General features: G+C 68.3%; 46 protein-coding genes and 1 riboswitch (2 of these 47 only partly in view). Of the genes, 19 read left to right on the forward strand and 27 right to left on the reverse strand.

What is annotated here, in order from left to right:
* A protein-coding gene (locus tag E0H73_RS14975; protein ID WP_131355527.1) for a Gfo/Idh/MocA family protein crosses the window boundary here: on the reverse strand, positions 1–952 show its 5' portion. It extends 92 nt beyond the left edge of the window; only the first 952 of its 1044 coding nucleotides appear in the window; it begins with the start codon at positions 950–952; the stop codon falls past the left edge of the window.
* Positions 949–1968: a Gfo/Idh/MocA family protein gene (locus E0H73_RS14980; protein ID WP_131355530.1), complete on the reverse strand. Its 1020-nt coding sequence runs from the start codon at positions 1966–1968 to the stop codon at positions 949–951. Before E0H73_RS14980 ends, E0H73_RS14975 begins: the two co-directional genes overlap by 4 nt.
* A 146-nt stretch (positions 1969–2114) precedes the next feature.
* On the opposite strand from E0H73_RS14980, the gene glgX reads away from it, so the two are divergent.
* Together glgX and E0H73_RS14990 are read left to right on the forward strand one after the other, a co-directional pair.
* Positions 2115–4211 carry a glycogen debranching protein GlgX gene (gene glgX, locus E0H73_RS14985; RefSeq protein ID WP_238164015.1) on the forward strand — a complete coding sequence of 699 codons (2097 nt, stop codon included), beginning with the start codon at positions 2115–2117 and terminating at the stop codon, positions 4209–4211.
* Positions 4212–4295: 84 nt separating this feature from the next.
* On the forward strand, positions 4296–5045 hold the full coding sequence (locus tag E0H73_RS14990; RefSeq protein WP_165555677.1) for an SGNH/GDSL hydrolase family protein: 750 nt from the start codon (positions 4296–4298) through the stop codon (positions 5043–5045).
* On the opposite strand, the gene E0H73_RS14995 is transcribed toward E0H73_RS14990, so the two are convergent.
* The 3 genes from E0H73_RS14995 to E0H73_RS15005 are packed head-to-tail and all read right to left on the reverse strand — an operon-like array spanning position 5035 to position 7114.
* On the reverse strand, positions 5035–5493 hold the full coding sequence (locus E0H73_RS14995; RefSeq protein ID WP_131355538.1) for an SRPBCC family protein: 459 nt from the start codon (positions 5491–5493) through the stop codon (positions 5035–5037). The genes E0H73_RS14990 and E0H73_RS14995 overlap by 11 nt on opposite strands.
* Positions 5490–5984 (reverse strand): RNA polymerase sigma factor, encoded by a 495-nt coding sequence (locus E0H73_RS15000; protein WP_131355541.1) that lies wholly within the window; start codon positions 5982–5984, stop codon positions 5490–5492. The genes E0H73_RS14995 and E0H73_RS15000 overlap by 4 nt, the downstream gene beginning before the upstream one ends.
* Positions 5981–7114: an alpha/beta fold hydrolase gene (locus tag E0H73_RS15005; protein ID WP_131355544.1), complete on the reverse strand. Its 1134-nt coding sequence runs from the start codon at positions 7112–7114 to the stop codon at positions 5981–5983. Before E0H73_RS15005 ends, E0H73_RS15000 begins: the two co-directional genes overlap by 4 nt.
* Positions 7115–7301: 187 nt before the next feature.
* Here E0H73_RS15005 and E0H73_RS15010 point away from each other — a divergent pair, with 187 nt between their 5' ends.
* The gene (locus tag E0H73_RS15010) at positions 7302–8126 is read left to right on the forward strand and encodes a MerR family transcriptional regulator (RefSeq protein ID WP_131355547.1); all 825 of its coding nucleotides are present in this window, start codon (positions 7302–7304) and stop codon (positions 8124–8126) included.
* Positions 8126–8986, forward strand: a complete 861-nt coding sequence (locus E0H73_RS15015; protein ID WP_131355550.1) for a transglutaminase-like domain-containing protein — start codon at positions 8126–8128, stop codon at positions 8984–8986. Before E0H73_RS15010 ends, E0H73_RS15015 begins: the two co-directional genes overlap by 1 nt.
* Positions 8987–8992: 6 nt before the next feature.
* Here E0H73_RS15015 and E0H73_RS15020 read toward each other — a convergent pair whose 3' ends face one another.
* Genes E0H73_RS15020 through E0H73_RS15035 form a run of 4 tightly spaced genes read right to left on the reverse strand, consistent with a single transcriptional unit; the run spans position 8993 to position 13137 of the window.
* The gene (locus E0H73_RS15020; RefSeq protein ID WP_131355553.1) at positions 8993–9817 is read right to left on the reverse strand and encodes a carbohydrate ABC transporter permease; all 825 of its coding nucleotides are present in this window, start codon (positions 9815–9817) and stop codon (positions 8993–8995) included.
* Positions 9814–10755, reverse strand: a complete 942-nt coding sequence (locus E0H73_RS15025; RefSeq protein ID WP_202867397.1) for a carbohydrate ABC transporter permease — start codon at positions 10753–10755, stop codon at positions 9814–9816. Before E0H73_RS15025 ends, E0H73_RS15020 begins: the two co-directional genes overlap by 4 nt.
* Before the next feature lie 37 nt (positions 10756–10792).
* Positions 10793–12151: an ABC transporter substrate-binding protein gene (locus E0H73_RS15030; protein ID WP_131355556.1), complete on the reverse strand. Its 1359-nt coding sequence runs from the start codon at positions 12149–12151 to the stop codon at positions 10793–10795.
* Entirely contained in the window at positions 12139–13137 is a 999-nt protein-coding gene (locus tag E0H73_RS15035) for an alpha/beta hydrolase (RefSeq protein WP_131355558.1), read from the reverse strand. Before E0H73_RS15035 ends, E0H73_RS15030 begins: the two co-directional genes overlap by 13 nt.
* A 128-nt stretch (positions 13138–13265) precedes the next feature.
* On the opposite strand from E0H73_RS15035, the gene E0H73_RS15040 reads away from it, so the two are divergent.
* Both E0H73_RS15040 and E0H73_RS15045 read left to right on the forward strand, forming a co-directional pair.
* Positions 13266–13892: a TetR/AcrR family transcriptional regulator gene (locus tag E0H73_RS15040; protein ID WP_165555678.1), complete on the forward strand. Its 627-nt coding sequence runs from the start codon at positions 13266–13268 to the stop codon at positions 13890–13892.
* A 111-nt stretch (positions 13893–14003) separates the two neighbouring features.
* A complete protein-coding gene (locus E0H73_RS15045; protein ID WP_131355565.1) occupies positions 14004–14555 on the forward strand; it encodes a hypothetical protein in 552 nt (183 codons plus the stop codon).
* Between the two features lie 83 nt (positions 14556–14638).
* Here the strand turns inward: E0H73_RS15045 and glgP are convergent, their stop codons facing one another.
* The gene (gene glgP, locus E0H73_RS15050) at positions 14639–17239 is read right to left on the reverse strand and encodes an alpha-glucan family phosphorylase (RefSeq protein WP_131355569.1); all 2601 of its coding nucleotides are present in this window, start codon (positions 17237–17239) and stop codon (positions 14639–14641) included.
* 241 nt (positions 17240–17480) lie between these two features.
* Here glgP and E0H73_RS15055 point away from each other — a divergent pair, with 241 nt between their 5' ends.
* Entirely contained in the window at positions 17481–19469 is a 1989-nt protein-coding gene (locus E0H73_RS15055; protein WP_131355572.1) for an alpha-1,4-glucan--maltose-1-phosphate maltosyltransferase, read from the forward strand.
* A gap of 321 nt (positions 19470–19790) precedes the next feature.
* Here the strand turns inward: E0H73_RS15055 and E0H73_RS15060 are convergent, their stop codons facing one another.
* From E0H73_RS15060 to E0H73_RS15070, 3 genes are all read right to left on the reverse strand, one after another.
* Positions 19791–20960, reverse strand: a complete 1170-nt coding sequence (locus E0H73_RS15060) for a threonine synthase (RefSeq protein ID WP_131355575.1) — start codon at positions 20958–20960, stop codon at positions 19791–19793.
* A gap of 26 nt (positions 20961–20986) precedes the next feature.
* On the reverse strand, positions 20987–22978 hold the full coding sequence (locus tag E0H73_RS15065; RefSeq protein WP_131355578.1) for a GAF domain-containing protein: 1992 nt from the start codon (positions 22976–22978) through the stop codon (positions 20987–20989).
* A gap of 79 nt (positions 22979–23057) precedes the next feature.
* Entirely contained in the window at positions 23058–23663 is a 606-nt protein-coding gene (locus E0H73_RS15070; protein WP_131355581.1) for a winged helix-turn-helix domain-containing protein, read from the reverse strand.
* Between the two features lie 303 nt (positions 23664–23966).
* Between E0H73_RS15070 and E0H73_RS15075 the strand changes: the two genes are divergently transcribed.
* A complete protein-coding gene (locus tag E0H73_RS15075; RefSeq protein ID WP_131355584.1) occupies positions 23967–28370 on the forward strand; it encodes a S8 family serine peptidase in 4404 nt (1467 codons plus the stop codon).
* A gap of 57 nt (positions 28371–28427) precedes the next feature.
* Here E0H73_RS15075 and E0H73_RS15080 read toward each other — a convergent pair whose 3' ends face one another.
* The 3 genes from E0H73_RS15080 to E0H73_RS15090 all read right to left on the reverse strand — a co-directional run bounded on the left by E0H73_RS15080 (position 28428) and on the right by E0H73_RS15090 (position 30294).
* Positions 28428–28820, reverse strand: coding sequence for an NUDIX hydrolase (locus E0H73_RS15080; RefSeq protein WP_131355587.1), 393 nt, complete (start codon positions 28818–28820; stop codon positions 28428–28430).
* A complete protein-coding gene (gene folP / locus E0H73_RS15085; RefSeq protein ID WP_131355589.1) occupies positions 28799–29620 on the reverse strand; it encodes a dihydropteroate synthase in 822 nt (273 codons plus the stop codon). The genes E0H73_RS15080 and folP overlap by 22 nt, the downstream gene beginning before the upstream one ends.
* A gap of 21 nt (positions 29621–29641) precedes the next feature.
* Positions 29642–29731: riboswitch (ZMP/ZTP riboswitch) on the reverse strand.
* Between the two features lie 14 nt (positions 29732–29745).
* The gene (locus E0H73_RS15090; RefSeq protein WP_131355592.1) at positions 29746–30294 is read right to left on the reverse strand and encodes a winged helix-turn-helix domain-containing protein; all 549 of its coding nucleotides are present in this window, start codon (positions 30292–30294) and stop codon (positions 29746–29748) included.
* A 309-nt stretch (positions 30295–30603) separates the two neighbouring features.
* On the opposite strand from E0H73_RS15090, the gene arfA reads away from it, so the two are divergent.
* From arfA to E0H73_RS15120, 6 genes are all read left to right on the forward strand, one after another.
* Positions 30604–31527, forward strand: coding sequence for a channel-forming protein ArfA/OmpATb (gene arfA / locus E0H73_RS15095; RefSeq protein WP_131355595.1), 924 nt, complete (start codon positions 30604–30606; stop codon positions 31525–31527).
* Positions 31528–31729: 202 nt separating this feature from the next.
* Positions 31730–32257, forward strand: a complete 528-nt coding sequence (locus E0H73_RS48385) for a sunset domain-containing protein (protein WP_131355598.1) — start codon at positions 31730–31732, stop codon at positions 32255–32257.
* A gap of 265 nt (positions 32258–32522) precedes the next feature.
* Positions 32523–34247 carry a maltose alpha-D-glucosyltransferase gene (gene treS, locus E0H73_RS15105; RefSeq protein ID WP_131355601.1) on the forward strand — a complete coding sequence of 575 codons (1725 nt, stop codon included), beginning with the start codon at positions 32523–32525 and terminating at the stop codon, positions 34245–34247.
* A complete protein-coding gene (locus tag E0H73_RS15110; RefSeq protein WP_131355604.1) occupies positions 34244–35656 on the forward strand; it encodes a maltokinase N-terminal cap-like domain-containing protein in 1413 nt (470 codons plus the stop codon). The genes treS and E0H73_RS15110 overlap by 4 nt, the downstream gene beginning before the upstream one ends.
* A gap of 98 nt (positions 35657–35754) precedes the next feature.
* Positions 35755–37992, forward strand: a complete 2238-nt coding sequence (glgB, locus tag E0H73_RS15115) for a 1,4-alpha-glucan branching protein GlgB (protein WP_238164016.1) — start codon at positions 35755–35757, stop codon at positions 37990–37992.
* Positions 37993–38002: 10 nt separating this feature from the next.
* Positions 38003–38884, forward strand: a complete 882-nt coding sequence (locus E0H73_RS15120) for an NUDIX hydrolase (RefSeq protein WP_238164017.1) — start codon at positions 38003–38005, stop codon at positions 38882–38884.
* Here the strand turns inward: E0H73_RS15120 and E0H73_RS15125 are convergent.
* Both E0H73_RS15125 and E0H73_RS15130 read right to left on the reverse strand, forming a co-directional pair.
* Complete coding sequence (locus tag E0H73_RS15125) at positions 38865–39695, reverse strand: phosphotransferase family protein (RefSeq protein WP_131355610.1); 831 nt, start codon at positions 39693–39695, stop codon at positions 38865–38867. The two genes, E0H73_RS15120 and E0H73_RS15125, sit on opposite strands and share 20 nt — an antisense overlap.
* A gap of 42 nt (positions 39696–39737) precedes the next feature.
* The gene (locus E0H73_RS15130; RefSeq protein ID WP_131355613.1) at positions 39738–40136 is read right to left on the reverse strand and encodes a DUF4870 domain-containing protein; all 399 of its coding nucleotides are present in this window, start codon (positions 40134–40136) and stop codon (positions 39738–39740) included.
* An 83-nt stretch (positions 40137–40219) separates the two neighbouring features.
* Here E0H73_RS15130 and E0H73_RS15135 point away from each other — a divergent pair, with 83 nt between their 5' ends.
* Positions 40220–41176 carry an alpha/beta hydrolase gene (locus tag E0H73_RS15135; protein ID WP_131355615.1) on the forward strand — a complete coding sequence of 319 codons (957 nt, stop codon included), beginning with the start codon at positions 40220–40222 and terminating at the stop codon, positions 41174–41176.
* A 29-nt stretch (positions 41177–41205) separates the two neighbouring features.
* Complete coding sequence (locus tag E0H73_RS15140) at positions 41206–42180, forward strand: sigma-70 family RNA polymerase sigma factor (protein WP_131355618.1); 975 nt, start codon at positions 41206–41208, stop codon at positions 42178–42180.
* Here the strand turns inward: E0H73_RS15140 and E0H73_RS15145 are convergent.
* On the reverse strand, positions 42161–43684 hold the full coding sequence (locus E0H73_RS15145) for an MFS transporter (protein ID WP_238164018.1): 1524 nt from the start codon (positions 43682–43684) through the stop codon (positions 42161–42163). The genes E0H73_RS15140 and E0H73_RS15145 overlap by 20 nt on opposite strands.
* Between E0H73_RS15145 and E0H73_RS47945 the strand changes: the two genes are divergently transcribed.
* Entirely contained in the window at positions 43659–44264 is a 606-nt protein-coding gene (locus E0H73_RS47945) for a MerR family transcriptional regulator (RefSeq protein WP_272949129.1), read from the forward strand. The genes E0H73_RS15145 and E0H73_RS47945 overlap by 26 nt on opposite strands.
* Positions 44265–44983: 719 nt before the next feature.
* Here the strand turns inward: E0H73_RS47945 and E0H73_RS15155 are convergent.
* Entirely contained in the window at positions 44984–46216 is a 1233-nt protein-coding gene (locus tag E0H73_RS15155) for an RNA polymerase sigma factor (RefSeq protein ID WP_238164019.1), read from the reverse strand.
* A gap of 304 nt (positions 46217–46520) precedes the next feature.
* Positions 46521–46889: a YciI family protein gene (locus E0H73_RS15160; RefSeq protein ID WP_131355621.1), complete on the reverse strand. Its 369-nt coding sequence runs from the start codon at positions 46887–46889 to the stop codon at positions 46521–46523.
* A 219-nt stretch (positions 46890–47108) separates the two neighbouring features.
* On the opposite strand from E0H73_RS15160, the gene E0H73_RS15165 reads away from it, so the two are divergent.
* Entirely contained in the window at positions 47109–48602 is a 1494-nt protein-coding gene (locus E0H73_RS15165; protein WP_131355624.1) for a flavin-containing monooxygenase, read from the forward strand.
* Here E0H73_RS15165 and E0H73_RS15170 read toward each other — a convergent pair.
* A complete protein-coding gene (locus E0H73_RS15170; protein ID WP_131355627.1) occupies positions 48547–49686 on the reverse strand; it encodes a citrate/2-methylcitrate synthase in 1140 nt (379 codons plus the stop codon). The two genes, E0H73_RS15165 and E0H73_RS15170, sit on opposite strands and share 56 nt — an antisense overlap.
* Before the next feature lie 95 nt (positions 49687–49781).
* Here E0H73_RS15170 and E0H73_RS15175 point away from each other — a divergent pair, with 95 nt between their 5' ends.
* Positions 49782–50942, forward strand: a complete 1161-nt coding sequence (locus tag E0H73_RS15175) for a citrate/2-methylcitrate synthase (RefSeq protein WP_131355630.1) — start codon at positions 49782–49784, stop codon at positions 50940–50942.
* Positions 50943–51014: 72 nt separating this feature from the next.
* Here E0H73_RS15175 and E0H73_RS15180 read toward each other — a convergent pair whose 3' ends face one another.
* The 5 genes from E0H73_RS15180 to E0H73_RS15200 form a co-directional block, all read right to left on the reverse strand.
* The gene (locus E0H73_RS15180) at positions 51015–52427 is read right to left on the reverse strand and encodes a hypothetical protein (RefSeq protein ID WP_131355633.1); all 1413 of its coding nucleotides are present in this window, start codon (positions 52425–52427) and stop codon (positions 51015–51017) included.
* Positions 52428–52483: 56 nt separating this feature from the next.
* A complete protein-coding gene (locus E0H73_RS15185) occupies positions 52484–53371 on the reverse strand; it encodes a MurR/RpiR family transcriptional regulator (protein WP_131355636.1) in 888 nt (295 codons plus the stop codon).
* A gap of 109 nt (positions 53372–53480) precedes the next feature.
* On the reverse strand, positions 53481–54428 hold the full coding sequence (locus tag E0H73_RS15190) for a tetratricopeptide repeat protein (RefSeq protein WP_131355639.1): 948 nt from the start codon (positions 54426–54428) through the stop codon (positions 53481–53483).
* Positions 54429–54492: 64 nt separating this feature from the next.
* The gene (locus E0H73_RS15195) at positions 54493–56313 is read right to left on the reverse strand and encodes an NAD-binding protein (protein WP_131355642.1); all 1821 of its coding nucleotides are present in this window, start codon (positions 56311–56313) and stop codon (positions 54493–54495) included.
* Positions 56234–57671: the 3' portion of a coenzyme B12-dependent isobutyryl-CoA mutase large subunit gene (locus tag E0H73_RS15200; protein ID WP_131355645.1), read on the reverse strand. 236 nt of this gene lie beyond the right edge of the window; the window shows 1438 of its 1674 coding nt (coding positions 237–1674); the start codon falls outside the window, past its right edge; it ends in the stop codon at positions 56234–56236. Before E0H73_RS15200 ends, E0H73_RS15195 begins: the two co-directional genes overlap by 80 nt.

Raw genomic sequence — 57671 nt, forward strand, 5'->3', positions numbered from 1 at the left:
GTACGCCGGTCGGTGGCTGGCCGGCCACGGCCGGACCGGACTCGCGGACCGCCCGGAGGAACGTGGCGAGCATCGATGCGTCGAAGTTCTCGCCGATCCCCAGGTACACCTCCCCGTCGGGATCGGTGCCGTTGATGCGCGGCAGGAACGGCTCGATCTCCACCGATCCCTTGGTGCCGGTCACCTGCAGCGTGACGCCGCCCCAGGTCGGACCGTTGTCCGGGACGCTCCACGAGCAGTCGATGGTTGCCAGCAGCCCGTTGTCGTAGTTGACCGTCACCAGGCCACCGGTCTCGACCTCGACGCCCTTGTCCTGGTGCAGTACGCGGTTGGCCGCGGCGTACACGCGCTGCGGCGATGCGCCGCCGGTCAGGCCGTCGATCAGGTCAGCGCAGTGCACGGTGTGGTCGACGAGCGCACCACCGCCGGCGAGCTTGGGGTCGGTGAACCACTGCCGCCCACCGATCGGGATCTTGCCGTTGTTGGTGCCGAGGACAGCGAACACGTCGCCGAGCAGCCCGGCCTCGACCGAGGCGCGGAGTCGCAGGTACTGCGGCGAGAAGCGGACCGGGTAGGCGACCATCAGGATCGCACCGGCCGCCTCGCAGGCCGCCAGCATGGCCTCGCCGTCCTCGACCTCGGTGGCCAGCGGCTTCTCACAGAGCACATGTGCACCAACTGCCGCGGCCCGCTCGACCAGACCGCGGTGCAGTGCGTTCTCACTCGTCACGACGACCGCGTCCGGGCCCCACGCGAACAGCTCGTCGTAGCTGTCGACGTACGGGACGCCGAGCTGTGCGGCGAGCTCGGCACCACGCGGGCCTGGATCCGGCGCACTCGCGCCGTCGGGATCGGCGGACAGCACCTCGACATCGGGCATCTGGTTGAGCAAGTACGCGTACGACATCGCATGCCCGTGCGCGAACGACGCGAGAGCCACCTTGAGGGTCATGCCGCTGCTCCCGTCGGGTCGAAGGTCACCATGTCGATCACACGGCCGGTCTCCATCGAGGCGCGCGCCGCCTCGGCCAGATAGACCGCGGCCGCACCGTCCGGCGCCAGAACCCGCGGCTCCGGCCCACCGCGCAGCGCGACAGCGAGCTCGCGCAGCTGAGTCAGGTACGGGCTCTCGCCCAAGGTGTTGGCCGGGATGAGCAGGTCGGCAGCCGCGCCGCCGTCCTGCAGTTCCTCGGCGTAGCCGGTGTCCGCGGCGGACGTGTACTTCAGTACGCCGGTAGAGCCCGCGATGTGGTAGCCGGACAGGAACGCGGACCCGGCCGCTGCCCACGTCGCGCGGCAGTGGCTGATCGCACCGGAGGCGTGGGTGAGCGTCACGTGCGCGGCCACCGTCAGCGGGCTGATCCCGTCCACGGTCGGCGGGTTCTGGACGGCGTACACCTTGGTGACGTCTCCACACATCCAGCGAGCCTGGTCGAGGTCGTGCACCATCAGGTCCATGATCACGCCGCCGGAGCGGGCGACGTCGCCGTACCAGCCACCGGCCGGGGACGACGCCTGGCGGAAGAACCGTGCCACCGCGACGTCGCCGATGCGCCCGGCTTGGATGGCGGAGTGCGCGGCAACATACGCCGGGAAGAACCGGACCACGTGCGCCGGGTAGATCCGGACGCCGGCGGCCGCGGCAGCCGCGATCACCTCGTGCGAGTCGGCGGCGGTCAGGGTGAGCGGCTTCTCACAGATCACGTTCCGGCCGGCCTTGATCGCGGCCAGCGTGACTTCCTTGTGGGTCGCCGACGGCGTGACGACGTCGACGAACTCCGCCTCGGCCAGGCAGTCGTCGAGCGACGCCGCGACCTCGAGGCCGTACTGTTCGGCCATCGTCTCGGCGCCCTCGAGCGAGTGCACCAGGATGCGCGCGCCGAGCGCCTTCCACGCGCCGACATGCAAGTGGGCGATGTTGCCCGCGCCGATCAGACCGACGGTCAGACCGGCTAACTCTTCCGACATGTGATCCCCTACTCCGCCCAGTTGGGAGCCCGATAATTAGTAACGGTCCTTGCGTATCATTGCGCACAGGCGTCCGCAACTACCGTCTCATGAACACAACCACCTTCGTTATCGATAACCAAGACGGGAATGTGCAGAATGTGCCGGTGACCGAAGCGACCGCCGCCCCGAGTGCTCTCGGCCCGACCGCCGATACCGGGCCGAGGCTCGGAGCAGTGGTCCAGACCGATGGGACGACCTTCACTCTGTGGGCTCCGGCCGCCGAGCGGGTCGAGCTAGCGCTGATCGCCGCCGACGGCAGCCAGCGGAACCTGGACCTCGCCCATGCCGGTGAGTTCTGGACCGGGTTCGTCCCGGGCGTGGGCCACGGGCAACGGTACGGCTACCGCGTGCACGGCCCGTTCGACCCGTCGCACGGTCTCCGCTTCGACCCGTCCAAGCTGCTGCTCGATCCGTACGCCCGAGCCATCGACGGCTCGTTGGACTTCTCCAGCCCCCTCATCTACGACTCGTCCGACGGTGATTCGGCCGGTCACGTGCCGGTCGGTGTGGTAGTCGGCGACTCCGAACCACCGCCGCCGATCAGCCGGCCGGTGCACTGGGGTGAGACGGTCATCTACGAGTTGCACACCAAGGGCTTCACGAAGCTGCATCCCGACGTACCCGAGCATCAACGGGGGACGTACGCCGGGCTCACGCATCCGTCGGTGATCAACTATCTGACCGAGCTGGGCGTGACGTCGGTCGAGTTGTTGCCGATCCACCACTTCCTCACCGAGCCGTCGATCGCCGCCCGCGGCCTGCCGAACTACTGGGGCTACAACACCCTCGGGTACTTCGCCCCGCACGCGCCGTACTCGTCGTCGGGTTCGGACGGTCAGCAGGTGGCGGAGTTCAAGGCGATGGTCGCCGCGTTCCATGCCGCCGGCATCGAAGTGATCCTCGACGTGGTCTACAACCACACCGCGGAGGGCGGGTTCGACGGACCGACGCTGAGCTTCCGCGGTATCGACAACCGTGCGTACTACCGGCTGTCGCACGGCGGGACGATGTACGACGTGACCGGGACCGGCAACTCGGTCGACACCTCGCACCCGCAGGTCCGCCGGCTGCTGATGGACTCGCTGCGCTACTGGGTCGAGGAGATGGGTGTCGACGGGTTCCGGTTCGACCTGGCCGTGACGCTGGTTCGCAACGAGCGGCACGAGGTCGACATCCCCGACCACCCGTTCCTGGCCGAGGTCGCGGCCGATCCGGTCCTCGGCCGGGTCAAGCTGATCGCCGAACCGTGGGACGTCGGCCCGTTCGGCTACCAGGTCGGCAACTTCGGCCCGCCGTGGTCGGAGTGGAACGGCAAATTCCGCGACAGCGTCCGCGACGTCTGGCGGAACACCTCCGACGGCGTCAAGGACCTCGCCTACCGGCTCTCCGGGTCCAGCGACCTGTACGGCGACGACGGCCGCTACCCGTACGCGTCGATCAACTTCCTCACCGCGCACGACGGGTTCACCCTGCGCGACCTGGTCAGCTACGACCACAAGCACAACGAGGCGAACCACGAGGACAACCGCGACGGCACCGACGACAACCGGTCCTGGAACTGCGGCGTCGAGGGCGAGACCGACGACCGGCGCGTGATTGCGCTGCGCAAACGCCAGATGGCGAACCTGATGTCCACACTGATCCTGTCCACCGGCGTACCGATGATCACCGCCGGGGACGAGTGCGGACGGACCCAGCACGGCAACAACAACGCCTATTGCCAGGACAGCGAACTGTCCTGGTTCGACTGGTCACTGCCAGGCGCCTGGTCCGATCACCTGGCGTTGACGAAGAAGCTGATCGCTCTCCGTGCTGCACACCCTGTCTTGCGTCAATGGCACTACTTCTCCGGGGAGCCTGTCGTCGCGGGCGGGCGCAAGGACCTGTCCTGGATCGCACCGCACGGCGGCGAGATGACCGACGCCGACTGGTACGACGGCAATCTCCGGACCATCGGCATGTTCCTGGCCGGCGACGCCCTCCGCGCAACCGATGCCCAAGGCAACGCCCTCACCGACAGCTCCTTCCTGATGGCCCTCAACGCCACCCCCGAAACCCGCCAGGTCCGAGTCCCCGACCCCTCCTGGGCTCCCGCCTACGAAGTAGTCCTCGACACCAGCAACAGCATGGTCACCGAGGTCGAAGCCGGCGCCACCGTCCCCCTGTCCCCCCGCTGCCTGGTCCTCCTCCGAGCGCTCTGATGGGTCGTTAACCTTTCTGCAGTACATTCGGCGGTTACCTTCTGTTCATGTGTGGGGGGACCGATGTTTTTGGTGCGGCGTGGGGTGCGTGAACGGACGACGCCGATCGGGGCGTTGCACCGGGCGGTGATGCGTTGGGGTGAGGCGGAGCGGACGAACTCGCGGTTGGCGTTCCGGCGTTGGGTCGATGGGGTGGCGTTCGTCGACGTACAGGCGAAGACGTACGCCGACTTCTGGACGCGGCAGAACGAGAAGACTCTTGCTGGTGACGGGCCGCTGTGGGTGGTGCTGGGTGACTCGACCGCACAAGGGCTCGGCGCGTCGTCGCCGCTCCATGGGTACGTCGGTCAGGTGCTCAATGCCCTCAAGCGGCGCGGCAGCCCGTGGCGGGTGCTCAACCTGTCGCGCTCCGGCGCCCAGACCCGGCACGTGCTCGCGGACCAACTCCCACTTGTGGAAGGGCTGCAGCCCGCACTGGTGACGTGCGGGATCGGCAACAACGACATCCTCGGTACGCCGCCCAAACGGTTCCGCGACCACCTCCGTCAGGTGATCGAGCGGTTGCCGTCCTCGTCCGTGGTGATGGACCTCACCGTCCCCGACGGGCTCTGGCGGATCGGCGGCGTGGCCAGCCCCTACGTCGCCGGCATCAATCAGCTGATCAGTACGACGGCGACGGCTCGCGGCCTCACGGTCGCCGAGGTGTCCCGGCACGCACGACCGCCGTGGCGCGGCATGCTCGCGCCGGACAGCTTCCACCCGAACAACCTCGGCTACCGCCGGCACGCCGATGCGCTCCTCGCCGCGCTGCCGGCCGGCGTACTCAGGCCCTGAGCATCTGTTCCAACCGGTCCAGCGTCTTGGAGCTCTCCCGCTGCACCCGCAGTGGAACGATCGCGGCCCGGCCCGGCACCCGGATGCCGCCGGTGAGCGCGACCCGCGTGCCGCCGCCGGGCTCTGCCGACACCGCCATACCGATGATCAGGAACCGGCTCTGCAACCAGCACCAGCCGCTCCGGAACTGACCTTCGAGGCGCGCCCGCTGCCCCCGCCGACCGCGCGCGAGTACGACGACGCGATCGCCGTCCTGCTCGAGCAACGTGGCCGACACCAGGTCCGCCTGGATCGTGGCGAACGCGTCGAGGTCGCTGAGCAACTCCTTCACCCGGTCGGGAGGCGCCGCCAGGACGCGCTCGGTGATCGCGGCGCCGGGGACACCGGCAGCCAGGGCGCGGAACCGTTCGACGTCGGTCAGTTCGACCTGCGGCCAGTCACCCGTCATGATCTCCACGCCTTCCGAAAGCTTGCCCGGGCTCGGTGCAGCCGGGACTTCGCCGTACCGGCCGGCACCTCGAGCAACGCGGCGGCGGCCAGTTCGTCCATTCCTTCCAGGTCGCGCAGGACCAGCACTGCGCGGTGCTGCGGCGACAATCGCGCGAGTACGTCGTGCACGTGTACGGCGAGCTGCGGATCGTCTGGCGCGGGCAGCTCAGACAGATCGGCCGGCTGTTGCCGTTGCTGCCGGCGTGCCACTCGGACCGCCTCGCGGACGGCGATCGCGCGGACCCATCCGAACAACGCCGCTGGGTTCTGCAGACCGCGCAGTCCACGGAACACCGCAATCAGCGCCTCCTGCGTCGCGTCCGGTCCGTCGGCCAGAGCGATCGGCCCGCAGATCCGGCCGACGTACGGCGCCAGTCTGTCGAGCAGCTCGTTCATCGCCAGGGTGTCGCCGCCCTGCGCCGCGCGGACGAGCCGTTCCGCGTCGATCATCGGAGGAAGGCCGCCATCAGGGGTGTCACCTGGTCGGCGCAGTCGACGGTGAGGGCGTGGCCGCAGCCGGGCAGCACGTGCACGGTTGCGTTGGGCAACAGCTTCCCGAACCGATCTGCCTGTGCCACCGGGAGTACGGCGTCGTGGTCGCCCCAGAGCACCAGTGTGCGTTGCCGCGTGGACGGCAGAGCCTGCTCGGTGACTCTCCAGTCGAGGCCCCGCTCGAGCGCGTACATGGATCGCACGTTGTCACGATATGTTCCCGGCACCCACATCGTGGTCACGAGCTCCGGCGTGATCAGTTGCTTGTGGACGAACATGCTGCCCAGCGCGGACTTGACCATGCTGCGGCTCGCGGCCAGCTTCGCCAGCGCCTCGCCGACCAGGGGTTGTTTGAGGATCTCCCAGCTCCACGTGTCTGGCTCGTCCAGTCCGCTCGGCGCCAGCAGGAGCAGCTTGCTGACGCGGTCCGGGTTCCGCTGCGCGTAGGCGAGACCCCAACCGCCACTCCATGAGTTGCCGCCGAGGACTACCTGCGGCAGCTTCATTGCATCCAGGAACTGACCGAGTGATGTGGTCATGCCGTTCCGGGCCAGCGGCGTGTCGACGTACCTGGCGTCGGGTGACGCTGTGGCGCTTGGCTGCTCGGTTGGCTGGTACGCGTAGGCGAGGAGTGAGAGCAGTACGACGCCGGCAACGGGTGCTGCGACTGCTGTTGCCTTGATCCAGCGTGTGCGGAGGAGTTTGAGGTCCGCCACGCACAGCGCGATGCACGCTGGCGTGTAGAAGAGCAGGTTGAGCCAGTAGAACGCGGTACTCGTGTCGGTGCCGACGCCGAGGGCCCAGACGAGACCCGCGGTCGCCCGCGCAGCCAGTCCGGCCACCACTCCCCCGACCACGAACCTGCTCAGCTTGAACCGGTCGCTGGTGAGCACGGCCGCGCCCAGCAGGACATGCAGAGCCGCGAGCGGCAACACGATGCCTGGACGGAAGGACACCGGTCCGCCCAGCACCGCCATCGACAACGACCGCTCGCTGGACGCCGGCCACGTCGCACCGGTCGCCCAATACACATGCACCAGCGCGAGAACCCCATGAGTCCCCGCCACCACCCGCCGTACGACCCGCATCTCCGAACGCCTCCCTCTAGTGACCAACGCCCTGAAAGAGGAGGCCTCCGAGCCCGACGTTCCCCCCGGTGAGCCAGCTCACAGAATCCAGTGGCGCTGGCGCGGGCCGGATGGGTGGAGGCGGATCTTCACGGGTTTCCGGGGTGAGGGTTTACCTTGCCCCTGGGGCAGGGGGTTTGATGTTCGCGTGTTGACGATCAGCGAGTTCGGGCGGCGTACCGGGCTCTCGCACAAGGCGCTACGGCTGTACGACGTGTCCGGGCTGCTCCCGCCCGCGCAGGTGGACCCGGCCAACGGGTACCGGCTGTACGACGAGGAGCAGCTCGAGCGGGCGCGGCGGATCAGTGTGCTGCGGCAGCTGGACATGCCGCTGACCACGATCGCCGAGGTCCTCGCGGGCTCGGACGAAGAGGGGTTGATCCGGCTGGATCGGTGGTGGGCTGCCCAGGAGGCGACGACCGCGGCTCGCCGGGCGACCCTGCAGTACCTGCGGGACCGGCTCTCGCGGTCGGGATCGACGGGGCTCGCGCCACGGCCGGTGCTGACGCGCGACGTACCGGAGACGAAGATCGCGTCGATCCGGTCCGACACCGATCAGCAGAATCTGATCGGGATCATCGTGACCGCGACCGACGAGATCCGCACGTACCTGCAAGCCGCCGGCGCCAGTCTGCCCGGCGAATCGTGGGTGATCTACCACGGCCCGGTTACGCCGGAGGCCGAGGCAACCGTCGAGGTGTGCGTGCCGTTCCAGGGTCTGGTGGATCCGTCCGGACCGATCGCGATCCGGGTCGAGCCGGCCCATCACGAGGCCTACTGCACGATCACGATGGACGAGTGCGCGTACCCGCGGATCATGCTCGCGTACGACCTGGTCGACGACTTCGTCCGTACGGCGGGCTGCGCGATCACTGGATCGCCGCGTGAGGTCTACCGGGCGGACTGCCACCTGATGCCGCGCGACCAGCCGGCCGTCGACATCGCCCAACCCATTCTCGAAAGGACCCTCTGATGGACTATGCGGTGCAGACCGAGTACAGCGACCCGGGTGCATACGCCGGGTTGTACGACGCGTTGCCGGACGACATCCCCGGGGTCGGGGCGGTGGTTCGCAACCTGCTGATCCACTACCGCGGCGGCGGGATCGAGTTCACCGGCGATCGCCTCGCGGAGATCGATCACCGCTGGGTGTCGTCGATGCTGGCCACCGATCAGCGGCGCAACGGTACGCCGCTCGCGGAACCGAGGGAGCCGGTCGACCGGATCGTCGGGTGCTGCCGCGACTACACGCTCATGTTCGCGTCGATGCTTCGCCACAAGGGGATCCCGGTCCGCAGCCGGATCGGCTTCGCGGCGTACTTCGCCAGCGGCTTCAACCACGATCACGTGGTCGCGGAGTACTGGAACGGCGACCGGTGGGTGATGATCGACGCCCAACTCGACCCGGCCGACGACCATCCGTTCAACCCGCTCGACATGCCGACCGGTCCGTTCCTGTCCGCGGCCGAGGTCTGGCTGGACGTCCGCGCCGGCACCCGCGACCCGGACCTGTTCGGCATCGACCCGGGTTCACCGATCGGCGGAAGCTGGTTCATCCGCAACTACGTCTACCTGCAACTCGCCCACCTCCACGGCGACGAACTCCTCCTCTGGGACAACTGGGGCGAAATGTCCGCCTCCCTCGACGGCGCCGACCTCGCCCTGACCGACCGCATCGCCCGCCTGATGCTTGCCTCCGACAACGGAGACGACACAGCCACCAAGGAACTCGCGGACCTCTATCCGACCGTCAAGCCGGCAGGCCGCTCCTACATCACCTCCCCCACCGGCGACCCCTTCCGCTGGGTCGATCTCAAGAGGCCCGCCGCCTGACAGCCGTCATTTCACGGCTCCCTGCATCAGGGCCTTGACGAAGTTGCGCTGGAAGACCAGGAAGATCAGCAACGAAGGCAGGATGATCAGCAACGATCCGGCGCAGAGCAGCACGATGTCGGTGCCGTGCTGGCCTTGGAAGGCCCCCAGCCCGCCGGCCACAGTTCGCTTCGTCGGGTCGTCGACAAGGACGAGCGGCAGCAGGTACTGGTTCCAGCTCGCCAGGAAGAACAGCACGGACAAAGCGGACCAGGCGGAGGTGGCGAGGGGCAGATGGATCCGGCAGAACGTCTGCCACGGGCCGGCTCCGTCGACCTTCGCGGCCTCGGTGAGCGCGGGCTCGGCGCCGAGGAAGTGTGCGCGCATCCAGAAGACGCCGAAGGGCATCAGCAATCCGATCAGCGGCAGGATGATCGCGGCCCGCGTCCCGAGCAGGCCCATGCTGCGGAGGTCGTAGTACAGCGGCGTGATCAGTGCCTCGAACGGCAGCGTGAGTCCGACCAGCAACAGACCGTAGATCGCCTTGCCGAACGGCACCTTCAGCTGCGCGAGGGCGTAGCCCGCGGCTGTGGCCATCGCGACCGTGCCCGGGACGACACCCAGCACGATGAGTGTGCTCGACCGGAACAGGGCGACGAAGTTCGCCGCGCTCCAGGCGTCGACGAAGTTGTGCCAATGCGGGTCACTCGGCCAACTGAGCCCCACGGGCGTGCTGCCCGGCGCCGCGAGCGCGGTGCTGAACATACTCAGCAGGGGCACGATCGCGAACAGCATCAGCGCGATCAGGATGCCGGTGCGGGTGATGCGGTGGGCCACCGCGGACGATGTCATCGTTCCCTCCCGAGACGCTGGATCGGCCAGATGAGAACGAGGACCAGCGCGGCCAGGAACACCGCGAGTGCCGAGGCCTGGCCGACGTGCTGTTGCAGGAACGTCAGTCGGTAGATCTCCACACCCGGCACCATCGTCTGGTAGCCGGGTCCGCCCTGGGTCGAGATCTGGATGACGTCGAAGCTCGCCAGCGCGGCGATCATCGTGAACGTCGTACACACGACGAGTTCGCGCCGCAGACCGGGCAACGTGACGGCAACGAACTCACTGATCCGCCCGGCGCCGTCCAGCCGGGCCGCCTCGTACAGGGCCGGGTCGATCTTGCCGATGCCCGCGAGCAGCAGCACCGTGCAGAAGCCGAGCATGACCCAGACCCCGATGACACCGACCGCGGGGAGAGCGAACGTGAAGTCCCCGAGCCACGCCCGGGTGTGCCGGTCGAGGCCGACCGCGCGGAGGATCTGGTTGACCAGGCCGTCGGAGGAGTACATCCAGGTCCAGGCGATGCCGGCCGCGACCAGTGGCAGCACCTGCGGGATGAAGAGCACCACCCGGGCGGTCGTGCTGAACGCGCCGGACCGCAACTCCCGGATCAGCGACGCCGCGATCAGCCCGAGCCCGACCGGCAGCACGGTGTAGAAGACGATCAGGATGAACGCGTGCTCCACGGAGTGCAGCAGTTCCGGCCGAGTGAAGATCGCCTTCCAGTTGTCCAGCCCGGCCGGTGTCGCTCGGCCGATGCCGTCCCAGTCGTAGAACGAGTACTGAACAGATTGGAGCATCGGGAAGAGTACGAACACGGCGTACATGCCGAACCCCGGCGCGACCCAGAGCAGGGCGCTCCACTGCCGGGACCGTCGTACGGTCCGGCGCCGTACGTCGGGTTGCCCGGCGGCTGACTGTGTCGACGGGTTCGTCTCAGGCGAGGCCTGTTGCATCACTGGCACCGCAGTACCTCCGATCGATCCGCACCGGTCATTGACCCAGGTCGCGCTCGTAGTCGGCCTGCACCTTCGCCGCGAAGGCCCCGGGTTTCGTCTTCCCGGCCAGCAGCAGTTGCGTCTGCGGGATCAGGCTGTTGACGTGGATCGATGCGGTCGCATCAGCCATGAAACCGACCAGTCCATTGCTCTTCAGCAGTTCCTGGAAGGCGGCGACAGTCGCGGCGACTGCCGATCCCTCCGGCGCTGTCGGAGCAGGGGCGTCCGACGGGCCGGCAGGCACGAGACCGCCGAGGTTGACCGTGTCCTGCCGTGCCTTCGCGTCGGTCTGCACGAAGTTCAGGAACGCGGCCGCGACATCGGCATGCGGAGACTTCGCCGGGATCCCCAGGTTGGCGGCGGCGGTCATCGCGTACGACGGTCCACCGGACTCGCCGGCCGGGAAGAGGAAGAAGCCGAACTTGCCGGCGCCGGCCTTGTCCAGTCCGGGTGCCTGCCAGTTGCCGCTCGGGAAGAACACACCGTTGCCCTTGAGGAACTCGGCCGGCGCGCGCGTCTGGTCGATGTCGTTCACGTCGGCCGGCAGGAAGCCCGATTGTCCCCACCGCCGCAGTGTCGTGGCGCCCTGCACCGTCGCCGCGTTGTCAACACTCGCGCCCGGCTTGGCATAGTTCCAGTCCTGGATGGCCTGCGCGTCGCCCGCGGCAGCCATCACCAGGTTCTGCAGCGGGTAGACGCTGCCGCCGTCCTTGCCGTTGATCATGATCGGCTGCAGCCCGGCGCCCTTCGCCTTGGCGAGCAGTTGCTCGAACTCGGCAACGGTCGCCGGCGGCTGCGTCATGCCGATCCGCTGCGCGAGTGCCTTGTTGTAGTAGACCCCTGTGAGCCCGAACCCGGCCCCGGCGGCGTACAGCGAGCCCGTCCCGCGCTGCTTGCCGTCCGGTCCGACCCGGGTGGAGGCGAACTGCGACTGCGGCCACTTGTCCCACCCGTACGCCGTGGCGTACGGATCGAGGCTGGTGAGCAGCTGGTCCTCGATCAGGTTGCCGAGCTGGGACACCCGGACCAGGTCGGGAACGTTGCTCCCAGCAAGAATACGGGCGACGTTCGTGGTCAGCGCGGCATAGTCCTGGTTGTCCACCTGGACGGTGACGTTGCCGTACTTGGCATGGAACTGCTCTCCGAGTGCGGTGTAGAACGGGACGTCGACGCCACTGTTGACGAGCAGCTTCAGCGTGACGGGTTCCGTTCCGACGCCAGTGGTCACCGCCTTGGACGGCGCCGTACCCGCCTCGGAGTTACCGCCGGGTGCACAGGCGGCGAAGAGCAGCGCAGAGGCCGCTGCGACCGCGGCCGCCTCGACGAATCTGCGGTACTGGGTCAGCGATCGCACGACATCTCCTTGGAAGACTCGGTGGAGTGGAAGGCACGGCGGACGGCGTCGCCGGCCACGCCGACGGCGTGGTGCGCGTCGGTCATCACGGCGAACATCTCGAAGAAGCCATGGATCTGGCCCGCGTACTCGTGCAGCTCGACCGGTACGCCGGCCTCCTCCAGACGCCGGACGTAGTCCTCGGCCTCGCCGCGGAGGAAGTCGTGTTCAGCGGTGATGACGGTCGCGGGCGCGGCGCGGTCCACGGACTCGGCGTGGAGTGGGGACGCGTAGGACGCCGTACGGGCTTCCGGGTCGGGAACGTAGGTCGCCCAGATGTACTGGAGCCGCCGGTAACTGTTGGCCCCGAAGCCCGTTCGGCCCGCGAACGTCGCATACCGTTGCCGGAACGCGAGCTTGTACTCGGTGTCCTCGGTGCTGTCGAGTGCCGGATAGACGAGCAGCTGGTTCGCCAGCTCGACACCTTCGTCCCGCGCCCTGAGCGCGACCGCCGCAGCGAGATTCCCGCCCGAACTGTCGCCGCCGACGGAAACGCTGCCGAACCTTCGCCGGGCCCAGGTGACCGCGGTCCACGCGTCGTCGAAGCCGGCCGGGAAGGGATGCTCGGGCGCGAGCCGGTAGTCGATCGACAAGACGGCACACCCAGCCCGATTCGCCAGTGCGCGGACGACACCGTCGGCGGTATCGAGGTCACCGTGAATCCAGCCGCCGCCGTGTGCCCAGACCAGCACGTCTGTTTCCGCTCCGGTCGGGCGGTAGAGCCGGCCGCGTACGCCGTCCGCATCGACGGATTCGACGGACGCCACCGGCGAGGGCTGACCGGTCACCGCCAGGACCTTCTCGCGTGCATCCGCCCGGACGACCCCGATGTCGGCGTCCCACGGGTCGGGCGACGGTCGGGCGCCGGCAAGGAACGCCTCGACCTGCGCGTGCGGGCGGGGCGGGACGTCCTCCTCGTCGCGGACTGTCGCGGTCCCTGCGCTCATCGGGTCGTCCTTTCGTTGCCGACATTCCAGACTGAGTACTCAGTCTGTTTTGCAAAAGCTACCGAGTACTCAGTCGGTTGTCTATGCTTGGCGGCGACCCGTCCCGGCCACCAGGAGGTAGATCGACCGTGCCCGCTACGCCCAGGACCAAGACCTCGTCCGCCAAGGGCCTCGAGACGCGGGAGCGGATCGTCGACGTCGCCGTACGCTTCATCGCCCGCAACGGAGCGCGCGGCACGAGCCTCGCGGACATCGCGGCCGAGGCGGGCGTGTCACAGACCGGGTTGCTGTATCACTTCGGCAGCAAGGAGGCGCTGCTCAGCGCCGTACTGGACCGGCATCTGGCCTTCACCGAGGAGTGGTTGTGGGGCGACGGCCCCGACCCCGGCCTCAAGATCGTGGACATCATCGCCCGGCACATGGCCAGTTGGCCGAGCCAGCACGACGACAAGGTGTACAGCCTGCTCGGCATGAACACCGTCGTACTCGGGGAGAACGTGAGCCCCGATACCGATCTCCATCCGCGCCTGGTCGAGGGTTACGGGACGACGATCGAGCGGGTTACGGCGACGCTGCGATCCGCCCAGCAGCGCGGCGAGATGCGCACCGACGTCGACCCGAAGCTCAAGGCGATGGAGATCATCGCCTTCTGCTACGGAGTCGAGGCCGCCTGGTTGGTCGACCCAACGATCCCGGTCGCCGCCGCAGCCGCACAATGGGCCGCCCAGCAGACCACCCAGCTGGCGACTACCTGACCGCGCTGTACGTCCGTCGGGGTAGACGCAGTGTCTCCTTCGGGCCGACGCGGTAGCGGCCCGTTGTCGCTCAGGATCGTACGTACGTGATCCGAGTGGACGGAGAGGGAGATGAGTAGCGCAGTACTGGACGTTGCGGCGGGGAAGTCGTGGCGGCTGGGTGGGAGGACCCGGAAGGCCGTGCTCGTGCTGCATCTGGCCTCGGTGGGTTCGTGGCTCGGGCTCGACGTGGTGATGGCGGTGCTGACGTTCACCGCGATCGGTACGGACGACGAGAGCACCAAGGCGCTGTGCTTCCGCGTACTCGAACTCGTCACGATCTGGCCGATGACGATCTCCGGGCTGGCGTGCCTGGTGACCGGGGTGTTGCTGGCCGTCGGCAGTAAGTACGGCCTGACGAAGTACTGGTGGGTGGTCGTGAAACTGGTCATCAACCTGCTGTTGAGCACGCTCGTCCTGATCGCCCTCCGGCCGGGCGTCGACGAGCTCGCGGATCGCGGCGAGGCCAACGACCTGGCGGTTCCGTTGAACGACATGATCTTCCCGCCGATCGTGTCGCCGACGCTGCTGATGGTCGCGGTCGTCCTGTCGGTCTTCAAACCATGGGGCCTGCTACGCAAGGGGAAGGCGACTGGGAGCAGCAGCCGTGAGCACGCGACCTAGGAGCGCGCGTCGTGGACGCGTGGGGAAATACTCGACCCCGCCTGCTCAGGCAGGCGGGGTCGGGTACTTCTAGGACGTTGGGCTCAGAATTCTGAGCCGGCGGGGAGGTCGGGGGCGGAGGGGTCGTCGTCGGGGTCGGACGGGCCGGCGGCCAGGCCGAGTTCGGCGGGGCTGGCGAGGCCGGCGTGGTTGGGGACCACTCGGACGGTGTAGCCGAAGGGGCCGGTTCGATCGAGTTTCAGTTCGCCTTCGTAGCGGTGGCGGTTGCCCTCGTAGGTTTCCGCCATCGCCAGCGTCGCGCGGACCGGGTCGGTGATCTCGTCGTTGGTGTCGACCCGCCCGTGCAGCACCTCGACACAGATGTCCGACGGCTCGAGATCCCCGAGCGCCGCGAAGGCACGGATCCCGACCGTGGTCCCGAGCTGAGGTACGTCGCCCAGGCCCTGCAGCTCCACGTGGTCGACGCGGATCTGCGGCCAGGCCGTCCGGACCTTCTTCTTCCACGCCGCAAGCTCGCGGGCACCGTCGTACGTAGAGTTCAGCGACCGCGACGAATGCGCCGCCGGGACGTACAGCTGCTCGACGTAGTCGCGGACCATCCGGGTGGCGAGCACCTTCGGACCGAGCTCCTTGATCGTGTGCCGGAGCATCTCGATCCAGCGGCCCGGCACCTCACCGTCGTAGAAGCGCGGCGCGACCTGCTTCTCGATCAAGTCGTACAGCGCGTGCGCCTCGAGGTCGTCACGCCGGTCGGTGTCCTCGATCCCTTCGGCGGACGGGATCGCCCAGCCGAACTCGTCGTCGTACCACTCGTCCCACCATCCATCGCGGATCGAGAGGTTCAACGCACCGTTGAGAGCAGCCTTCATGCCCGACGTGCCGCACGCCTCGTAAGGACGCAGCGGGTTGTTCAGCCACACATCGCAACCCGGGTACATCGGCTGCGCGAGCGCGATGTCGTAGTCGGGCACGAACACGATCCGGTGCCGTACCTCCGGGTCGTCGGCGAAGCGGACCATCTCCTGGATGAGCTTCTTGCCACCCTCGTCGTGCGGGTGCGCCTTGCCGGCGATGACGATCTGGACCGGCCGCTGCGGGTGCAGCAGCAGCGCCTTCAACCGGGCCGGGTCGCGCAGCATCAGCGTGAGCCGCTTGTACGACGGGACGCGGCGGGCGAAGCCCATCGTCAGGACGTCCGGGTCGAGGATGGAATCGACCCAGCCGAGCTCTGCGTCGCTGGCGCCGCGGTTGATCCAGGACTGCCGGACCCGGGCCCGGGTGTCGTCGATGAACCGCTGCCGCAGAGTCCGCTTGGTCTCCCAGATCTGCGCGTCGGACGTCTTGTCGAGGCCGTCGAAGACGCCGTCGCTCTCGGCCGTGTCGGTGGCGGCGTACGTGAGCCCGTGGATCTCCCGCGCCACCCAGGTCGGCGCGTGGACGCCGTTCGTGATCGAGGTGATCGGTACGTCGACCGGGTCGAAGCTCGGCCACAGTCCGGCGAACATGCCGCGGCTGACCACGCCGTGCAGCTTGGATACGCCGTTGGCCCGCTGAGCGAGCCGCAGACCCATGATCGCCATGTTGAAGACGCCCGGGTCGCCGCCCTCGAAGTCCTCGGCGCCGAGCTCGAGGATCCGGTCGATCGGCACGCCCTCGCCGTACGCGTCGGGAGAGAAGTGCTGCTGGATCAGCTCGACCGGGAACCGGTCGATGCCGGCCGGGACCGGCGTGTGGGTGGTGAACACAGTGCCGCCGCGCGCGACCTCGAGCGCGGTGTCGAAGTCCAGCGACTGGTCGGTGGCCAGCTCACGGATCCGCTCGATGCCGAGGAAGCCGGCGTGACCCTCGTTGGTGTGGAACACCTCGGGCGCCGAGTGCCCGGTGATGCGGCAGAACGTGCGGACCGCGCGGACACCGCCGACGCCGAGCAGCAGTTCCTGGAGCAGCCGGTGCTCGGTCGAACCGCCGTACAGCCGGTCGGTCACCTCGCGCTCGGCGGGGTCGTTCTCCTCCATGTCGGAGTCGAGCATCAGCAGCGGCACCCGGCCGACCTGGGCGACCCAGATCTGCGCGTGCAACTGCCGGTTGCCGGGCAGCGTCAGGGTCACGGTCGCGGGGGCGTCGCCGTCGCGGAGCAGGCTGATCGGCAGCCCGTCCGGATCCACCAGGGGGTAGCGCTCCTGCTGCCAGCCCTCGGCGTTCAGCGACTGCGCGAAGTAGCCGTGCCGGTACAGCAGGCCAACGCCGATCAGCGGTACGCCGAGGTCGCTGGCCGCCTTCAAGTGGTCACCGGCCAGGATGCCGAGACCACCCGAGTACTGCGGGAGGACGTAGGTGATGCCGAACTCCGGGGAGAAGTACGCCACCGAGCTCACCGGGGAGCCGGCGTCGGTCTGGAACCACCGGTCGCCGGACACGTAGGCGTTCAGGTCGGTTACGGCCAGTTCGAGCCGGCGCAGGAAGACATCGTCGTGGGCCAGCTCGTCGAGCCGGGCCGCCGGGACCTCGCCGAGGAGCTTGACCGGGTCACCGCCGGTGCTCCGCCACAGCTGCGGGTCGACCGCTTCGAAGACGTCCTGCGTCTCCGGGTGCCAGGACCAGCGGAGGTTGTTCACCAGGGTGCCCAGGCCGGTCAGCGGCTCGGGCAGGACAGGGCGGACGGAGAATCGTCGTATCGCTCGCACCGGGACACCGTACCGGCCTCGGGTTCAGGAGACACCTTCGGTATGCATCGATCTTGCAACGCTGGCAAGATTTTGCAGACCGTCCCCAGGGTCCGGTTACCAAGGTTCCACTGTGTGGTCCGAAATGTGACCACTGCATGTCATGGTCTACGACGGGGAACCGATAACGTCAGTGCTGTAGTCCCGACGTACATACCCCTCGGCCGGATCCGCAATCGGAAAGCGAAGGTTCGTCTACGCCATGACTGGGCGCATCCCGATCACCGACGTCACCCCGACCGTCGACGCCGGAGCGTATCCGGCCAAGGCCTCGGTCGGCGAGACCTTCACCATCGCGGCCACGGTGTTCCGTGAGGGCCACGACGCGGTGAACGCGAACGTCGTACTGACCTCGCCGACCGGGCAGACCAGACGGATGCTGATGGCACCGGTCGGGCAGGGCAGCGACCGGTGGACGGTCGACGTGACCCTGCAGGAGCAGGGTGCGTGGACGTTCGCGGTCGAGGGCTGGAGCGACCCGTACGGCACCTGGCGGCACAACGCCGAGATCAAGGTCCCGGCCGGCCTCGACGTCGACCTGATGTTCGCCGAGGGCGCAGCGTTCTTCGACCGCGCCGCTGCCGGCGTACCGCCCGCCGTCCGTGCAGACCGGGCCACGCTGAGCGACGCCGCGCACGCGCTGGCGAACGGCGCGCTGCCGCCGGAGGCGCGGTTGGCCGCGGGCATCTCGCCGCAGGTCCGCGCCGCGCTCGGGCGCTACCCGGTGCGTGAGCTGATCACGTCGTCGGAGACCTACCCGGTGTGGGTCGACCGGACCCTCGCGCTGTACGGCAGTTGGTACGAGTTCTTCCCGCGGTCCGAGGGAGCGACGTACGACGAAGAGTCCGGGCAGTGGAAGTCCGGGACGTTCCGTACGGCGGCCAAGCGGCTGGACGCGGTAGCCGGGATGGGCTTCGACATCCTGTATTTGCCGCCGATCCACCCGATCGGTCATGCGTTCCGCAAGGGCCCGAACAACACCCTCGACCCGAAGCCCGGTGACCCCGGGTCGCCGTGGGCGATCGGCTCGGACGAGGGCGGACACGACGCGATCCACCCCGAGCTCGGCACCTTCGAGGACTTCGAGTACTTCGTCGGCCGGGCCCGCGAACTGGGCCTCGAGGTCGCGATCGACCTGGCCCTGCAAGCGTCGCCGGACCACCCCTGGGTCAAGGAACACCCGAAGTGGTTCTCGATCCGCGCCGACGGCTCGATCGCGTACGCCGAGAACCCGCCGAAGAAGTACCAGGACATCTATCCGATCAACTTCGACAACGATCCCGAAGGCATCTACGCCGAGGTGCTGCGGATCGTCCGGTTGTGGATCGAGCACGGCGTGACCGTGTTCCGGGTCGACAACCCGCACACGAAGCCGGTCAACTTCTGGGAGTACCTGCTCGGCGAGATCCGCAAGACCGACCCGGATGTGGTGTTCCTGTCCGAGGCGTTCACCCGGCGGCCGATGATGCGCGAGCTGGCCAAGGTCGGCTTCCACCAGTCGTACACCTACTTCACCTGGCGCAACGAGAAGTGGGAACTGGAGGAGTACCTGCAGGAACTGACCAAGGAGACCGGGCACTTCCTGCGGCCGAACTTCTTCGTCAACACGCCGGACATCCTGACCGCGTACCTGCAGTACGGCGGTCCGGGCGCGTTCAAGATCCGCGCCGCGATCGCGTCGACCGCGTCGCCGGCCTGGGGTGTGTACGCCGGGTTCGAGTTGTTCGAGCACGTGGCACTCCGGCCGGGCTCGGAGGAGTACCTCGACACCGAGAAGTTCCAGTTGCGTCCGCGCGACTGGGACGCCGCGGCCGCCGAGGGTCGCACGCTGGCGCCGTACCTGACCCTGCTCAACAACATCCGCCGCCGGCACCCGGCCCTGCAGCAACTGCGCAACCTGTCGCTGCACTCGGTCGAGGACGAGGCGATCATGTGCTACTCCAAGCGCACGACCGCCCCCGACGGCCACAGCGACACAGTCATCGTCGTGGTGAACACCGACCCGCACTCAGTGCGCGAAACCATGGTCCACCTGGACATGGCCGCGCTCGGCATGCGGCCTGAGGACACCTTCACCGTGTACGACGAGATCACCGGCGCTACGTGGCGCTGGGGGCAGCAGAACTACGTCAAACTCGACCCGAACGGCGAACCTGCCCACATCCTCGCCGTCCGCCGCGGCCAGGCCTAAGCGAACCGGCTGGGTCGACCCACGCGGGGTAGACCGTGGTGCCGGTGCGACTCTGTGCACGGATCAACCACCTGAGCGGGCCAGCCGTGGTTGATCGGTGCACAAGGTCGATGGCGCCTGGACGTGCGGGTACGGCGACGCGGTGCGGCTGCACGGCGTTGCGCGGAAACAAAGTGCCGCCAGGCGGCGAGAAGTTTCCGGAGAGCGGATCGGGCTCGGGCCTGCGGGAGTGGTCGCTTGGGATCTCCCCGGTTCCACGATCCGCTCGCCCTGCGCGGGAGGACGAGACCTCGAGGCAGCCGAACGCCAGCGTGGGCTGGACTACAGAGGGACGGTCTCCGGGTACTTGAGGCCAGCTCCGGTGTTGAGGGCAACCACCTGCTCGTCGGCGCGGATCCAGCCGGACTCGCGCAGTTGGCGCACGGCGGCGAAGTTGGCGGCGCCTTCGGGGCAGATGAACGATCCTTCCAGCCGCGCCACCGCGTGCTGCTCGGCCAGCAAGTCTTCGTCGTCGACGGCAACGGCACACCCGTCGGTCTCCGCGATCGCCTGCAGAACAAGGAAATCGCCGAGCGCCTTCGGCACCGTGATGCCGAAGGCAACGGTCTGCGCATCAGGCCAAGGCTCGCTCTCCGGCAGCCCTTTCTCCCACGCCCGGACGATCGGCGCGCAGCCGCTCGCCTGTACGGCGACCAGTCGCGGCAGCGGACCCTTGATCCAGCCGAGCTCGCGCAGCTCGACCAGCGCTTTCCAGATGCCGATGATGCCGACGCCGCCACCGGTCGGGTACAGGATGACGTCGGGCAGCTGCCAACCGAGCTGCTCGGCGATCTCGAGGCCCATCGTCTTCTTGCCTTCGATCCGGTACGGCTCCTTCAGTGTCGACACATCCAGATAGCCGTCCCGCTTCTCCAGTTCCGCGCGGATGAACGCGCCGGCGTCACCGATCAGCCCGTCGATCAGGTGCAGTTCGGCACCGACCACCTTGACCTCGCGGCGGCAGATCTCCGGAGCTGCGATGGGCATCGCGATCAACGCCTCCATCCCCGCGCGAGCGGCGTACGCCGCCCAGGCCGATCCGGCGTTCCCGTTGGTCGGCATCGCGATCTTGCGGACGCCGACCTCGTACGCCCGGGACACGCCGACCGCGGCGCCGCGCGCCTTGAAGGTGCCGGTCGGGATGAGGCCCTCGTCCTTCATCAGCAGCCGTTCGACGCCGAGTTCACGCCCGTACCGCGGCAACGGCAGCAGCGGGGTCATCCCCTCCCCCAGGGTCACCACGTTCTCCGGCGACCGCACCGGCAGCAGCTCGTGGTATCGCCACAGGTCCGGCGGCCGGGTGGCCAGCTCGTCCTTGGTCAGTGTGATCGCCTGTACGTCGTACCGGGCCAGCAGAGGCGACCCGCACGAACACAGTCCGATCACTTGGTCCGGGGAGTAGGTGAGGCCGCACTTTGGGCATTCGAGGTGACTCAAAGCGGAGAAGGGCACGAATGCTGACGGTACTCCAGTGCCGATCAGGCGACGTCGAGGGGGAGCTCGACGTGCAGCGACGTTCCCTCGCCGACCGGGCTCGTGATCGTGATCCGCCCGCCGAGCGCCTCAACCCGGTCGGTGAGTCCGATCAGGCCGGAGCCGCGGGCCGGATCGGCTCCCCCGACGCCGTCGTCGCGAATGCTCAGCTCGAGTACGTCGTCGTGGATCGCGACCTGGATCTCGACCAGCGTGGCCTCGGCGTACTTCGCCGTGTTGGTGAGCGCCTCCGAGACGACGTAGTACGCCGCGACCTCGACCCGCTCGGCGAGCCGTTCGCCGACGTTCACGTCCAGCTTGACCGGTACGGCGGAACGCCGTCCGAGCGCCCGGAGTGCGGGGTCGAGACCACCCTCGGAGAGGATCGCCGGGTGGATGCCGCGGGAGAGTTCGCGGAGGTCGTTGAACACAGCGTCCAGTCCGCTGCTGATCTGAGTGAGCCGGGCGCGCAGGTCGGGTGTTGCGGCCGCCTCGACTCCACGCAGTTCGAGGCCCAGTGAGACAAGCCGCTGCTGGGCCCCGTCGTGCAGATCGCGCTCGAACCGGCGGCGGGCCAGGTCGGTGGTCTCGACGATCCGGGCCCGGGACGCCTCGAGGTCGGCGTGCGCCTTGAGGTTCGAGATCGCCGTCGCCAGCAGCTCGGTGAACTCGCCGATCTTGGATTCGGTGTCCGGCGGGAACGGCGCATCGCCCGTCGTCGATGCCGCGATCACGCCCCACATGCGGCCCTGGACGATGACCGGACAGCCGACCGACGACTGGATCCCGAGCCCCTGCGCCTCCTGCGCGATCGGGCCCGAGGCGCCGGCGAAGCTGTCCACGCGCATCGGGCGGCGAGTCTCTCGCACCAGCGCCGCGATACTCGGCCCCTGGAGCACGAAGCGAGTGCCGCTGGACAGTTGGTGATCGACGTCCCGGCTCCACACCCCGACCCCGGTCACTGTTCCGTCCGTCTCGTAACGCTCCAGCCTGGCCAGGTCGGCGCCGCTGAGCACCCCGACCTCACGGATCACTGTCTCGACAACCTCGGTCGAACGCCCACCACGAGCGACCAGCGTCGCGACCCGCCGCAGCGCGGCCTGTTCGTCCAGCAGACGTTCGACCTGCCGTCGTGCTTCGAGGTTGGCGATCGCGGTGGCCGCGAGCTCGGTGAAGTCGATCAGCCGCGACTCCGTGTCCGGCGGGAGCGGATCGGCAATGGACCAGACGATCATCACTCCCCACAACTCGCCCGCGACGATGATCGGCGCTCCGACCACGGACTTGACCCCCAGCCCGCGGGTGACCTTCAGTCGGTGCTCGATGTCGTCGTAGTTGTCGATCCGGGCGACGCGGCCGGTCCGCAGTACATCGCCGGCCACGCTCCTGCCCTCGAGTCTGCTGCGCTCGTAGGGTGCGGGATCGTAGCCGGGCCTGCTCCACGCCGTCAGGTTCACAATCTCGTCGCCCTCGTACCGGATGATGCGGGTCGCGTCCACGGCGAGCAGCGCGCCGACCTCCTCTGCCACAGCTCCGAGCAACTTCTGCGCAGGCACCCCTTCGGCGACCCCTGTCGCCACCCGTCGCAACGCCGCCTGCTCGTCGGCGAGCTCCGCTCGTGCCACCTCGGCAGTCTGGGCCTGACGAGTCGCGTGCGCCGCCAGCTCGCCGATCAGGACCGACACCGCCAGGTAGACGAGCAGATCGACGAGGTTCGACCAGACCGGGAATCCGGGCGGATGGGTCGGGGTCAGGTGGTACCAGTCGTAGGCGAGCATGCCTGCCATCGCGATCGGAACGGCGTACGCGATGCCGATCAACTTGGTCACCAGGACGACGGTGGTGACGAGCGGAACGGCCAGGATCACGATCAGCGCGTCCGACGTGATCCAGGCGGCGAGTACTGCCACCACGACGAACGTCCCGGCGCCGGCAAGGAAGGCCAGGACGATCTCCGCGACTCGAGGGGCCCGTCGCGGGTGCGGCAGGGTACTCACCAGATGAGGCTAGCGACGAAGGACACCCGGCGGACAGAGAGCAGACCCCGGGAAACCCCCGGGGCAGACCACGGGTCCGTCAGCCGGCCCGCAACCCCATGATCGCCGGGCGCTGGTGATCGGTGAGCCGGAAGCCGGTGCCCCGGACCGCGTCGATGGTGACCGTGGTGCCGAGTTCGTCCAGCTTGCGGCGCAGCCGCTTCACCACCGAGTGGACGTCGGCGGTCCCCCTCAGGTCCCGGTTGCGCCACACCGCCTGGTGCAGGGCGTCGTACGTCCAGACGCGCAGCGGCGCTGTCATCAGCCGGGCGAGCAGGTCGTTCTCGAGCTCGGTGAGCTGGACCTCGCGGCCGCGCCACCGGGCGACCGAGCGGGACCGGTCGCTCGTCAGTACGTCGGCATCGGGGTCGTCGGGCGTCTTCGCCACGACCGCCTCGACCGCCTCGGGCTCGGGCGGTTCGGGGTGCTCGGGCGGGGCCGGTGGGGACTGCTGGGCGGGTGCCAGCAGTTTGCGCAGTTCCTCGAGGCTGGACACGAGGAGCAGCGGAGCGACGTCGTCGACGAGCTCGGCGAGCCGGACACGATCCTCCGGGGAGGCCGCGACCGCGATCAGCAGCGGAAACGATTCCCGGTCGGTCGAGGTCAGGTCGACGTCCTCGGGGGCGGGGACACGGGCGGTGACCATCCGATCACGATGTCAACCTCTGCCTCGGATCGTCAACGGACTGCCAATCTTTGACCAGGTTGCCTTGATTCGGGGCGACGGCTAGTCACATCTTGCTCACCATGTGTGCTTGTTCCCCCTCTGATCTGACACATAGGGTCCTCGTCAGGCTCGCGATGTCACATGTCGCGACCTGGGGGGCACGGAGCGTTCGCGCACGGGACTCGAATCCGCCCACGCGAGGACCCTTGCACCTCTGCACCAACTGACTCGGGGGAGTCGACTCGGGGTCGTTTCAAGTGAGGGGCTGCAGAGATGTCAGACATGAGACGAAGGGGGCTCGCCAGAACACTGGTGGGCGCCCTGGCGACGGTGGCCGTCGTCGCGACCGGGCTGGCAGGCGCCGGCCAGGCGCAGGCGTCACCGCCCACCAAGCCCGAGGCCACTCCGGCAAGCAAGATCAAGCCGGAGCTGATGGCCCAACTGGACGGCAAGGACGCCAAGGCGGCGTCCGACTACTGGATCCGGTTCGCCGCCAAGGCCGACCTGACCGCCGCGAGCAAGATCACCAACTGGAACGAGCGCGGCACCGCCGTCGCCGCGGCACTGCGCAAGACCGCCGCGGAGAGCCAGGCGAAGATCCGCGCCGAGCTGGACGCGCAGCACGTCAAGTACCAGGCCTTCTGGGGCACGAACGCGATCCGGATCAACAGCGGATCGCTCACCCTGGCCCAGAACCTGGCCACCCACGCCGAGGTCGAGGGCCTGTACGCCCCGATGAAGATCGAGGTGCCCAAGATCACCCAGGGCACGACCGAGCACGAGATCAACGCGGTCGAGTGGGGCATCGCCAACATCAACGCCGACGACGTCTGGTCGCAGTTCGGCGACAAGGGCGAGGGCATCACCATCGCCAGCATCGACACCGGGGTCCAGTACGACCACCCGGCGCTGGTCAAGCAGTACCGCGGTAACAACGGCGACGGCACGTTCGACCACAACTACAACTGGTTCGACGCGGCCGGCACCTGCGGCAACGCACCGTGTGACGGCAACGGTCACGGCACCCACACGATGGGCACCATGGCCGGTGACGACGGCGCCGGCAACCAGATCGGCGTCGCGCCGGGGGTCAAGTGGATCGCCGCGAACGGCTGCTGCCCGACCGACGCTGCCCTGATCGCCTCCGGTCAGTGGATGCTCGAGCCGACCGACCTGGCCGGGAACAACCCCGACGCCGGCAAGCGGCCGAACATCATCAACAACTCCTGGGGTTCGCAGCTGCCGTCGAACGACCCGTTCATGGAGGACATCACCAACAACTGGAAGGACTCCGGCATCTTCGGGGCCTTCGCGAACGGCAACAGTGGTGAGCTCGGCTGCAACAGCAGCGGGTCGCCGGGCAGCCTGACCAGCAACTACTCGGCGGGCGCCTACGACATCAACAACAACATCGCGTCGTTCTCCGGCCGTGGTGTCGGTCAGAACGGCACGATCAAGCCGAACATCTCGGCCCCCGGCGTCAACGTCCGGTCCAGCCTCCCCGGCAACACCTACGGCGCCTTCAACGGTACGTCGATGGCCACCCCGCACCTCGCGGGCACCGTCGCACTGCTGTGGGCCGCGTCGCCGGCTCTCAAGGGTGACGTGGACGCCACCCGGGCGCTGCTGAACCAGACCGCGATCGACACGCCGAACAGCCAGTGCGGCGGAACCGACGCCAACAACAACGTGTTCGGCCAGGGCCGTCTGGACGCACTCGCCCTGCTGAACGCCGCGCCGATCGGCGACACAGGCACCCTGTCGGGCACGGTCACCGCCGCCACCGGTGGTGCCCCGCTCGCCGGCGCGTCCGTGACGGTGAAGCAGGCCGGCCAGCCGGACCGCGTGCTGACCACCACCAGCACCGGCGCGTTCTCGTCCGTCCTTCCGGCCGGGAGCTACGACCTGACCGCGGCATCGTTCGGGTACCAGACCCAGACCGCCACGGTCGCCATCACCACCGGGAACACCACCACCCAGAACTTCGCTCTGGTGAGCTCGCCGCAGGTGAACGTCGGCGGCAGCATCACCGACGGCTCCGGCCACGGCTGGCCGCTGTACGCGAAGGTCAGCGTCGAGGGTCCAGGTGGCGTGTTCGACTACACCACCCCGACCAACGGCCGCTTCAGCCTGAAGGTCCCGGCCGGCGCGTCGTACTCGCTCAAGGTGGAGTCGCAGTACCCGGGCTACCAGACGGTCAGCGAGCCGATCACGGTCGGCTCCGGCAACCTGACCAAGAACATCGCTGTCCCGGTCCGTACCGACGCCTGCACCACGGCGCCGGGCTACCGGTACGGCTCCGACGGCACCTACCAGACGTTCGACTCCGGTAGCACCCCGAGCGGCTGGTCCGTCGTCGACAACAAGGGCAACGGGCAGGTCTGGCAGTTCAACGACCCGGGTGCCCGGGGCAACCTGGCCGGCGGTACCGGCGGTACCGCGATCATCGACAGCGACAAGTACGGTCCGGGCGGTTCGCAGGACACGTCGCTGGTCAGCCCGGTCGTGGACCTGACCGCGGTCACCGCTCCGGTGATCCGGTTCAACCAGGACCTCAACTGGCTCGGCGGGGAGAAGGCCGACGTGGACCTGTCGATCGACGGCGGTGCCACCTGGGCCAACGTGCTCGCGCAGGCGACCGACGTCCGTGGGCTCAAGGAGATCGCGATCCCGCAGGCGGCCGGCAAGTCCGCCGTGCAGGTCCGGTTCCACTACTACGACGCGCAGTACGAGTGGTGGTGGCAGGTCGACAACGTGCTGATCGGCAGCCAGGTCACCTGTGAGCCTGCTGGTGGCGGCATCGTCGTCGGCAACGTCAAGGACGCCAACACGAACGGTTTCGTGAACGGTGCGGTCGTCACTCGTGACGGCAACCCGGCCGAGACCGCGACCACCGTGGCGACGCCCGAGGACACCGGTCTGAACGACGGCTTCTACTGGCTGTACTCCTCGGAGTCCGGCGACCAGGGCTTCACCGCCAAGGCCGGCAACTACGTCACGGCGCAGCAGACCGTGGGCGTCGAGGCCGACTGGGTCACCGCAGCCGACTACTCACTGGCCGCGGGCCGGCTGAGCGTCACCCCGGGCAGCATCTCGGGCAACCTGAAGCTGCCGTCGGGCAAGGTCACCAAGTCGTTCACCGTCACCAACACCGGCGGTGCCGGCGTCGACGTCAAGTTCGGCGAGCGGGACAACGGCTTCGTACTGCAGAACGCGAACGGCTCCACCACCAGCAAGACGCAGGTGCTGACCGGCGCCGGCGCCCCGCTGCAGCGGCTGCAGGTGCCGACCTCGTTCGGCAAGGTGATGTCGGGCAAGACGGCCGTCAAGACCGCGGCCGCGAACCCGTTGGCCGCACCGTGGGCCGACATCGCCGACTACCCGGCGACCGTGATGGACAACCGGGTGGTCAACCTGGACGGCAAGATCTACTCGATTGCCGGTGGCAACGGTAGCGTCTCGTCGGCGAACAGCTACGTGTACGACCCGGCGACGATGGCGTGGACCGCCATCGCTGCGCTGCCGGCTGCTCGCAACGCCATCACCGTCGGTGTCGTGGGTGGCAAGATCATTGCCAGCTCCGGCTGGGCCGACGCCGGTCCGGACCCGGCGACCTGGGCGTACGACCCGGCCGCCAACGCCTGGAGCGCGCTCGCCGCGAACCCGGCTCCCCGGGCCGCGGCAGGTCAGGCGGTCCTCGACGGCAAGCTGTACGCCGTCGGCGGCTGCACGACCTCGGCCTGTCTCCCGATGAGCAACACGGTGGTCCGCTACGACGCGGCCGCCAACAGCTGGGAGACGCTGGCGAACTACCCGAAGTCGGTCGCGTTCGCATCCTGCGGCGCCATCGACGGCAAGCTGTACTGCGCCGGCGGTAACGACGGCGTGAACTCGCTCAAGTCGGCCTACGTCTACGACCCGGGTGCGAACTCGTGGACCGCGATTCCGGACGCTCCGGCCGACCACTGGGCGGCGTCGTACGCCGTCGCCAGCGGCAAGCTGCTGGTCGTCGGCGGTGTCCAGGCCGGTGCCGTCACCAACGCCGGGTTCGCCTATGACCCGGCGGCCGACAGCTGGTCCGCCCTGCCGAACTCCAACCTGCCGCGGTACCGCGGTGGCGCGGCGTGCGGCTTCTACAAGATCGGTGGCTCGTCCGGTGGCTTCACCGCCACGGTGGACAGCGAGGCCCTGCCGGGTCTCGAGGGCTGCTCGGAGTCGTCGGCGGACGTGAGCTGGATGTCCATCGACAAGACCGAGGCGACGCTGGCTCCCGGCCAGTCGACCACCGTCAAGGTCACGCTCAACGCGAACGTCGACCAGCCCGGCACGTACAGCGGGCAGGTCTCGATCGGCGAGAACACCCCGTACTCCGTTCCCGCGGTGGACGTGACGATGAACGTCACCCCGCCGAACACCTGGAGCAAGCTGCAGGGCACCGTCACGGGCGTCAGCTCGTCCGGCGCCAGCGCACCGCTCCCGGGGGCGATCGTGCAGGTGGACTCGTGGGCGCAGTCCTACACCTTCATCACCGACAAGGACGGCAACTACGCCTACTGGCTGGACCGTCGCAACAACCCGCTCACCCTGATCGCCGCGAAGGACGGCTACAAGCCCCAGACCCGGACCACCCGGCTCGTCGCAGGTGAACCGGTCACCGAGGACTTCGCCCTGAAGTCCATCAAGTAGCAGTGAAGTAGTCAGGGCCGGCCCCACTCGGATCTTCCGGGTGGGGCCGGTCCCGATTCACAACCGCGGGAGGACCTCCGCGAAGAACTCACGGTCCCCCGCGAAGATCGGTTGCAACGCAAGGAACTCTGCGGGCGTGACCCAGCGGGTCTCGCTCACCTCGCGCGGATCGGCCGTCACCTCGCCGGCTGATGCGTCCGCGGTCCACCAGTGCAGAACGTAGTCGCCTCCGGCGGCGGTCGATTCCCAGACCTTGGCCAGTGGGGTGACGGCCAAGCCGACCTCCTCCTGGACCTCGCGGACCAGAGCGTCCTCCTGGCTCTCGCCAGGTTCGAGGGTGCCGCTGAGAGGCGCCCAGTAACCGGGCATACGCGCCCCAGGGCCGCGGCGGATGACGAGTACCTGGTCGGCTTGTCGCAGTACGGCGACTATCGCTTCGTGCTGAGGCATTCGGCGCCATTCGTCAGAGTGGTGTGGACGATGAGTGCGGTGGAGAGAGCGGCCGGGTCGTGGGTGCGGATGTAGTCCGCGCCCTGGGTGGTGGCGTGGAGTTCGGCCGCGAGGGTGGCGGGGCCGATGTCGGACAGGCCCGTGTTCGTGAGCGTGCGCAGGAAGGACTTGCGGGACGGCGAGACGAGGACCGGGAGGTTGTAGCGGCTCTTGAGGCGGCCCAGGTTGGCGAGGACGGTGAGCGACGGTTCCGGAGTACTGCCCAGGAAGTAGCCGAGGCCGGGATCCAGGATCAGGCGGTCGCGGGCGATGCCGGCTGACTCGAGGGCGGTGACGCGGCCGTCGAAGAATCGCTCGATGGCCGGCCAGATCGTCTGTGGCTCGGTCCGGACCTTGGTGGCCGGTCCGAGGCGCTGGATCGAGTGCATCACCACCAGCTGACACGTCAGCGCGGCCAGTTCGTCGTACCGACGTGGGTCCGGGAAGCCTTGGATGTCGTTCAGGTACGTCGCTCCGTGCGCGGCGGCGTACCGCTGCGTGGCCGGATGGTAGGAGTCGACGGCCAGCGGCAGGTCCGCCAGCGCGTCGAGCACTGGAGCCAGCCGGGCGATCTCCTGCTCGGGCGTCACTTTGGCGGCATCCGGGTGGCTGGACGCCGGGCCGAGTTCGATGATGTCGGCGCCACCGGCGTGCAACCGGCGCGCATGGGCGATTGCCTTGTCCGCCACGAGGTAGCGACCACCGTCGGAGAACGAGTCCTCGGTGATGTTGACGATGCCGACCAGCAACGGTCGATCCATGACAAGGCCTCCCGGTCGATCCGAAGAAGCCCAGGCGCTCGGCGTACGTCATCCAGACGAGATCGCTCCCCGGTGGTTCGCCCACCTCACGCGCCAGTCACGATCCGGCGCAAACGCTACCTCAGTTACGTCGTCGGGAGGAGGTGGAAGCCGACGCCGCGGACCGCGTGGATGGTGACGGTGGCGCCGAGGTTCGCGAGCTTCTGGCGCAGCCGCTTCACCACGGAGTGGATGTGCGAGCCGTGGCCGAGGTGCTCGTTGCCCCAGACGGCGTGGTGCAGGTGCTGGTACGTCCAGACCCGGCCGGGCTCCTCCACCAGGCAGTGCAGGAAGTCGTGCTCGAGCCGGGTCAGCGGCACCTCGCGGTCCTTCCAGCGCACCACCCGCCGGTCGACGTCCAGGAACAGCTCCTCCTCCTGCACCGGCTCCGGCTCAGCGGTCGGCACTGCCATGATCTGGGCAGGGTGCTCGGCATTGGGCAGCACGGTCGGGGTCAGCACGACCGATCCGGCCGACGAGGTCACCCCTGTGAGCGCGAGGAACGTACGGGCCTGCTCGGCACTGGACACCAGCAACAACGCGTCCGCCCCACCCAGCAACCGCGCGAGCCGCACCCGTTCGGCCGTGGACGTGGCCACACCGATGATCAACGACGAATCCGACGGCCTCTCCATGCGCGCCCTCCCCTGTCAACGCAGCCAGCCCGGACCCCGACCTAAGTACGGTTTACGGCGCGAAGTAAGTCAAGGGATTCCCTGCGCGCAGGCCTGGCACAAATGCGAATTGTCCAAGACAGGACAAGGCCGGTACCCCGAAGAACTGTCCGCACCCTGTCGAGTACTCCGGGTTAAGAAAAGAAGACATTCGAATAAAAATGATCCCGTGATCATCGCGACGCTCCCGTCGTTGCTGTGCAGTCGGGGCGCCAAGCGGAGTAATGTCCACGCGCACGGTCCTTCTTGACCGCACCCGACGGAGGAACAGTGCCCGGATTCGTTCGGCGGCCGGTCGTCGTCTGGCTGCTGGCAGCTCTCGCCGTACCCGTGCTGCTGACCGCTGTGCTGATTCCGTCGATCGCGGACACCGAGGACGACCAATCCGCGCCGGCAGCACAGACCTCCAGCAGTACGCCGTCCCCCACCGAGGCACGCACCGAGTCGTCGATGCCGCCGTTCGAGGTCGGCCGGACGGACAACTCGATCCGGGTCCGCACCGTGGTCAAGGACCAGGCGGTCAAGGACGCGATCGCCGCCGACGTCGACCAGGTGCTCGGCCCGGACCGCGAGTTCGACAACCGGATCACGGTCGACGCCGCGACCGGCCTGGCCGACGCCGCCGTACTCTCCTCGCTCCTGCACGCCCTCGCGATCGGGACCGGCGACGCCTCCGTCCGGTACGACGGGACCACGGTGACGCTGACGGGCGAGGTACCGGAACAGGCGACCAAGGCCACTGTGGCCCGCGCCGCGGCCAAGGCAGTCCCGGGCGCGGTGATCGCGGACCAGATGCAGGTCCCGGCGCAGAAGCCGGAAGTCAGTGAGCCGTGCCGGACGTTCCAGAGCCGGCTGTCGGAGTTCACCCGGCAGCACACGATCATCTTCCTGTCCGGGACGTCGATCGTGAACAACGCCTCGAAGCCGTCCGTCGTCCGGGCCGCGACACTGCTCAAGTCGTGCCCGACGGTGCGCGTCGAGTTGGCCGGTCACACCGACAACCTCGGTTCCGCGGCGTCCAGTCTGCCGCTGTCCGCGCAGCGTGCCGCCGCGGTCAAGCGCGAGCTGGTCCGGCTCGGCGTCCCGGCCGACCGGATGGTCGCCAACGGCTACGGCGAATCCTTCCCGGTCGCGAGCAACGGCACGGCCGCCGGCCGGATCGCGAACCGCCGCGTCGAGATCCGCATCCTGTAGCGATCAGCCCAGCCTGGCCGCTGGTGCTATCCGCGAGCTGTATCCGCTACCGTCGTCGGGATCCGTGGTCCGTAGATTCTCTAGGGGACTCCATGAGTTGGCTGATCGCACAGGTCTGGATCTTGCTGCTGGTCTCGTTCGTGCTCGGCAGCGCGGCGGCCTGGCTGGTGTACCGCCTCCGGCCGTCGAAGGGCGCGCACTGATGAGCTCACTGCTGCGGAACAACTGGCTGTGGTCGCTGCTGGCGTTCGTACTCGGCGCGGCGATCACCTGGGTCCTGCTCGACCGCCGCGTACCCGTCGCTGCCTCGGACCCGGCGCCCATCGAGGAAGAACCGGTCGAGGAGAGAGAAGCGGTCCTGGTCAGCGCCGAGGCCGCGCCCGAGCCGGTGTTCTCCCGGTTGATGGCACCAGGCCGGCCCGAGGAGTTGACGCTCTTCGACCCAGATCCCGACACCAACGCGACCGAGCCACAGGTGCACGACGACGTACCGCCGGGACGGTACGGTGTGGGCTCGGCCGACGCGGTACCGCACCAGGGTCCGCCGGACGGGTTCACCATCAAGGGCAACGCCCAGTCGATGCTGTTCCACACCCCTGACTCGCCGTACTACGGCCGGACCAAACCCGAGGTCTGGTTCCGCAGCGAGGCCGACGCCGAACGCGCCGGTTTCACCAAGTACGCCCGCCGTCCGCGCAAGTCGGCGAACCCGGGGAACACTGACGGATAGGGCGTCGAGGCCCCTATTTGCCTGGACTGGCAAAAGACCGTCAGACTGACCTGCAACGCCCTCCCGGAACCGTCCTTCCGACGGCGTCACCACGTCATCGGTCTCCTCCGGATCCATCGCGCTGTCCCCTCTCCGGACCCGTCCGCCGGAGTACGAACCCTGCAACGGGGTACGTGAACCAGTGCATGCCCGGGCGAGCCCACCCACACACACCGCCACCTGCCGTGGCGGCAGGCCGCTGTACCGCTAGGTTTGGAGACACCCGATGGAGGTGAGCGTGACCGACATGCTGCCGGAGCAGCACCACGGACTGACGAAGAGTGACCCGCTGTGGTTCAAGCGGGCCGTCTTCTACGAGGTCCTCGTGCGGTCGTTCAAGGACTCGAACGCCGACGGCATCGGCGATCTGCAAGGCCTGACCGAGAAACTCGACTACCTCGAGTGGCTCGGCGTGGATTGCCTCTGGTTACCCCCGTTCTACCCGTCGCCGCTGCGCGACGGCGGCTACGACATCTCCGACTACACCGGAGTCATGCCGGAGGTCGGCACGATCCCCGACTTCGCCGCGTTCATGGAGGCCGCGCACGCGCGCGGGATCCGGATCATCGTCGACTTCGTGATGAACCACACCTCCGACCAGCACCCCTGGTTCCAGGCGTCCCGATCGGACCCGGACGGACCGTACGGCGACTTCTACGTCTGGTCCGACACCGACGACAAGTACGCCGACGCGCGCATCATCTTCGTCGACACCGAGACCTCGAACTGGACCTGGGACCCGGTCCGCGGCCAGTACTTCTGGCACCGGTTCTACTCCAACCAGCCGGACCTGAACTTCGAGAACCCGGCTGTCGGCGACGCGATGATCGAGGCGCTGAAGTTCTGGCTCGACCTCGGCGTGGACGGCTTCCGGCTGGACGCGGTGCCGTACCTGTTCGAGACCGAGGGCACCAACTGCGAGAACCTGCCGCGCACCCACGAGTTCCTCAAGCGGGTCCGCAAGGAGGTGGACGCGAACTACACCGACCGCGTCCTGCTCTGCGAGGCGAACCAGTGGCCGGCCGACGTGGTCGAGTACTTCGGCGACCGCAAGTCCGGCGGCGACGAGTGCCAGATGGCGTTCCACTTCCCGGTGATGCCGCGCATCTTCATGAGCGTACGGCGCGAATCGCGGTTCCCGATCTCGGAGATCCTCGCGCAGACCCCGGAGATCCCGGAGACCTGCCAGTGGGGCATCTTCTTGCGCAACCACGACGAGTTGACGCTCGAGATGGTCAGCGACGAGGACCGCGACTACATGTGGGGCGAGTACGCCCACGACCCGCGGATGAAGGCCAACATCGGCATCCGCCGCCGGCTGGCGCCACTGCTGGACAACGACATCAACAAGATGGAGTTGTTCACCGCACTGCTGCTCAGCCTGCCCGGCTCCCCGATCCTGTACTACGGCGACGAGATCGGCATGGGCGACAACATCTGGCTGGGCGACCGTGACGGCGTCCGGACCCCGATGCAGTGGTCGCCGGACCGCAACGCCTCGTTCTCCACGGCCACGCCGGGCAAGCTCAACCTCCCGGTGATCATGGACCCGGTCTACGGCTTCCAGGCGGTCAACGTCGAGGCCGAGATGGAGAACGCCTCGTCGCTGCTGCACTGGACCCGGCGGATGATCCAGACCCGCAAGCAGCACCCGTGTTTCGGCATGGGTACTTTCACGGACCTGGGGGGTTCGAATCCGAGCGTGCTGTCCTACGTTCGCCAGTTCGGTGACGACGTGGTGCTGTGCGTGAACAACCTGTCGCGCTTCCCGCAGCCGATCGAGCTGGACCTGCGGCAGTGGCAAGGGGTGGAGCCGATCGAACTGCTCGGCGGAGTGCACTTCCCGACCATCGGGGAGCTGCCCTACCTCCTGACGCTCGGCTCCCACGGTTTCTACTGGTTCCGGCTTCCGGTCGCGAAGCCGGCTGACCATGAGGAGAGCAATTCGTGACTTCCCATCTGGACCAGGTCCAGTCCTTCTGCGCGAGCCAGAGGTGGTTCGGTGAGAAGGGACACGACGTCCATGTCGACGCGATGGCCACCTCGGTGTGGCTGTCCGAGGCCGGCGTCTGGCCCGCGGTCCGGATCGGGTTCGTCTACTGCGCCGGTCCGCCCGGGTCGGAAACCCCGATCCGGGTGTACCAGCTGCCGCTCAGCTATCACCAGACACCGGTCGAGAACCTCGGCCACGCCCTGGTCGGTGAGTGGGAGGAGCCAGACCTCGACGGCGCCCTGGTCTGGGTGTACGACGCGTTGCACGACAAGGAAGCGACGCCGTACTGGCTGGAGGGGCTGACCCACGGACGACAGCTGGACGGGGTGGAGTTCCACCCGGTCCACTCACCCGACCGGAGCACCGTCGTACCGGAGGACGCGCAGTCGCTGGTGCTCACGGTGGAGCAGAGCAATACGTCGCTGGTGTTCTCGGACGTGGCTCTGCTGAAGGTGTTCCGCCGGCTCGAGCCCGGGAGCAACCCCGGGGTCGAGATCGAGTCGGCGCTCACCGAGGCCGGGTCCGAGCTGGTTCCGGAGGTGCTCGGATCGGCGCGCGGCTCGTGGCCGCGGGCCGGCGGCGGCACCGACAGCGGTGAGCTGGCGATGATGACGGCGTTCCAGAAGAACGCCACCGACGGCTGGTCGTTCGCGACCTCGTCGGTGCGGGACCTGTACGCCGAGGCCGACCTGCATGCTGAGGAGGTCGGCGGGGACTTCGCGGCCGAGTCGCACCGGCTCGGCGCGAGCACCGCGCAGGTCCACTCCGAGCTGGCCAAGGCGCTCGGCACGGACATCTGGGAGCCATCGAAGCTGGTCGAGCACTCCGCAGCGATGCGCCGCCGCCTCGACCTCGCCGCCACGGCCATCCCTGAACTCATGCCGTACGCCGACGGGCTGGCGCGCGCGTTCGACGCGCTGGCTGTGCTCGACCAGCCGGTGACGGTGCAGCGAATCCATGGCGACTTCCACCTGGGCCAGGTCCTGCGGACCATCGACGGCTGGAAGCTGATCGACTTCGAGGGCGAGCCGGCCAAGTCGCTGATCGAGCGGCGGGCGCTGGACACTCCGGTGAAGGACATCGCCGGGATGCTCCGGTCGTTCGACTACGCGGCACGGTCGCTGCTGGCCGACCACGAGGGCGACCAGCAGATCGCCTACCGCGCGGCCGAGTGGGCCAGCCGGAACCAGCGCGCCTTCTGCGACGGATACGCCGAGGTCGCGGGCACCGACCCGCGCGAGCAGGACGTCTTGCTGAGCGCGTTCCTGGCCGACAAGGTGATCTACGAAGTGCTCTACGAGGCCCGGAACCGGCCGACCTGGCTGCAGATCCCGCTCTCCGCAGCGGCCCACCTGGCCGGGAAGTAGCCCTCCCCCGGGCTCGCCGTCCGCGGCGTTTGTGTACGTCCGGACTCGGCGGGTACGGGGTGCGGTGAATGCAGACTCGATCGGGCAGGATGGGGTTCATGGGAGCGAGCGAGCACGACGCCATGGAGGTGCCGGTCGTACCGGCGGAGAAGCCTGTGGTGACGGCGGTTCCGGTGGACCGGACGGTGCTGGAGCGGCTGGTCGGCGGGACGTACCACGACCCGCATCAGGTTCTCGGGCCGCATCTCGGCGAGCACGGCGTCACGGTTCGCGTGCTGCGCCCGTTCGCCCAGACGGTGACCGTGCTGCACGACGGCCGGCGGCTCGACCTGCGGCACGAGTTCGAGGGCGTCTGGGTCGGCGTACTGGTGGACCTCGACAAGGTTCCCGACTACCGCCTCGAGATCACCTACACCGACGGTCCGGCGATCGAGCTGGACGACCCGTACCGCTACCTCCCGTCGCTCGGTGAGGTCGACCTGCACCTGATCGGCGAGGGCCGGCACGAGCAGTTGTGGACTGTCCTCGGCGCCCACGTCCGCCGCTACGACGGTCCCACCGGGGCAGTCACGGGGACGTCGTTCGCGGTCTGGGCGCCCGGCGCGCAGGGCATCCGGCTGACCGCGGACTTCAACTTCTGGGACGGCCGTGCGCACCCGATGCGCTCGCTGGGATCGTCCGGCGTCTGGGAGATCTTCGTCCCTGGCGTCGGCCCGGGTACGCGGTACAAGTTCGACATCTGCGGTCGCGACGGCGTCTGGCGGCAGAAGGCCGACCCGATGGCCAACCTCGCCGAGACTCCCCCGGCGAACGCTTCCGTCGTGCACGAGTCGTCGTACGAATGGAACGACGCGGCCTGGCTGGAGCGGCGGGCGGCGGCTGAGCCGCACGCCGAGCCGATGAGCGTGTACGAGGTGCACCTCGGCTCCTGGCGGAAGGGGAAGTCGTACCGCGAGCTGGCCGACGAGCTTGTTGCCTATGTCAACGAGATGGGCTTCACGCACGTCGAGTTGATGCCGGTGATGGAGCACCCGTTCGGCGGCTCGTGGGGCTACCAGGTGACGTCGTACTTCGCGCCCACCTCGCGCTTCGGCGACCCCGACGACTTCCGGCACCTCGTCGACGCGCTGCACCAGGCCGGCATCGGTGTGATCGTCGACTGGGTGCCCGCACACTTCCCGAAGGACGCCTGGGCACTGGCCCGGTTCGACGGTACGCCGCTCTACGAGCACCCGGATCCGCGTCGTGGCGAGCAGCCGGACTGGGGCACGCTGGTGTTCGACTTCGGCCGGCCGCAGGTGCGCAACTTCCTGGTCGCGAACGCGATCTATTGGGCCGAGGAGTACCACATCGACGGGCTGCGGGTGGACGCGGTCGCCTCGATGCTCTACCTGGACTACTCGCGCGCCGAGGGTCAGTGGGTGCCGAACCAGTACGGCGGCCGGGAGAACCTGGAGGCTGTCTCGTTCCTGCAGGAGATGAACGCCACCCTCTACAAGCGCGTCCCCGGCGTCATCACCGTCGCCGAGGAGTCGACCTCGTGGCCGGGCGTCACCCGGGCCACGCATCTGGGCGGGCTCGGATTCGGCTTCAAGTGGAACATGGGCTGGATGAACGACTCGCTCCGCTACCTGGAGCACGAGCCGATCCACCGGCAGTACCACCACCACGAGCTGACGTTCTCGATGATGTACGCCTACTCGGAGAACTTCGTGCTCCCGCTGTCCCACGACGAGGTTGTGCACGGCAAGGGTTCGCTGCTCCGCAAGATGCCCGGCGACCGGTGGCAGCAGCTGGCGACACTCCGCGCGTACCTGGCGATGATGTGGGCGCACCCGGGCAAGCAGCTGCTGTTCATGGGCTCGGAGTTCGGCCAGGAATCGGAGTGGTCCGAGAAGGGCGAGCTCGACTGGTGGCTGCTGGACCACTCGGACCACCGCGGTCTGCAGCAGCTGGTCCGCGACCTGAACGGCGTCTACCGCGACACCGCGGCGCTGTGGCGGACCGACCACGCGCCGGAGAAGTTCACCTGGATCGACGCCAACGACGCGAGCAACAACATCTTCTCCTTCGTCCGGTACGGCGACGACGGTGAACCGACCATCGCCTGCGTCGCGAACTTCTCCGCCGTGCCGCACCATGGCTACCGGCTCGGCCTGCCGTACGGCGGCGAGTGGGCGGAGGCGGTCAACACCGACGCCGAGACGTACGGCGGTTCGGGTGTCGGCAACTTCGGCTCGGTCCAGGCAGACGGACCGGAGTGGCACGGGATGTCGACCAGCGCCGAGCTGTCCGTCCCACCCCTGGCGACGCTGTACCTGCGGTACACCGGGTAGCGTTCACGGGGTGACCGCCGAACCTCCGCTGACCGATGGTGAGCTGACGCTGCGACTGTCGCAGCAGGACGAGCAGGTGGTGACCTTCTCAGCGTCCGGATCTCTCGGCACCGTGGAGGTACGGCGAACCGCTCCCGGCGCCGGCTTGCTCTCGTGGGCGCTGGACGGCGGACCTGAGGTCGCGCAGCGTGCTGTTCGGCTGGTGACGGAGTACGCCTTCAGTGAGCTGGGGCTGGAGCGGCTGCAGATCGAGGTGGACCCGGAGCTGCGTGCGTCTGCCCGGGTGGCGATCCGGTCCGGTTACCGGCGCGAGGGCGTACTGCGTGGCGGGGTCCTGGTGGACGGTGAGCGCCGCGATGTGGCGGTGTACGGGATGCGCAGCGACGATCCGCGCCCGGACACGTTGCTGGGCTGGACCTCGTTGATGGACTCGACGCTGCCGAAGAAGCGCGTCATCGCGCATGTGGTCGTGCGAGACACCTCCGGCCGGCTGCTGCTGTGCCAGGTCAGCTACAAGAAAGATCTCGAGCTCCCCGGTGGCGTCGTCGAGCCGGATGAGGACCCGGCGACCGGTGCGTCCCGTGAGATGGAAGAGGAACTCGGCGTCGCCCTGCCACTGCTCGGCGTACTCGCGATCGACTGGCTACCGCGGTGGGAGGGCTGGGGCGACGCGATCGAGATCCTGTACGACGGCGGCGTCCACGACCCGTCGCTGCTCGACTCGCTGAGCCCGGACGGCTTCGAGATCCTCGGCCTGTCCTGGCACGCCCCGGACGCACTGGACGGGCTGGTGTCACCGCTGAACGCGCGCCGGTTGCCGCAGGTCTTGAAAGAGCCGTCGATGCTGCACAACCTGCGCGACGGTGCGCCGATCAGACCGGCAGGCGATTGAGGTCGGCCACACACCACGCGTAGTGGCCGTCGTGCGCGTTCGCGTCGTAGATGGTCGCCGTGGTGATCGCGTACGCCGCGCGGTACAGGTGCATGCGGTCGCGGTCGTGGCCTAACTTCTCGAAGCGATCGAGCAGCAGGGTGTCGAGGCGTCGGGCCTCCGGTCCGTACATGTCGAAGAACCCGGCGGCCAGCGCGGCGTCGAAGGTGTTGTCGCCGGCTGTGGAGTAGAAGCCCCAGTCCAGCACTGCCGCGGTCCGTGGCCCGTCTATCAGCAGGTTGGGCGGGCAGATGTCGCCGTGGACGACGCTCAGGTTGTCCAACTCGATCTGCTCGAGCGCTGCGGTGAGTCTCGCCAGCAGACTGGTGAAGTCGGCGACGTCGCGTTCGAGGTGAGGCGTGGACTCCGCGGCACGGCGTCGTACCAGTGCCGCCAGGGCCTCACCCCAGGACAGTCCGTCGCGCCAGAACGGCTGGTTGAGCACCAGCAGCTGCTTGCTCGCGGGGCCGGCCGTGGTCGTGCCGAGCGCCTCGACCACTCTGACGAACGTATCGAGAGCCTCTGCCTCGGGGAGGTTCGCCTCGTGCATCGGCGTTCCGGTCAGCTTGTCCTCGACGCTGACGGCCAATCCGTTGCCGTCCGCATGGATCTCGCGGATCCGCGGCGTACGGAACGGGAGCGGCGGCAGCTCGTCCAGGAACGCCTGCATCAGGCGTACGTCATCCGGCCGCCGATCGAACCAGATCTTGCGCACCCGGCCGTCACCGAGGTCGTAGACGGCGCCTTCCATGCCCTGACCGATCAGCTCCACCCGCGGAAGTCTGCCTGGATCGGGGCGGCCGGTCCAAGTGGATTACTTCACGAAGCGGATGGTCAATGGATAGCGGTACTCGTTGCCACCCGCGGCTGCGACGGTCGCCAGGATGATGACGATCAGCGCCGCCACCGCGCCGATCAGGATCAGCGGAACGATGATCAGTACGCCGAGGCCGAACGTGATCAGGATCAGGATCACCGCGACCGCGGTGTAGATGAGCAGTGAGAGCTGGAAGTTCAGCGACTCCAGTGCGTGCTGCCGGACGTAGTCCGACCGGTACCGGTAGATCAGCCAGATCACCAACGGGCACAGGAATCCCATCGCGAACCAGGCCGCGACCAGCACCCCGATGTGGGCCACCATCGCCCACGTCCGCTCCTCCGAGGCCGACAGCGGCGGCCCGACGTTCGGCGCACTCATACTCCAGTCAAGCACGCCCGGCACACTCCGTCACCGATTCCTTTTCGCGCGGCTCTGGTCTGTATCTGTGCAAAGACAGCCGAGAGAGGACAGCAGTTATGGCGAGCAAGCAGTCGGAAGCGGTCAAGGCGCACTGGGCGGCGTCCCGGGCCGGGAGTCAGTCGTCGGTCGACCAGGAGGCCTCCGACCATGGATGGGCGGTGCTGACGACCGAGCCACGCGGAGTCGACTACCTGTCGGTCGAGGAACTTCCCGCGGTGTGGGTCGTGCCTCATGGCGCCGCAGCGGATCGGGTGTTGTTGTGTCTGCACGGTGGTGGATTCATCAGCGGGTCGATGTACTCGCACCGGAAGATGTTCGGTCACCTCGCGAAGGCGGCAGGCGTGCGCGCGCTGGTCGTGGACTACCGGTTGGCGCCGGCGTACACGCATCCGGCGCCGGTTGACGACACGACAGCGGCGTACGAGTGGCTGCTGGATCAGGGATTCGCTGCTGAGCGGATCGCGATCACCGGGGACTCGGTCGGCGGTGCGCTTGCGATCACGACGCAGTTGCGCGCCCGGGAGCGCGGCCTGCCATTGCCGGCTGCGGCCATGCCGTTCTCACCGGCGGTGGATTTCGAGGCGACCGGGACGTCGTACGACACCAATCGGGACCGGGACGCCTTCTTCCACCGGGATCTCGTGCGCGGGCTCGCGGCGATGTTCCTCGGGGCGGACGGGGATCCGCGGGATCCGTTGGTGAATCCGCTGTACGGCGATCTGAGCGCGCTCGGGCCGATCTACATCCAGGTGGGCGGGGACGAAGTACTGCTGGACGACGCTCATCAACTTGCCGCGGCGGCTGAGAAGGCTGGGGTCGAGGTGCGGCTCGATGTCTTTCCGGACATGCAGCACACGTTCCAGATGGCCGCGGGTCGCGCACCCGAGGCCGACGACGCGATCGGGCGCATGGCGGCCTGGGTCCGGCCGCACCTCGGGCTGCCAGACCTGCCGGACCTGCCGGACCTCGGGCTGACGGACCTCGGGCTGACGGACCTCGGGCTGACAGACTGATGCACGACGTCGACGTACAGGGAGCCGTGATGACGGGCGAGGCCGAGTTTGCTCGTCGTACCGAACCGTTCCGGAAGGAACTGCTGGCGCACTGCTACCGCCTGATGGCCTCGGTGGACGAGGCCGAGGATCTCGTCCAGGAGACGTACCTGCGGGCCTGGCGGTCGTTCGCGACGTTCGAAGGCCGCTCGTCTCTGCGGGTATGGCTCTATCGGATCGCGACGAACGCATGTCTGACCGCGCTCGAGCAGCGTGGCCGACGAGCGCTGCCCTCCGGTCTGGGTGCTCCTAGCGACGACCTGTCCGGTGCTGTGCCTCCACCGCTCGCTGAAGTGGCCTGGGTGGAACCGATCCCGGACGCGTTGGTGATCTCCTCCTCTGCCGATCCGGCCACCATCGTGACCACTCGGGAGAGCCTGCGGTTGGCGCTGATCGCGGCGCTCCAGCACCTTCCGCCGAAGCAGCGCGCCGTGCTGATCCTGCGTGAGGTGCTCGCGTTCCCGGCCGCCGAGGTGGCGATGATGCTCGACACCTCCGTGGCCGCGGTCAAGAGCACCCTGCAACGGGCGCGCGCCCGCCTCGACGAGACCGCACCTGCGCCTGGCGAGGTGATCGAACCGAGCGATCCGCAGGCACAAGCGCTGCTCGCCGAGTACATCGCCGGCTTCGAGAACGCCGACACGGCTGCCCTCGAACGCGCCCTGCGCACCGACGCCGCGATCGAAATGGTCGGGAGCGCAGCCTGGTTCAACGGCCGGGTCGTGTGCCTGCGCGTCCTCGAAGCCTCGGTCGGCAAACCAGGCGATTGGCATATGCAGCCAACATTGGCCAACGGCCAGCCGGCGGTCGTCGCCTATGTCCGCTCGTCGGCCGGCGGCCCGCACGAAGCCCTCGGCGTCGCGCTGCTGACCCCGACTGCCTCCGGGCTGACCCACATCCACGTGTTCAGCAACCCTGAGCTCGCTCTCCGGTTCGGCTGGCCGCTCATGTATCCGGAGAGGTGATCAGCGTGGTCTCGGCCCAGCGGCTGGTGCTGATCAGCGCGAGCGCCAGAATGCCGAGACCCAGCCCGAGGACCGGCCACCAGAGGACGTGCTCGGCGCGCGTGAACGCTTCGGGGTTGAGGGCCGTCGTCGATCCGACGATCGTGCCGGCGATGGCCACCCCCAGCGTGGTGCCGGTCTGGCGGGCCGCCGAGGCCACGGAGGCTGCCAGGCCGGCCATGGAGGTGGGCATGCCGGAAACGGCGGTGTTCGTGATCGGCGGGTTGACCATGCCGAGGAAGAGGCCGAACAGCAGGTAGATCGCGAGTACGACGGGCAGCGGGGTGTCCACGCCGATCGCCTGCGACGCTGCCGCTCCCAGGGCCAGCGCGCTGCCGGCGATCACCAGCGGCAGCCGCGGTCCCCTGCTCCCGACGATCCGGCCGGTGTACGGCGAGAGCACCAGGATCAACCCACCGACGGGTAGCAAGGACAGGCCGGCGGTGACGGCCGAGAGTCCGCGGATGTTCTGCAGGTACAGGGTTGTAACGAACAGGAAGGCGCCGAATCCGCAGAGCGCGAACAAGGCCATCAGGATCGCCGAGCTGAACGGCACGCTCCGGAACAGCCGCAGCTCCAGCAGCGGCTGTTGCCTCCGGCGCTCGTAGGTCAGGAGCCCGATCGCCGCCAGTACCGCCATCACGAGAAGTCCGACGATCAGCGGTGACGTCCAGCCGAGCTTCTCCGACTCGATGATGGCGTACACGAGTCCGCCGAGCATCAGGACCACCAACAGCTGTCCGATCGGATCGAAGCGCCGTACCCTCGCTGCCCGCGACTCCGGAATGAACAGCCCGGTGCAGATCACCGCCGCCGCCACGATCGGCACATTCACCCAGAAGATCGACTGCCAGCCGAGGCCATCGACCAGTACTCCGCCCAGGATCGGCCCCAGCGCCAACGACAGACCGGACATCGAACCGAACACCCCGATCGCCCTGGCCCGCTCGGCTCGATCCGGGAACGTGGTCGCGACGATCGCCATCGCCACCGGGTTGAGCATCGTCCCGCCGACCGCTTGCACTGCCCGGGCACCGATCAACCAACCGACGCTCGGCGCCAGACTGCACAGCAGCGAACCGATGCCGAACACCACCAGCCCGATCTGAAAGATGCGCTTACGCCCAAGCCGATCGGCCGTGGAGCCGGCCAGCAACAGGAAGCTCGCCAGGACCAGCGTGTACGCATCAACCGTCCACTGCAGGTCCGCCACCGAGGCGCCGAGATCGGTCCGGATCGACGGCAAGGCGACGTTGACGATGGAAATGTCCATCACCACGACGATGATGCTGGCGCAACACACCGCCAGCACCGCCAGCCGCCGCCCACGACTCAGCTCGGTCGAGAGGTCATTCGCAACCGTTGAGACACTCATACCACCGACGCTAGGATTTAGAGCGCACTCGAAGTCAACACCACGATCCGAGGTAAACGAGCGCATGACCCAATCCACCAAGGCGACCACACAAAACACCCAAACAAACACCCAACGCGACAAGGCAAGCCCACCCGAGGCGACCACACGGCCCACTCCGACCGGCGCGCAGCCAGGTGAGACAGACAAACCAAGCGCTGAGACGGACGCACCGACGACTGAGACCGGCAGGCCCAACGCTGAGGCGGGCGCGCCGACGGCGGAGGCGGGAATCAGTATTGCCGAGGCCGCCCGTCGTACCGGCGTGAGCGTCCACACCCTGCGCTACTACGAACGCGCCGGACTGGTCGTCACCACCGTCGACCGCACCGCCGGCGGCCGCCGCCGCTACCACCAACTCGACCTGGACTGGATCAAGATCTGCACCCGCCTCCGCGCCACCGGCATGCCGATCCGAACCATCCGCGAGTACGCCGAACTAGTGACCGCCGGCCGCGGCAACGAGAAGGAACGCCTGAACCTCCTGGAGTCCCACCGCGCCGAGGTCCTCGCCAAACTCGCCGACCTCCAAGACAACCTCGAACTCATCGATCACAAAATCGACGTCTACCGAGGCCGCCTAGAAGCCGGCACCGCCGACCACCTCTGGGCCCCCACCCCCAACAAGTAACCCCAACCACCCCACACCCAACCGCCCCAAGCCACCCAGCCCACCCCAGCCCCACTTCCAGCCAGCCCCAGCCCACCTCACGCCCACAACCAACCGGCTCCAGCTACACAGCCCACCTCACCCCCACAACCGACCACGCCCAGACCCGCAACCAACCAGCCCCGGCGACCCAGCCCAGCCCAGCCCCGCAACCGACCGGCCCGGCCACACAGCACACCCAGCCCCACAGCCCACCGGCCCCAGCCACGCAGCCGACCTCAGCCCCACAGCCATCCGGCCCGAGCCACGCAGCTAACCTCAGCCGCGCAGCTGACCTACGTCCCGCCGATCATCGCCTCGACGTACGCCGGAATCGCCTGCCGCGCGCTGCCGGCGCTTGGCATGCTCACGCTCACGCAGCTAACCTCAGTCGCGCTGGTGACCAGACTCGGCCGCACAGGCGTAACTGAGCCGCACAGCTGACCGGCGCCACTCTCGCAGCGGACCTCAGGCCCGCACCTACCCCGGTCGCGCAGCTGACCTCAGGAACGCAAGCCACCGGACTCGGCGGCACAGGCGCACTCAGCCGCACAGCTGACCGGCCCCACTCTCGCAGCGGACCTCAGGCCCGCACCTACCCCAGTCGCGCAGCTGACCTCAGGAACGCAGGCGACCGGCCTCAGGCCGCACTGGCGACCAGACTCAGTCGCACAGACCGGGCTCAGTCGCACAGACCGGGCTCAGTCGCACAGGCTGGTGCGGCGGTGGGTGAGGAAGCGGCGTTCGGTTTCGTTGGCGGTGAGGGTGATGGCGGCGTCGTAGGCGGCGGCGGCTTCGTCGATGCGGCCCAGGCGCGCAAGCACATCAGCTCGAGCGGCCGGCAGGTAGGCGTACGCCTTCAGGGCCGGTTCGTTGCTCAGGGCATCCATTTCGGCGAGGACAGCTTCAAGGTCCGCCCCAGGCACCAGGCTGTGCGCGGCCGCGCGGTTCAGCGCGACGATCGGAGTCGGCCAACTGACCATCATCGCGTCGTACATCCGAACCACCTGGGTCCAGTTCGTCTTCTCCCACGACGGCGCGGTCACATGCAGCCCGGCAACCGCCGCCTGCAATACGAACCGGCCCTGACCGCGATCCAGCGCAGCCGTCGCCCGCGACACTCCCTCCGCCAGCATCCGCACATCCCACCGCGAACGGTCCTGGTCGGCCAGCAGCACCAACTCCCCGTCCTCGCTCAGCCGCGCATCGCCTCGCGCTTCGGTCATCAGCAGCAGACCGAGCAACGCCTGCGGCTCCGTCTCCGCCGGCATCAACCGCACGAGCAGCCGCGCGAGCTCAACCGCCCGCCCAGTCAGCTCCGCACGCGTCAGGTCCGGCCCAGCCGCCACGTGCCCGGCCGTGTAGACGAGGTGCACCACCGTCAACACCGCATCCAGACGCTTGGACAGCTCGTGGTCCGCCGGGATCCGGTACGGGATCCCGGCCGCCGCGATCTTCTTCTTCGCCCGGGTGATCCGCGCGGCCGCTGTCGCCTCGCTGATCAGCAGACCTGCCGCCACCTCCCGGGTCGTCAGTCCACAGATCAGCCGCAACGTCAGCGCCACCTGCGAGTCCCGAGCCAAGGCGGGGTGGCAGCAGGTGAACACGAGTCGCAGCGGATCCGTCGGCTGCTCGACATCCCCCGGAGCAACCGGGTCCTCCACCAGCAGCGGAAGCTTCCGTCGCAGCGTGGTCTCCCGCCGCAGCCGGTCGAGCGCCAGCCGACGTGCGACCGTAGTCAGCCAGCCGCCCGGGTTCGACGGGATCCCGTCCGGCCACGTGCGCAGCGCCTGCACGAACGCATCCTGCGTACAGTCCTCGGCCAGATCCAGATCCCGCGTCAGCCGCACGACCGAAGCCAGCACCGTGGACCAACTCTCCCGGTGCACTCGGTCCACCACCCGAGCGACCTCCACCGCCACGACCTCACTCACCCCATCTCACTCCCGCCGCATACGCGAGCAATCGGTCCCGCGGGGGCGCGTCCGACCATCGCGAGCGCGCGTGCACCACGAGCCGGCCCCACACCGAGTGCGCATGCACCGCGAACCAGCATGCACCGCGAACCGGCGTGCCCCACGAACCGTCGTGCCCGCGGGAGGGCGTGAACCAGGAGCCGGCGTGCCCGAGGGCGTGAACCGGGAGCCGGCGCGCACCACGAACCGGCGTGCACCTGAGCCGGCGGGCAGGCGGGTACGGCGGGTGGAGGAGTCCGCGTACCCGACTGCGTGCCATGTCTCAGGCCGGTCCTGAGCCTTCCGAGGTGGGCATGACCGGGCGGACCTCGACGTTGGCCGACGGGCAGAGCTTGGCCAGCTCCAGCGCCTGGTCGAGGTCGCGCGCCTCGATCAGGTAGAAGCCGCCAAGGCCCTCCTTGGTCTCGATGAACGGGCCGTCGGTGACCAACGGCTCGGCACCCTCGCGGTTCTTGACCGTGCTCGCGGTGCTGGAGCGCTCGAGCGCCTCGCCACCGAGAATCCGGGCGCCGGCCTTCTCGACCGCCTCGGCGAACGCCCCGTGCAGCTTCATCGCCTGCTGCCAATCCTCCGCGGTGACGTTGTCGTACCACTCTTCGCTGTCGAACAGCAGGAACATGTACTGCGCCATCTCCGGCTCCCTTGTCTAGGGCTTGTACTGGACATCTTGCTGACGAACGGCCCCGGGCGGAATCGACAGCGCCGATCACGAATTTCTCGGTCATGATTCGACTCACCTCACTGTGACGTGCCGGATACGGACAGCACCATCCTGGCGACCTCGCCTACCGTTGACCATGCACCGAACATGCACTTAGTAGGAACTGACCCGGCATTCTGGAGGAACTTGATGGAGCACCTCGACGTCCTGATCGTCGGCGCGGGACTGTCCGGCATCGGTGCGGCCTATCGCCTCCAGACCCAGAGCCCGAACCGCTCGTACGCCGTACTCGAGGCGCGCGACAGCATGGGCGGCACCTGGGATCTGTTCCGCTACCCGGGGATCCGGTCCGACTCCGACATGTTCACGCTCGGCTTCCCGTTCCACCCGTGGAAGGCGGCGAAGGCGATCGCGGACGGCCCGGCGATCATGGAGTACCTCCGCGAGACCGCTAGCACCTACGGCATCGACCGCCGGATCCGCTACGGGCAGCGCGTCCTCAAGGCGTCCTGGTCGTCCGAGGACGCGCAGTGGACCGTGGAGACGACCAAGGCGACGTACACCTGCTCGTTCCTGTATGTGTGCAGCGGTTACTACGACTACGACTCGGGCTATGTGGTCGACTTCCCGGGGCAGAGCGAGTTCCAGGGTCGGATCGTGCATCCGCAGCAGTGGCCGGACGACCTGGACTACAGCGGTCAGCGAGTGGTGGTCATCGGCAGTGGCGCGACGGCCGTGACACTGGTGCCGGCTATGGCGGGTACGGCGGAACACGTGACGATGCTGCAGCGGTCTCCGAGCTATGTAGCGTCCCGCCCGGCGCACGACGCGTTCTCCGACCGTCTACGCGCCGTACTGCCCGAGAAGCTCGCACACCGGTTGATCCGGGGTAAGAACGTTGCCCTGAGTACGGCGCTCTACAGCGCGTTCCGGAAGTGGCCGGCGCATGCCGCGTGGCTCCTGAACAGCGCAGCGGCCAAGCAACTGCCGGAGTCCATCCCCGCGGACCCGCACTTCACGCCCCGCTACAAGCCTTGGGACCAGCGCCTGTGTCTAGTGCCGGATGCGGACCTGTTCGAGGCTCTGCGCAACGGTTCGGCGTCGGTTGTGACGGACGAGATCGAGACCTTCACGCCGACCGGTTTGCGCCTGCAGTCCGGACGAGAGCTGCAGGCTGACCTGGTGATCGCCGCGACCGGACTCCGGATGGTTGTCCTCGGCAAGATCCAGCTCACGGTGGATGGGCAGTCGGTGGCACCGCACGACACCTTCGTCTACAAGGGCATGATGCTGAGCGGCGTACCGAACCTGGCCTGGTGCATCGGCTACACCAACAACTCCTGGACGCTGCGCTCCGACCTGACGTCGCAGTACGTGTGCCGGCTGCTCAACCACCTCACCGAGACGGGGACCAGCATCTGCGTCCCGGAGATCGACCCAGCGGAGTACGACGCTCCGCCGCGTCCCGTGGTCGACCTGTCCTCCGGCTACATCAGGCGGGCCGCGGCGATCCTGCCGCGCCAGGGCTCGAACGGGCCCTGGCGCCTCCGGCAGAACTACCCGCGCGACCTCCTGTCCCTCCGCTTCAAGCCGGTGGACGACGGCACCATGCAGTTCAGCGGCCGGGCTACGGGATCGGTGCGGGCGGCTGAGGACCGACGTACGTCGCGATCGGGCGGATGATCTTCGGATCGGTGGCCTGCTCGAGGATGTTGGCGGACCAACCGATCACGCGACTCACCGCGAAGGTGGGGGTGAACATCGCGCGTGGGATGCCGCAGAGCTCCATCACCACACCGGCGTAGAACTCCACGTTGGCGTAGAGATTGCGACCGGGCTTGAGCTCGGCCAGTACGTCGACGATGCGCTGCTCCACAGTGGTTGCGAAGTCCACCAGGTCTCCCCCGATCCCCCGCGCGATGTCACGCAGCATCAACGACCGCGGGTCCTCGGTGCGGTAGACCGCGTGGCCGAAGCCCATGATGCGGTCGCCGGCCGACACCTTCTCCCGCACCCACGAGTCGATGCGGTCCGGCGTACCGATCTCATCGAGACTGGCCAGCGCCCGGTCCGGTGCGCCGCCGTGCAGCGGTCCGGAGAAGGCCCCGATCGCTCCGGCGATGGCGGAGACTACGTCCGCTCCCGTCGACGCGATCACCCGCGCGGTGAACGTGGACGCGTTGAACCCGTGGTCCAGAGTGGACACCAGGTAGTGCTCGATCGCCGTTGCGTCGATCGCGCTGGGCTCGTTGCCTGTCACGAGGTACAGCCAGTTGGCCGCAGCGGTGAGATCGGCCCGTGGCTCCAATGGCTCGAGTCCCTCGCGGAGCCGGTACAGCGCGGCCAGGATCGTCGGGGTCACCGCGCACACCAGCATCGCGTCGGCCTTCTGGCGCACCGGATCCGCGTCCCACAACGGCGGGAGACGACGTACGGCGGCCAGGAGTGACAAGACGGTGCGGAGACCGGCGAGCGGGTTGAACACCGGACCCGCAGTCGCGATCGCGGGCAGGACGGCGCGAACCTCGTCGGGGAGCACGCGAAGTGGCGCCACTTCGGCGATGAAGCGCGCCCGCTCGTCGGCGGTCGGGAGGTGTCCCTCGAACATCAGGAACCAGACGTCTTCGAGCGTCTTCGACTTGGCGAGATCGATCGCCGAGTACTGCCGATAGTGGTAGAAACCTTCCTCACCGCGAACGTCGCCGAGGGTCGTCTCGGTGACCACGACATTGCGAAGGCCCGGCGGAACATTGATCGTTGTTGACATACCTTCAGAGTTGACAGGCGATCAATGATTGTCAATATTGATCCAGTCAATGTAACCGCCCACGGGAGCGGGATCAACGCTCGGAGGAGCGGGGAATGACCCAGCAGAGTGACGAGAATTACCTGACCACGGCCGAGGTCGCACGCCGGCTGAAGGTGAAGCCGGAGACGATCTACGCCTATGTGAGCCGTGGTCTGCTGACCAGCGTCCGGGCGCGGGGGCGGCGCGGGAGCTTGTTCGCGATCGCTGATGTCGAGCGGTTGGCCAGCAGGTCGGTCGAGCACTCGGGGGTGGTCGAACGTATCGAATCCGCGCTGACGTTGCTGGAGGATGACGAGCTGTACTACCGCGGTCATTCCGTGCGCGACCTCGCGATCAACTCATCGGTCGAGTCGGTCGCGCATCTGCTGTGGACCGGCGAGCTGACCGCGCGGCAGCCCTTCCCCGCGCCGCGCGAATCCGTGCAGCTCGCGCGTGCTGCGATGAACGTGCTGCCGGGTTCGGCGCGCTTGACCGACAAGCTGCGGGTTGCTGTGGCCGCGCTGGGTGCTGCGGATCCGCTGCGCTTCGACCTGTCGCCGCGTTCGGTGACCAGCGTGGCCGAGAAGCTGATCGGTACGTTGATCGCTGCTCTGCCTGGACCGTCCGTGACGTCGCGGACGACGCTCGGCGCGCGCCTCTGGCCGAAGCTGTCCCCTCACCCGCCGCGGCCCGAGGTGCTGGAAGCCGCGATGATCCTGCTGGCCGATCACGGGCTGGCGGTGTCGACGGTTGCGGCGCGTGTGGCGGCCAGCGCGCGGGCGAATCTGTACGCCGTGGTGTCGGCGGGGCTCGGGGCGTTGGACGGGCAGTATCACGGTGCTGCGCCGACGCTGGCGTATGAGTTCCTCGAGCGGGCTCAGCAGGATCCGCTGGCCGCTCTGTCGGACAGGCTGCGGTCCGGTGAACCGGTGCCGGGGTTCGGGCACCGGATCTATCAAGAACGCGATCCGCGCGCCGAGGTACTGGGCGAACTGCTCGGCGACCATCCGATCACGGAAACCGTGAGTGTGCTGGCCGCACGTCTCCCGTCGTTCCCGAACAGCGATCTCGCGGTGGCGGCGATGATGCACGCCTACGACTTCCGCCCCGACGCCGGCGACGCCCTGTTCGCCCTCTCTCGCATCATCGGCTGGACTGCCCACGCCCTGGAGGAGTACGCCGCCCCACCCCTCCGCTACCGAGCCCAAGGCATCTACACCGGCCTACCTAGCTGACCAGCAGCGCACGCCTCCAGGGGCTTGCTCGGCGCCGGGCTTGGGGATGGGGCTCGGCGCCGAGTCGCTCGTCTACTTGGTGGTTAGTTTGAGGAGGGTGGCTGCGCCTGGGGGTAGGTCGACGGGGGTTGGGGTGGCGGGGCGGGGGGTGTAGGTCTGGGTGGGGGGTTGGAAGGTTGCGATTGTGGCCACGGTTTGGGGGTTGGGGGTTATGACCGCGCGGGAGCGGGTGGTGTGGGAGCGGTTGGCTACCAGGAGCCAGCGGTCGGTGGAGGCAGCGTCTCGGGAGTGGAAGGTGCCGATCACTACTGGGTCACCGGTGACTGCGGTGACGAGGTTTGTGGGGGTGAAGGCGACTGCGCCGTTGGGCAGTGGGGTTTCGTTGGCGTGGACAACGGTTTCGGAGACGAGTGGCTTGAGTTCTCGGCCTACTTGATGGAGCCAGGTGGTGTTGATCTTGCGGGCGGCGGCGTACCGGGGTGTACGACTGCCGTCAACAGTGATCAATGCGGGGCCGAAGCCTTCGCCGCGGGCGGCCTCGGGCGTCCAGTAGGTGAAGTACTGGATGCCCTTCGCGCCGTAGGCGAGGCTGATGTTGACCTGCCAGAGCAGTTCGGCGGCGGTCGGTTCGCGGTGACCGTTGTACGCGAGGGTCTGGATGAACACCCAGGACGGGATGTCGCCGTGTAGGGCGGCGTCTCGGACGATGGCCCAGTTGTGGAAGTAGTTGGCGTCCTCGCGGCCCTCGGACAGGAGCGGGTAACGGTCGAAGGAAATGAGCGAGGGCTTCACGACGTCGACGAAGCTGCGGTAGTACGCGGCGTCGTCGGACGGGAAGAGGTTGATGTACGGCAAGAGTTGCGGGGCGAGTTCGCGTGAGATCGCGACGGCTTTGGCCAGGGTGCCGAACCAGCCGGCGCCCGGTTCGTCGTACAAGTTGAAGCCGGCCAGGGACGAGAACGGGCCGTACGCATCGCGGGCGCGGGTGTAGAGGGCGCGGGCCTCGTCTGGGGTGACGCTGAGGAAGTCTGCGGTGTTGTCGGAGATTGAGAACCAGCGGGACATGTTGCGGATCTGGATGTCGTCGGAGATCAGCATCTGCAGGCCGGCGGTGCGGGCGAGGTCGAGTTGGTACTGGAAGATGTTGCCGTCGCCGGCATAGTTGCCGGAGATGACGAAGTCGAACCCGGCGTCCTTGATCTCGGTGAACCGTTCGGCGGTGCTCGCGTACGGGTGCGGCGGCCAGAACAGGCCGACCGGGAACTCCGGTCCGCCCGTCAGAGGCAGGTCATCGGGCGACGGGATCGCCGCGGAGGCCGAGACCGCGGCCGAGCCGGCAGCCGCGGCCGAGCCGGCAGCCGCGGCGGAGGCAGGCCCCGCGGAAGCAGGAAGGGCGGATGCGGACGCGGCGGTGAGGGCTGTGGCGCCGGCTCCGAACAGGAGTGTGCGGCGGGAGGGGGCGAAAGCGCGGTGAGGGCTGTCCATGGTGCTCCTTCAAGGGCGGTTGACGGAGGGTGGAAATCAGAGGCGGCGGGTGGGGGTCAGGGGCGGCGGCGGTGGGTGGAGATGGCTTCGGTGGTGGCGTCGAAGGCTTGTTCGGCCAGGGGGTAGTCGCGTTGGGCTACGCCGAGGTAGAGGGCGTCCAGGACGATCATCTGGGCGTGGCGGCCGGACAGGCCGCCGGTGCGGAAGGTGACGTCTCGGGCGGAGGTGACGAGGACGATGTCGGCGGTCCGGGCCAGGGGTGAGCGCGGATAGTTGGTGATGGCAACGGTTGTGGCGCCCTGGCGGCCGGCTCGTTCCAGCGGCTCGAGGACCTCGATCGTCTCGCCGCTGTGCGAGATGCCGACGGCAACATCCCCGACGCCGAGCAGCGCCGCGCTGGTGAGTGCGTTGTGTACGTCGCTCCAGGTGTTGGCACCACGCCCGATCCGATGCAGCCGAAGCCGCAGATCCTCAGCCACGGACGCAGACCCGGACACGGCGTACATGTCGATCCGCCGCGCATCGGAGATCGCCGACACCGCACGCCCGAGCGCATCGACGTCGAGCGACGCGACGGTGTCCTCGAGTGCACGAGTGTCAGCCCGCAACAGCGTCCGCAGTACGTCGTCCAGCGAGTCATCCGGCCCGACCTCGGCGCCGGTCCCCCGCTCCCAACTCAGACTGCTCCGCCCGCTCTCAGCCGCGAGCGCCAGCCGAAGCTCGGCGTACCCGGACAGACCGAGAGCCAGACAGAAGCGGGTGACACTCGGCAGGGACGTGCCGCACCGAGCCGCCAACTGCCCGATCGTCGACGACGCCACGGCCGCCGGATCCCGCAGTACCTCGGTCGCGATCCGAGCCTGCGCCGGACTGAGCGCAGGCAGCAGGCCATGAATCCGGGCCTCGAGGCTCGGCGGCGGCGTCGCCGCAACGGCGCTGGTCATGTGAATTATTCTCAGAGCACCCCGGACAGGATTGCAAGAGTTCACGCCAACAGAAACACGAGACCCCCTCGGCCAGCGGGGCTCGAGGGGGTCCGTCAACAAGCAGGGATCAGAACAACGCAGCCATCAACCGCCGCCGCGCCTTGATCACCCGGTCGTCGTCCGCGCCGACGACCTCGAAGAGCTCGAGCAGGTGCAGCCGGACCTCGTTCCGCTCGTCACCCGAGGTCGCCTGGATGGTGCTGATCAGCCGGTTGAACGCGTCATCGACATGCCCACCCATCAGATCGACATCGGCCACCAACTGCTGCGCCTCGATGTCGGTCGGGTTGTCGGCCGCCCGCGTCCGCAGATCAGCGGGCACGTCCTGGGTGCGCTTGACCAGCTGCACCCGAGCCAGGCCCGACTTCGCCTCGGCGTCGCCCGGCGTCTCCTTCAGCAGCTCCTCGTACGCCGCGATCGCGCCGTCCAAATCACCCGCGCCGACCGCGTTCTCCGCCTTCTCGTACCGCGGATTCGGCGGCGGCTCCTCCTCGTCCTCCACCGAACCCGAAGGTGCGGCGGGTCCGACCGGATCGGCCCGCCCGGTGATGCCGTTCGCGACCGCCACAGTGAGCAGCTGGTCGAGGTACCCACGCACCTCCGGCTCACCCAGCGTGCCCTGGAACAGCGGGACCACCTGGCCGCGCAGTACGGCGATCACCAGCGGCACCGACTGCACGCCGACCGCCTGGGCCAGCTGTGGGTTCGCGTCGACGTCGATCCGGGCCAGCAGGAACTTGCCGGCGTACTCGGTCGACAGCTGGGCCAGCACCGGGCCGAGCGCGATCGACGCCTCCGACCGCGGCGACCAGAACTCGACCACCACCGGCGACTGGATCGACCGCTCGATCACATCGGACTGGAAGGTCGCCTCGCTGACGTTCAGCACATACGAGCCCGACGCTCCGCCACCGCCCGCCGGTGCGCCACCACCGGAGCCGGGCGGCGGGGCCGCGGGCTTGCGCAGGGACGACAGATCAATCGCCCCGGGACGGGAGAAGTTCGACTGACTCACCACTGCCCTCGCATTCCGGTCGCGCCCAGTTGGCGCTCACTGCGTACGTTCACAGGTCTATCCTCTACGACGCGGTGGAACCGTGTCGTGCCCGGGTCGACAGAAGGAGTCTGGCCAGCCCGCTCCGGGTGCCCGCGACGGCGAGCCGATCGCCGCTCCGGAGCACTTTGCCGGACGCCGGATTCCAGTCCCACGGACCATCGTCCTGGCGGGCCAGCACCCGCAGACCGCCCGCCTCGTCCAGCTCGCCCAGGCGCAGGCCAACGGCGACCGAGCCCGGCTCGACGGTGACCTCGGTGAGCAGCAGAACCCGCCGACCGGCCGGGACCGTCACCTGGCTGCGCCGGTTCGCGGCGGCTGCGGCGATCGCCGGGGCGACCAGCATCGACACCGAGCGGCTGTGGCCGAGCCCGAGCCGGCGCTCCACCCGCTGCGCGAGATCGTGGTCGAACATCCGCATCGTGATCCGGGCGTCCGGGTTCAGGTCGCGGACGACCATCGCGGATTCCAGATTCGTGATGTCGCCGTCGGTGAGCGCGAGCACCGACAGACATCGCTGCACCCCGGCCGACCGCAGAGTCTCTTCGTTGCTGCTGTCACCGATCACCACCGGGATCCGCAACCGATGCGCGGTCTGTACGCCGGGCGCGTCCTCGTCATGCTCGACGCCGACCACCGCGACGCCCCGCTCAGCTAGGATCTCCAGCACTCGCGCGCCGACCGTCCCGAGACCGCAGACGACGACATGGTTGCGCGGCCGCCCGCGGACGCCGCCGATCACCCGCGACAGTCGCGCACCGATCAGCGAGTCGACGATGACCGCGGTCAGCAGAGCCACCAGCACGATCCCGGTCAACTGGACCACGACGGCTGCGACCTTCGCCCACGGCGCCGCCTCGGAGAACGTGTCGTCCTCGATCCCGGCCGACGTCACCGCACCGGCCGCGAGGTAGACAGCCCGCAGCCATTCGACCTTCGCGATGAAATGCGTGAGCACGGTCCCGGCCAGCACGAGCAACGCCATCACTGCGGCGATCCGCCGTACCCTCCGGTCGAAGATGTCGCCGGCCGCCATCAGCCACCCGGCACGCCGTACGTCCCTCGTCCGCCAGACGCTGCGGATGCCGGTGCCGAGCACGATGTCACCGCTGGGATCGGTGCTCACGACCGGCAGCAGTTCCGGTGTCGCGGACGACGTCGTATCCGCGAGCACGGTCAGATGCGGCTCGCGGATCAGGTCGGCCTGACCGGCGACCAGGCGTCGGCCGCCGATCTCGAGCCAGGTGAGCTCGTCATCCTCGAGCGCGTCGGAGACGAACGCCGGAGCGGCCAACGACGGCCCGGAGATCACCACGCAGTCGCCGAGCAGGCTGTGCAACTGCTTGCCCAGCCGCGGGTTCACCATCTGCACGATGATCCGCAGATCGGGATCCATGTCGCGCGCGGTCAACGCGGTGTGGACGTTGTGAACGTCGTCCGTGTCGAGCAGCACCAAGGCCCGCGCGGTCGACGCGTTGCCGTCCTGAGCGTCGACTCCGGCTCGGCGCAGCAGCGACTCACTGATGACCCGGACACCCATCACCTGCGCGCCGAGCTCACTGATCCGGTCGTAGTGCCGCGACGCCGGATTGACGATCGCGATCACCCGCTCGCCGGAGCTCACCAGCTCGGTGACGACCCGCAGCATGGTGCGATCCCCACCGCAGACGACCACTCCGCGCCCGTCCGCCGGGCCGATCGCCTCGCGGGCCCGGGCTCCCAATCCGCTCGGTTCCGCCGGGCCTCCGTCGGAGGAGGAACTCTCGTCAGAAGCGGGCGGGCTCTCGGTACTCGCCCCACTCGTCCCGAAGAACGTGACAGATTTCCCCCATCGTGGCCTCCGCACGCGCCGCCTCCAGCATGGGCTCGATCAGGTTGCCAGTACTCCTGGCCGCCTCCACCAGAGCCGTTAGCGTACGCCGGACGCGGTCCTCGTCACGGTGCGACTTGCGTTCCGCCAGCACCCGGCACTGCTCGACCTCGACCTCGTGGCTGACCCGCAGGATCTCCAGCTCGCCGGAGACGGTGTCGGTCAGCGTGTTCACGCCGACGATCTTCTTCTCGCCCTTCTCCAGCTTCTGCTGGTACTCGAAGGCGGCGTCGGCGATCTCGCCCATGAACCAGCCGTCCTCGATCCCGCGCAGGATGCCGCCGGTCATCGAGCCGTCCGGGCTCATCTCCTTGATCCGCGCGAAGATCTCCTCGGCCTCCGCCTCGATCTTGTCGGTGAGCGCCTCGACGAACCAGGATCCACCGAGCGGGTCGGCGACGTTGGTGACGCCGACCTCCTCCATCAGCACCGACTGCGTGCGCAGCGCGATCTCGGCCGACTCCTCGCTCGGCAGCGCGAGCGTCTCGTCGAGCGCGTTGGTGTGCAGCGAGTTCGTCCCACCGAGGATGGCGGCCAGCGCTTCCACAGCCGTCCGTACGACGTTGTTGTACGGCTGCTGGGCGGTCAACGACACCCCGGCGGTCTGCGTGTGGAACCGCAGCGACAGAGCCTTGTCGGTGCGAGCGCCGTACACATCGCGCAGCCAGCGCGCCCAGATCCGGCGGGCGGCACGGAACTTCGCGATCTCCTCGAAGAAGTCCAGGTGGCTGTCGAAGAAGAACGACAGCCCTGGCGCGAACACGTCGATGTCGAGTCCGCGGGACAGCCCGAGCTCGACGTACCCGAACCCGTCGGCCAGCGTGTACGCCAGCTCCTGCCCGGCCGTCGAACCGGCCTCGCGGATGTGATAGCCGGAGACGCTGAGCGGCTTGTACGCCGGGATGCGCTCGGCGCAGTACTCCATCAGGTCACCTATCAGGCGCAGGTGCGGTTCCGGTGGGAACAGCCACTCTTTCTGCGCGATGTACTCCTTGAAGATGTCGGTCTGCAGCGTCCCGTTGAGCTTGGTGATGTCCGCGCCCTGCCGCTCGGCGGAGACCAGGTACATCACGAACGCCGGTACGGCGGGACCGGAGATCGTCATCGAGGTCGTGACGTCCTGCAGCGGGATGTCCTTGAACAGCCGGTCCATGTCGGCGGCCGAGTCGATCGCGACCCCGCAGTGGCCGACCTCGCCGAGCGCCTTCGGGTCGTCGGAGTCGCGGCCCATCAGCGTCGGCATGTCGAACGCGACGGACAGGCCACCTCCTCCGCCGTTCAGGATCATCTTGTACCGCTCGTTGGTCTGCTCGGCGTTGCCGAAGCCGGCGAAC

It is taken from the genome of Kribbella pittospori, assembly GCF_004331465.1.
Taxonomy (GTDB): Bacteria; Actinomycetota; Actinomycetes; order Propionibacteriales; family Kribbellaceae; genus Kribbella; species Kribbella pittospori.

Bases quoted from the DNA above. Each gene is read 5' to 3' on its own strand.
- folP (WP_131355589.1), bottom strand. From the start codon at position 29,620: ATGGATCGACCGTTGCTGGTCGGCATCGTCAACATCACCGAGGACTCG.
- E0H73_RS15165 (WP_131355624.1), top strand. From the start codon at position 47,109: ATGGAGCACCTCGACGTCCTGATCGTCGGCGCGGGACTGTCCGGCATC.
- E0H73_RS15090 (WP_131355592.1), bottom strand. From the start codon at position 30,294: ATGGAGAGGCCGTCGGATTCGTCGTTGATCATCGGTGTGGCCACGTCC.
- glgB (WP_238164016.1), top strand. From the start codon at position 35,755: ATGGGAGCGAGCGAGCACGACGCCATGGAGGTGCCGGTCGTACCGGCG.
- E0H73_RS15025 (WP_202867397.1), bottom strand. From the start codon at position 10,755: ATGCAACAGGCCTCGCCTGAGACGAACCCGTCGACACAGTCAGCCGCC.
- E0H73_RS15175 (WP_131355630.1), top strand. From the start codon at position 49,782: ATGACCCAGCAGAGTGACGAGAATTACCTGACCACGGCCGAGGTCGCA.
- E0H73_RS15070 (WP_131355581.1), bottom strand. From the start codon at position 23,663: ATGGTCACCGCCCGTGTCCCCGCCCCCGAGGACGTCGACCTGACCTCG.
- E0H73_RS15055 (WP_131355572.1), top strand. From the start codon at position 17,481: ATGACTGGGCGCATCCCGATCACCGACGTCACCCCGACCGTCGACGCC.
- E0H73_RS15020 (WP_131355553.1), bottom strand. From the start codon at position 9,817: ATGACATCGTCCGCGGTGGCCCACCGCATCACCCGCACCGGCATCCTG.
- E0H73_RS15080 (WP_131355587.1), bottom strand. From the start codon at position 28,820: ATGCCTCAGCACGAAGCGATAGTCGCCGTACTGCGACAAGCCGACCAG.
- E0H73_RS47945 (WP_272949129.1), top strand. From the start codon at position 43,659: ATGACCCAATCCACCAAGGCGACCACACAAAACACCCAAACAAACACC.
- E0H73_RS48385 (WP_131355598.1), top strand. From the start codon at position 31,730: ATGAGCTCACTGCTGCGGAACAACTGGCTGTGGTCGCTGCTGGCGTTC.
- E0H73_RS14995 (WP_131355538.1), bottom strand. From the start codon at position 5,493: ATGACGGGTGACTGGCCGCAGGTCGAACTGACCGACGTCGAACGGTTC.
- E0H73_RS15180 (WP_131355633.1), bottom strand. From the start codon at position 52,427: ATGGACAGCCCTCACCGCGCTTTCGCCCCCTCCCGCCGCACACTCCTG.
- E0H73_RS15160 (WP_131355621.1), bottom strand. From the start codon at position 46,889: ATGGCGCAGTACATGTTCCTGCTGTTCGACAGCGAAGAGTGGTACGAC.
- E0H73_RS15035 (WP_131355558.1), bottom strand. From the start codon at position 13,137: ATGAGCGCAGGGACCGCGACAGTCCGCGACGAGGAGGACGTCCCGCCC.
- treS (WP_131355601.1), top strand. From the start codon at position 32,523: ATGGAGGTGAGCGTGACCGACATGCTGCCGGAGCAGCACCACGGACTG.
- E0H73_RS15135 (WP_131355615.1), top strand. From the start codon at position 40,220: ATGGCGAGCAAGCAGTCGGAAGCGGTCAAGGCGCACTGGGCGGCGTCC.
- E0H73_RS15000 (WP_131355541.1), bottom strand. From the start codon at position 5,984: ATGATCGACGCGGAACGGCTCGTCCGCGCGGCGCAGGGCGGCGACACC.
- E0H73_RS15075 (WP_131355584.1), top strand. From the start codon at position 23,967: ATGAGACGAAGGGGGCTCGCCAGAACACTGGTGGGCGCCCTGGCGACG.
- E0H73_RS14980 (WP_131355530.1), bottom strand. From the start codon at position 1,968: ATGTCGGAAGAGTTAGCCGGTCTGACCGTCGGTCTGATCGGCGCGGGC.
- E0H73_RS15045 (WP_131355565.1), top strand. From the start codon at position 14,004: ATGAGTAGCGCAGTACTGGACGTTGCGGCGGGGAAGTCGTGGCGGCTG.
- E0H73_RS15140 (WP_131355618.1), top strand. From the start codon at position 41,206: ATGACGGGCGAGGCCGAGTTTGCTCGTCGTACCGAACCGTTCCGGAAG.
- E0H73_RS15015 (WP_131355550.1), top strand. From the start codon at position 8,126: ATGGACTATGCGGTGCAGACCGAGTACAGCGACCCGGGTGCATACGCC.
- E0H73_RS15170 (WP_131355627.1), bottom strand. From the start codon at position 49,686: ATGTCAACAACGATCAATGTTCCGCCGGGCCTTCGCAATGTCGTGGTC.
- E0H73_RS15185 (WP_131355636.1), bottom strand. From the start codon at position 53,371: ATGACCAGCGCCGTTGCGGCGACGCCGCCGCCGAGCCTCGAGGCCCGG.
- E0H73_RS15005 (WP_131355544.1), bottom strand. From the start codon at position 7,114: ATGCGGGTCGTACGGCGGGTGGTGGCGGGGACTCATGGGGTTCTCGCG.